The sequence below is a fragment of the Amnibacterium sp. genome, assembly GCF_051956055.1.
Lineage (GTDB): Bacteria > Actinomycetota > Actinomycetes > Actinomycetales > Microbacteriaceae > Amnibacterium.
Genome location: NZ_JBQCGC010000008.1, coordinates 1 through 44129 on the forward strand (window position 1 = coordinate 1; position 44129 = coordinate 44129).

46 protein-coding genes are annotated in these 44129 nt (G+C 73.8%); 10 read left to right on the forward strand and 36 right to left on the reverse strand.

Features of this window, described 5'->3' with window-relative positions; all coding sequences use genetic code 11:
- Window positions 1–256 precede the first annotated feature (256 nt).
- Complete coding sequence (locus tag ACTHLI_RS00895) at window positions 257–865, reverse strand: TetR family transcriptional regulator C-terminal domain-containing protein (RefSeq protein WP_440180816.1); 609 nt, start codon at window positions 863–865, stop codon at window positions 257–259.
- 173 nt (window positions 866–1038) lie between these two features.
- Here ACTHLI_RS00895 and ACTHLI_RS00900 point away from each other — a divergent pair, with 173 nt between their 5' ends.
- The gene (locus tag ACTHLI_RS00900) at window positions 1039–1233 is read left to right on the forward strand and encodes a hypothetical protein (RefSeq protein ID WP_440180817.1); all 195 of its coding nucleotides are present in this window, start codon (window positions 1039–1041) and stop codon (window positions 1231–1233) included.
- 24 nt (window positions 1234–1257) lie between these two features.
- On the opposite strand, the gene cofC is transcribed toward ACTHLI_RS00900, so the two are convergent.
- The 5 genes from cofC to ACTHLI_RS00925 form a co-directional block, all read right to left on the reverse strand.
- On the reverse strand, window positions 1258–1887 hold the full coding sequence (gene cofC, locus ACTHLI_RS00905) for a 2-phospho-L-lactate guanylyltransferase (RefSeq protein WP_440180819.1): 630 nt from the start codon (window positions 1885–1887) through the stop codon (window positions 1258–1260).
- A complete protein-coding gene (gene cofE / locus ACTHLI_RS00910; RefSeq protein ID WP_440180820.1) occupies window positions 1884–2699 on the reverse strand; it encodes a coenzyme F420-0:L-glutamate ligase in 816 nt (271 codons plus the stop codon). Before cofE ends, cofC begins: the two co-directional genes overlap by 4 nt.
- A 124-nt stretch (window positions 2700–2823) precedes the next feature.
- Window positions 2824–3474, reverse strand: a complete 651-nt coding sequence (locus ACTHLI_RS00915) for an MOSC domain-containing protein (protein WP_440180822.1) — start codon at window positions 3472–3474, stop codon at window positions 2824–2826.
- On the reverse strand, window positions 3467–3958 hold the full coding sequence (gene coaD / locus ACTHLI_RS00920) for a pantetheine-phosphate adenylyltransferase (protein ID WP_440180824.1): 492 nt from the start codon (window positions 3956–3958) through the stop codon (window positions 3467–3469). Before coaD ends, ACTHLI_RS00915 begins: the two co-directional genes overlap by 8 nt.
- A gap of 64 nt (window positions 3959–4022) precedes the next feature.
- Window positions 4023–6203: an ATP-dependent DNA helicase RecG gene (locus ACTHLI_RS00925; protein ID WP_440180825.1), complete on the reverse strand. Its 2181-nt coding sequence runs from the start codon at window positions 6201–6203 to the stop codon at window positions 4023–4025.
- Window positions 6204–6284: 81 nt separating this feature from the next.
- On the opposite strand from ACTHLI_RS00925, the gene rsmD reads away from it, so the two are divergent.
- Entirely contained in the window at window positions 6285–6845 is a 561-nt protein-coding gene (gene rsmD, locus ACTHLI_RS00930; protein WP_440180826.1) for a 16S rRNA (guanine(966)-N(2))-methyltransferase RsmD, read from the forward strand.
- A 202-nt stretch (window positions 6846–7047) separates the two neighbouring features.
- Here rsmD and thiL read toward each other — a convergent pair whose 3' ends face one another.
- The 16 genes from thiL to ACTHLI_RS01010 form a co-directional block, all read right to left on the reverse strand.
- On the reverse strand, window positions 7048–8061 hold the full coding sequence (gene thiL, locus ACTHLI_RS00935; RefSeq protein ID WP_440180828.1) for a thiamine-phosphate kinase: 1014 nt from the start codon (window positions 8059–8061) through the stop codon (window positions 7048–7050).
- On the reverse strand, window positions 8058–8534 hold the full coding sequence (locus ACTHLI_RS00940) for a DUF3515 family protein (protein WP_440180830.1): 477 nt from the start codon (window positions 8532–8534) through the stop codon (window positions 8058–8060). Before ACTHLI_RS00940 ends, thiL begins: the two co-directional genes overlap by 4 nt.
- Window positions 8531–9613 (reverse strand): D-alanine--D-alanine ligase family protein, encoded by a 1083-nt coding sequence (locus tag ACTHLI_RS00945; protein ID WP_440180832.1) that lies wholly within the window; start codon window positions 9611–9613, stop codon window positions 8531–8533. The genes ACTHLI_RS00940 and ACTHLI_RS00945 overlap by 4 nt, the downstream gene beginning before the upstream one ends.
- Before the next feature lie 147 nt (window positions 9614–9760).
- Window positions 9761–10756: an NAD(P)H-dependent glycerol-3-phosphate dehydrogenase gene (locus ACTHLI_RS00950; protein WP_440180834.1), complete on the reverse strand. Its 996-nt coding sequence runs from the start codon at window positions 10754–10756 to the stop codon at window positions 9761–9763.
- 133 nt (window positions 10757–10889) lie between these two features.
- On the reverse strand, window positions 10890–11666 hold the full coding sequence (locus ACTHLI_RS00955; protein ID WP_440180836.1) for a lysophospholipid acyltransferase family protein: 777 nt from the start codon (window positions 11664–11666) through the stop codon (window positions 10890–10892).
- A gap of 12 nt (window positions 11667–11678) precedes the next feature.
- Window positions 11679–13040, reverse strand: coding sequence for a UDP-N-acetylglucosamine 1-carboxyvinyltransferase (gene murA, locus ACTHLI_RS00960; protein WP_440180885.1), 1362 nt, complete (start codon window positions 13038–13040; stop codon window positions 11679–11681).
- Between the two features lie 5 nt (window positions 13041–13045).
- Window positions 13046–13648 carry a 3-isopropylmalate dehydratase small subunit gene (gene leuD / locus ACTHLI_RS00965; RefSeq protein ID WP_440180838.1) on the reverse strand — a complete coding sequence of 201 codons (603 nt, stop codon included), beginning with the start codon at window positions 13646–13648 and terminating at the stop codon, window positions 13046–13048.
- Entirely contained in the window at window positions 13648–15123 is a 1476-nt protein-coding gene (gene leuC / locus ACTHLI_RS00970) for a 3-isopropylmalate dehydratase large subunit (RefSeq protein WP_440180840.1), read from the reverse strand. The genes leuD and leuC overlap by 1 nt, the downstream gene beginning before the upstream one ends.
- Window positions 15124–15342: 219 nt before the next feature.
- Window positions 15343–15816 (reverse strand): hypothetical protein, encoded by a 474-nt coding sequence (locus tag ACTHLI_RS00975; RefSeq protein ID WP_440180842.1) that lies wholly within the window; start codon window positions 15814–15816, stop codon window positions 15343–15345.
- Window positions 15817–15858: 42 nt separating this feature from the next.
- The gene (locus ACTHLI_RS00980) at window positions 15859–16857 is read right to left on the reverse strand and encodes a TerC family protein (RefSeq protein ID WP_440180843.1); all 999 of its coding nucleotides are present in this window, start codon (window positions 16855–16857) and stop codon (window positions 15859–15861) included.
- Between the two features lie 161 nt (window positions 16858–17018).
- On the reverse strand, window positions 17019–18281 hold the full coding sequence (locus ACTHLI_RS00985; RefSeq protein WP_440180844.1) for an acyltransferase family protein: 1263 nt from the start codon (window positions 18279–18281) through the stop codon (window positions 17019–17021).
- 164 nt (window positions 18282–18445) lie between these two features.
- Window positions 18446–19693, reverse strand: a complete 1248-nt coding sequence (locus tag ACTHLI_RS00990) for a wax ester/triacylglycerol synthase domain-containing protein (RefSeq protein ID WP_440180845.1) — start codon at window positions 19691–19693, stop codon at window positions 18446–18448.
- Entirely contained in the window at window positions 19690–20160 is a 471-nt protein-coding gene (locus ACTHLI_RS00995) for a hypothetical protein (protein ID WP_440180847.1), read from the reverse strand. The genes ACTHLI_RS00990 and ACTHLI_RS00995 overlap by 4 nt, the downstream gene beginning before the upstream one ends.
- A 75-nt stretch (window positions 20161–20235) precedes the next feature.
- Window positions 20236–21975: a DEAD/DEAH box helicase gene (locus tag ACTHLI_RS01000; protein WP_440180849.1), complete on the reverse strand. Its 1740-nt coding sequence runs from the start codon at window positions 21973–21975 to the stop codon at window positions 20236–20238.
- Window positions 21976–22009: 34 nt separating this feature from the next.
- Window positions 22010–23029 (reverse strand): TIGR03617 family F420-dependent LLM class oxidoreductase, encoded by a 1020-nt coding sequence (locus tag ACTHLI_RS01005; RefSeq protein ID WP_440180851.1) that lies wholly within the window; start codon window positions 23027–23029, stop codon window positions 22010–22012.
- A 26-nt stretch (window positions 23030–23055) separates the two neighbouring features.
- Window positions 23056–25059, reverse strand: coding sequence for an aldo/keto reductase (locus ACTHLI_RS01010; protein WP_440180853.1), 2004 nt, complete (start codon window positions 25057–25059; stop codon window positions 23056–23058).
- A 115-nt stretch (window positions 25060–25174) separates the two neighbouring features.
- On the opposite strand from ACTHLI_RS01010, the gene lgt reads away from it, so the two are divergent.
- Window positions 25175–26059, forward strand: a complete 885-nt coding sequence (gene lgt, locus ACTHLI_RS01015; RefSeq protein WP_440180855.1) for a prolipoprotein diacylglyceryl transferase — start codon at window positions 25175–25177, stop codon at window positions 26057–26059.
- Here lgt and ACTHLI_RS01020 read toward each other — a convergent pair.
- From ACTHLI_RS01020 to ACTHLI_RS01035, 4 genes are all read right to left on the reverse strand, one after another.
- Window positions 26053–26349: a putative quinol monooxygenase gene (locus ACTHLI_RS01020; protein WP_440180856.1), complete on the reverse strand. Its 297-nt coding sequence runs from the start codon at window positions 26347–26349 to the stop codon at window positions 26053–26055. The genes lgt and ACTHLI_RS01020 overlap by 7 nt on opposite strands.
- Window positions 26350–26358: 9 nt before the next feature.
- Window positions 26359–26811 carry a GNAT family N-acetyltransferase gene (locus ACTHLI_RS01025; RefSeq protein ID WP_440180857.1) on the reverse strand — a complete coding sequence of 151 codons (453 nt, stop codon included), beginning with the start codon at window positions 26809–26811 and terminating at the stop codon, window positions 26359–26361.
- 16 nt (window positions 26812–26827) lie between these two features.
- Window positions 26828–27442, reverse strand: coding sequence for a DnaJ family domain-containing protein (locus ACTHLI_RS01030; RefSeq protein ID WP_440180859.1), 615 nt, complete (start codon window positions 27440–27442; stop codon window positions 26828–26830).
- 123 nt (window positions 27443–27565) lie between these two features.
- A complete protein-coding gene (locus tag ACTHLI_RS01035; RefSeq protein WP_440180861.1) occupies window positions 27566–28090 on the reverse strand; it encodes an Lrp/AsnC family transcriptional regulator in 525 nt (174 codons plus the stop codon).
- A 74-nt stretch (window positions 28091–28164) separates the two neighbouring features.
- Between ACTHLI_RS01035 and ald the strand changes: the two genes are divergently transcribed.
- Together ald and ACTHLI_RS01045 are read left to right on the forward strand one after the other, a co-directional pair.
- On the forward strand, window positions 28165–29259 hold the full coding sequence (ald, locus tag ACTHLI_RS01040) for an alanine dehydrogenase (RefSeq protein ID WP_440180862.1): 1095 nt from the start codon (window positions 28165–28167) through the stop codon (window positions 29257–29259).
- 111 nt (window positions 29260–29370) lie between these two features.
- Window positions 29371–29520 (forward strand): hypothetical protein, encoded by a 150-nt coding sequence (locus tag ACTHLI_RS01045; protein ID WP_440180864.1) that lies wholly within the window; start codon window positions 29371–29373, stop codon window positions 29518–29520.
- 4 nt (window positions 29521–29524) lie between these two features.
- Here the strand turns inward: ACTHLI_RS01045 and ACTHLI_RS01050 are convergent, their stop codons facing one another.
- The gene (locus ACTHLI_RS01050) at window positions 29525–30946 is read right to left on the reverse strand and encodes a helix-turn-helix domain-containing protein (protein WP_440180865.1); all 1422 of its coding nucleotides are present in this window, start codon (window positions 30944–30946) and stop codon (window positions 29525–29527) included.
- Between the two features lie 114 nt (window positions 30947–31060).
- On the opposite strand from ACTHLI_RS01050, the gene ACTHLI_RS01055 reads away from it, so the two are divergent.
- The 3 genes from ACTHLI_RS01055 to ACTHLI_RS01065 all read left to right on the forward strand — a co-directional run bounded on the left by ACTHLI_RS01055 (window position 31061) and on the right by ACTHLI_RS01065 (window position 34896).
- The gene (locus ACTHLI_RS01055) at window positions 31061–32899 is read left to right on the forward strand and encodes a phosphoenolpyruvate carboxykinase (GTP) (protein WP_440180867.1); all 1839 of its coding nucleotides are present in this window, start codon (window positions 31061–31063) and stop codon (window positions 32897–32899) included.
- Window positions 32896–33732, forward strand: a complete 837-nt coding sequence (locus ACTHLI_RS01060; protein ID WP_440180868.1) for an alpha/beta fold hydrolase — start codon at window positions 32896–32898, stop codon at window positions 33730–33732. Before ACTHLI_RS01055 ends, ACTHLI_RS01060 begins: the two co-directional genes overlap by 4 nt.
- A 111-nt stretch (window positions 33733–33843) precedes the next feature.
- Window positions 33844–34896, forward strand: coding sequence for an alpha-hydroxy acid oxidase (locus ACTHLI_RS01065; RefSeq protein ID WP_440180870.1), 1053 nt, complete (start codon window positions 33844–33846; stop codon window positions 34894–34896).
- Between the two features lie 13 nt (window positions 34897–34909).
- Here ACTHLI_RS01065 and ACTHLI_RS01070 read toward each other — a convergent pair whose 3' ends face one another.
- From ACTHLI_RS01070 to ACTHLI_RS01095, 6 genes are all read right to left on the reverse strand, one after another.
- Entirely contained in the window at window positions 34910–35164 is a 255-nt protein-coding gene (locus ACTHLI_RS01070; protein ID WP_440180871.1) for a hypothetical protein, read from the reverse strand.
- A 164-nt stretch (window positions 35165–35328) separates the two neighbouring features.
- The gene (locus ACTHLI_RS01075) at window positions 35329–36627 is read right to left on the reverse strand and encodes an ABC transporter permease (RefSeq protein WP_440180873.1); all 1299 of its coding nucleotides are present in this window, start codon (window positions 36625–36627) and stop codon (window positions 35329–35331) included.
- A complete protein-coding gene (locus ACTHLI_RS01080; RefSeq protein ID WP_440180874.1) occupies window positions 36624–37313 on the reverse strand; it encodes an ABC transporter ATP-binding protein in 690 nt (229 codons plus the stop codon). The genes ACTHLI_RS01075 and ACTHLI_RS01080 overlap by 4 nt, the downstream gene beginning before the upstream one ends.
- 116 nt (window positions 37314–37429) lie before the next feature.
- The gene (locus ACTHLI_RS01085) at window positions 37430–38380 is read right to left on the reverse strand and encodes a helix-turn-helix domain-containing protein (protein WP_440180875.1); all 951 of its coding nucleotides are present in this window, start codon (window positions 38378–38380) and stop codon (window positions 37430–37432) included.
- Window positions 38381–38530: 150 nt separating this feature from the next.
- Window positions 38531–39409, reverse strand: a complete 879-nt coding sequence (locus ACTHLI_RS01090) for a TolB family protein (RefSeq protein WP_440180876.1) — start codon at window positions 39407–39409, stop codon at window positions 38531–38533.
- A gap of 193 nt (window positions 39410–39602) precedes the next feature.
- Window positions 39603–40646, reverse strand: coding sequence for a YeiH family protein (locus ACTHLI_RS01095; RefSeq protein ID WP_440180878.1), 1044 nt, complete (start codon window positions 40644–40646; stop codon window positions 39603–39605).
- A gap of 70 nt (window positions 40647–40716) precedes the next feature.
- On the opposite strand from ACTHLI_RS01095, the gene ACTHLI_RS01100 reads away from it, so the two are divergent.
- Window positions 40717–41658 carry a LysR family transcriptional regulator gene (locus ACTHLI_RS01100; RefSeq protein ID WP_440180879.1) on the forward strand — a complete coding sequence of 314 codons (942 nt, stop codon included), beginning with the start codon at window positions 40717–40719 and terminating at the stop codon, window positions 41656–41658.
- A gap of 68 nt (window positions 41659–41726) precedes the next feature.
- Window positions 41727–42611: a rhodanese-like domain-containing protein gene (locus ACTHLI_RS01105; protein WP_440180880.1), complete on the forward strand. Its 885-nt coding sequence runs from the start codon at window positions 41727–41729 to the stop codon at window positions 42609–42611.
- Here the strand turns inward: ACTHLI_RS01105 and ACTHLI_RS01110 are convergent.
- The 3 genes from ACTHLI_RS01110 to ACTHLI_RS01120 form a co-directional block, all read right to left on the reverse strand.
- Window positions 42559–43263 (reverse strand): class I SAM-dependent methyltransferase, encoded by a 705-nt coding sequence (locus tag ACTHLI_RS01110; RefSeq protein WP_440180881.1) that lies wholly within the window; start codon window positions 43261–43263, stop codon window positions 42559–42561. The genes ACTHLI_RS01105 and ACTHLI_RS01110 overlap by 53 nt on opposite strands.
- A 1-nt stretch (window position 43264) precedes the next feature.
- Window positions 43265–43639, reverse strand: coding sequence for a DsrE family protein (locus ACTHLI_RS01115; RefSeq protein WP_440180883.1), 375 nt, complete (start codon window positions 43637–43639; stop codon window positions 43265–43267).
- 150 nt (window positions 43640–43789) lie between these two features.
- Window positions 43790–44129, reverse strand: a 340-nt coding sequence (locus ACTHLI_RS01120) for a rhodanese-like domain-containing protein (protein ID WP_440180884.1), incomplete at its 5' end; no start/stop codon positions are given.

Consider the following 44129-nt stretch of genomic DNA (forward strand, 5'->3'; position numbering starts at 1 on the left):
GGCCGGCGGACCCCTCCGCGGGCCCGGGCAGCCCGGGTGGGTCCGGCCCCCCCCACCCGCCCCACCCGGCGGCCGCACCCGACGGATGCTGCGGGAACCGACGCACTCGGCTGGGAGCGCGCAGGCTCCCTACGCCAGGCGCCCCAAGCGCCGCTTCAGCCTCGCGGATCCGCAGAAACCGGACGACACGCGGTCCGCAGCGCGACGTCGACGGCGTGTCGGCACGACGATGCGGATCCGGGAAGGGACGGATCGCTCAGGTGAGCGCCTCCGCGAGGTCCACGCCCCACGCCATGCCGAGCTCCGCGCGCAGCACCCGCACGAGCAGACGCATGCGGTCGAAGTCGGACCGGTACCCGATCACCTGGTACGAGTTGATGCCCTCGACCAGGGAGATGACGTGCGCGGCGACCTCGTCGGCGTCGGCCTGGATGAACTGACCGCTCCGCGCGCCGCGGCGGATCACCGCGGCCACGAGGTCGTGCCACGCGGTGGCGCTCGCGCACACCGCCTCCCGGAGCGCGGGGTTCGTGCGCGACAGCGCCCACGCCTCGATGCGGAACGCGTCGCTGTTGTCGTCAGGAGGCGTGGCGAGCACGGCCAGCAGGGCGCGCATCTGCTCCACCGGCGAGGGGTTGGCGAGCACCTCGCGCTTCACCCGGGCGGACTCGGCGACGCTGAGGGTCCGGTACGCCGCCGCGAGGGCCTCGTCGAGATCGACGTGCAGGTCCTGCTCCTGCATCCCGAGGGCCTCGGCGAGCCGACGGCGCGTGACCGCCATCGGGCCCTCCGCCCCGAGCACCTGGACCGCGGCATCGGCGATCTCGTCCGACGTGACCGTCCGTGCGCGTCGTCGTCCCAGCACTGCGCTCCCCTCCTCGGCAGCGCGCCCGTCCCCCGGCTCGCGCGTTTCGCTGTTTGTAGCCGGGGCGCGCCCGGGCGGACCGCCGACGCGCGGGAACGGTCCGGAACGCACAGCGGACGAGGGCGGATCCGTCCCCATCAGGAGGCGCCCAGCCCGTCTGGAAGAATCCCCTCATGGATCACATCGCCGGTGCCGTGCTCGGGGTCGTGCTGCTGCTCGCGAGCATCGTCTGCTTCCCGCTCGGGTTCGCACTCGAGGGCACGAACCCGGTCTTCCTCCCGATCTTCTTCGGGCTCGGCATCGTGCTGCTGTCGGCCGCGCTGCCGTTGCCGATCTTCATCCTCGACAAGCTCGACGGCCGGGGCTGAGCCCGGCGCACCTGCCAGGGCGCGTCAGACGGCGTCGGAGATCTGTGCCGCCTCGAGCAGGGCGGCCGTGTGCCTGCCGACGCCGAGCCGCATCGCGGCCGCGAGGTCCTGCGGGGTGTCCACGTCCCGCCGGAGGCGCTCGGTGCCGCGGATCAGCCGATGTCCGAGGGCGCGGTGCCGCGCCGCGGATCCGACGCCGAATGCGGGGAGCAGGGGGACGCCGGGCTGGCCGGTGAGCATCACCGTGCCGGTGCCGTGCGCGTCGGCGACGAGGCCGAGCGGTACCTCCTCCGCGATCCCGAACGTGCGCTCGAGGTCCTCGGGGGTGAGCGCCGGCAGGTCCCCCGCGAGCACCGCCTGACCCCAGTCGGGCCAGCGGTCGTTCGCGACCCGGAGGCCCGCGGAGATCGCGTTGTTCAGGCCGGGGGCGCCCTGCGTCACCACGGTCACCGCGACCGGCAGGGCGAGGTCGTCCACTAGGCGCGGGTCATCGGTGACGACGAGGAGCATCCGGACGTGCGGTGAGGCCGCGACCGCGTCCAGGGTGTCCCGCGCGAACGCCTCCGCCAGCGCGGCGCGGTCGGGTCGGTCGCCCAGCCGGCGCTTCCCCTCACTGAACCGCTTGATCGGCACCAGCACGACCCAGTCGATCACCACGAACCTCCGTCGATCTCGTCGTCCGCGGTGTCCTGGGCCTCCTTCGACCCCTCCGCGTATCCGTCCCGGTACCCGTCGGCGTACGCCTCCGCGCTCCCGAGGCGGAACATGTCCTCGTCGCCCGTGCGCACGACCGACCTGGCTCCCGGCCCGTCCTCGTCGATCACGTGGCGCTGCACACCGCGCACGACCGCGATCGGGCGCCGCTCCGCCTTGCCCTTGACCAGGTCGGCGAGCGAGGCGATCTCGTCGGCGATCGCGACCACCGCGACGCTCATCGGGCGCCCGGAGGCATCCGGCTGGCCCCGGAGGTCGTCGACGACCCGGATCCCGGCCGCGCCGATCGCGATGTCGGTCTGACCGAGCCGCCAGGGCCTGCCGAGGGTGTCGGTGACGACGACGCCGACGGGCACGCCGGTCGCCGCGATCAGGGCCGTGCGCAGCCGCGCGGCGGAGGCGTCCGGGTCGAGGGGCAGCAGCAGGACCGTGCCGGGCTCGACGTTGCTCGCGTCCACGCCGGCCGCTGCGCCGACGATGCCGAGCCGGTTCTCCACGATGCGCGTCACGCCGCCGCCGGGATGCTCCCGCACGGCCACGACGCGGACCGTCTCGTCGGTGATCGCCCGCTCCCGGTCCTCCGCCACGACCTGGCGCCCCTCGGCCTTCGACACGATCTTGCTCGACACGACGACGACGTCGCCGGCCTCGAGCGCGCCGACGGCCGCCACGACGATCGCGGACAGGTCGTCCCCCGCGTGCACCTCCGGTACTCCGTCCGGCGCCCAGCAGCGCAGGGCGGCTTCGGTCATCGGTGCGACTCCGTCAGGGCCGTGAGCAGCGGGACGGGGTGGCGCGGAGACACCCCCGCATCCTGTCACCTTCCGCTGAGGCGCCCGTCGGTGGGCTCACGGCGGACGCCCGGACTGGTTCCGCTCAGCCGAGGGCCGCCGCGTCGCCGAGCGCCTTCTCGACGTGGCGCAGCAGGCCGGGCTGGAGCCGGATCACGCCCGCGGCGTGCGCATCGACGAGCGCCTGCGCGTCGTCCGGATCGGCGCGACGGAACCAGCCGCCGATCGTGACCCCGTGCTCCGGCCGATCGACGACCTCGATCTCGTCCCCCGCGCGCACGTCTCCGGAGCGGACGACGCGGAAGTAGGTGCCGGGCGCGCCGTGGTCCGCGAAGCGCCGCACCCAGTCCGGCATGCCCATCCGGCGCGCGAACGTGCCGCACGGGTTGCGCGGGCTCGTGACCTCGAGGAGCGTCCTCCCGCCGACGAGCCAGCGCTCGCCGATGACGGCGCCGCTCACGTCGACGCCCGCGGTGCGGAGGTTCTCGCCGAACAGCCCGGGTGGGATCGCCCGACCGAGCTCCGACTCGAACCAGTCCGCGTCCTCCTGGGCGTAGGCGTACACGGCCTGGTCCTCGCCGCCGTGGTGCCGTCGGTCCGCCTGGACGTCGCCGTGCACGCCGAGCTTCCTGACCCGCAGGGCCTTCCCGACGGGGCGCTTGTCGATCGCGGTGACCCCGACACCGCGGTCCGGGAGCAGCTCGTGGACCGTGCAGACGGCGAGGACCTCAGCCACGGACCGGTCCGTCCGGCTGGAGCGTCGCCGCGACCGCCCGCGGCACGTACGGCGACACGTCGCCGCCCAGCGCGGCGACCTGCCGCACCAGCGAGCTCGAGACGTGGCTCGTGGCGGGCTGCGCGACGAGGAACAGCGTCTCCACACCGGCCAGGTCGCGGTTCACGAGCGCCATCGGGGTCTCGTACGCGGCGTCCGTCGCGGATCGCAGCCCCTTCACCAACGCCTCCGCGCCGACCCGTCTGCAGTAGTCGACGAGCAGCCCCTCCGACCACGAGTCGACCTCGACCCCCTCGATGCCGGCCTCGGCGAGCGACTCGCGCACGAGCCGCACCCGCTCGTCGACGTCGAGCAGCGCGCGCTTGGCCGGGTTGTGGGTGACGAGCACGTAGAGGCGGTCGAACAGGCGCGCGGCGCGCCCGATCACGTCGAGATGCCCGAGGGTGATCGGGTCGAAGGAACCGGGCACGACGGCGATCCGCACCCGCCCATCCTTCCGTCATTCTCCGGTTCGGGGGACCCCGCTTCGCAGGAGACGGCGATGCGGGTCAGGACTTGTCGAGGAACGCGCGCGACTCCTCGTCGCTCGTGCGCTCGATCGCGGCGCGCAGGACCGGGTAGGCGTCGAGCGCCGGATCGCTCTCGAGGGTCGCCGCGGCCGCCGCGCGCGCCTGCTCGATGATGTCGGCGTCCCGCGTGACCCGGAGGAGCTTCAGCTGCGAGCGGCCGCCGGACTGGGCCGCGCCGAGCACGTCCCCCTCCCGACGCAGCTCGAGGTCCGCCTGCGCCAGTGCGAAGCCGTCGGTCGTCGCGGCGACGGCCTGCACGCGTTCGAGCGCCGGCGTCTCCGGCTCGGCGTAGGTGACGAGGAGGCAGAGCCCCGGCAGGCCGCCTCGGCCGACGCGGCCGCGCAGCTGGTGCAGCTGCGAGACGCCGAACCGGTCCGCATCGAGCACCACCATGAAGGTGGCGTTCGCCACGTCGACGCCGACCTCCACGACGGTGGTCGCGACGAGCAGGTCGATGCGGCCGTCCGCGAAGGCGGTCATCACCGCCTCCTTCTCCTCCCCGCTCATCCGCCCGGTCAGCGCCTCGATGCGCCGGCCGGCGAGCGCGGGCTGGGTGCGGAGATCGGCGAGCACCCCGGTGACGGTCGCTCGCGGCGCGGCGCCGACCTCGCTCGCGAGCAGGTCGCCCTCGTCCTCGTCCGCGCCGATGGCGGGGCAGATGACGTAGCCCTGCCGCCCCTGGGCGATCTCCTCCCCCGCGCGCCGCCACACGTTCGGCAGCCAGCGCGGCTTCTCCGCGAGCGGCACGACGTGGGAGGTGATCGGCGCGCGCCCGGCGGGCAGGCCGCGGATCGTCGACGTCTCGAGGTCGCCGAAGACCGTCATCGCGACCGTGCGCGGGATCGGCGTCGCCGTCATCACGAGGGTGTGGGGCGCGGTCCCCTTGCGCCGCAGCACCTCCCGCTGCTCGACACCGAACCGGTGCTGCTCGTCGACGACGACCAGGCCGAGGTCCGCGAACTCCGTCGAGTCGGAGAGCAGGGCGTGGGTGCCCACGACGATCTTCGCGTTGCCGGTGATGATCTGCAGGGCCGCCTTCCGGCGGAGCGCCACGCCCATCTGACCGGTGACGAGCGTCGGCATGAGCTCCGCGGAGAGGTCGGGGCCGAGGATCCGCGCGATGGACCGGAGGTGCTGCGCGGCGAGCACCTCCGTCGGCGCGAGGAGCGCCGCCTGGCCGCCGGTCTCCGCGACCGCGAGCATCGCCCGCAGCGCGACGAGGGTCTTGCCGGAGGCGACCTCGCCCTGGAGCAGACGGTGCATGGGGGCGTCCCCCGCGAGATCGGCCAGGATCTCGGCGCCGACCTGCCGCTGGTCCTCCGTCAGCTCGAACGGCAGCGCGGCGTCGAACCTCGCGAGGTAGCCGCCCGGCTTCGGCACCCGCGGGGTGGCCGCGAACATGGCGCGCACCGCCCGTCGCTGCAGCAGCGCGGTCTGCAGGAGGAACGCCTCATGGAACCGGAGGGTCCGCTTCGCCTGGATCCAGTCGCCGTCGTGCGCGGGCCGGTGGATGCGACGCAGCGCCGCCTCGTAGCCCATCAGGTGCGCGGTGCGGCAGACCTCGAGCGGCATCGGGTCGTCGAGACCGGCGATCCCGTCGAGCGCGAGGTCGATCGCCTTGCCGATCTTCCAGGAGGTCAGCGCCGCGGTGGCCGGATAGATCGGCAGGGGCGTCTCCTCCCACCGCCGTGCGCCCTCGGGATCCGTCTCCGGGTCGGGCGGCTCCTGCCCCTCCTCCGTGAACAGCTGATGCTGCGGGTGCGCGAGCTGCCGCATCCCCTTGTAGAGCTTGACCTTGCCGCTGAACAGGCCGCGGCGGCCGGGGACGAGCGCGTTCGCGGAGTGCTCGTCGGCGAGGAACGGCTGGTTGAAGAAGACGAGCGAGAGCGTGCCGGTGCCGTCGGAGATCAGCACCTCCTGCATCGAGCCCTTCCGGGCCCGGAGCGAGCGGCTCGTGCAGCGGAGCACCTCCGCGACGATCGTCACGTCGGTCTCGAGCGGCAGGGCGTCGAGCCGGCTGAGCTCACCGCGCTTCACGTACCGGCGCGGGTAGTGCGAGAGCAGGTCGCCGACGGTCCGGAGCTGCAGCTGCTTGTCGAGCAGCTTCGCCGTCCGGTCGCCGACGACGCCGGCCAGACGCGTCTCGAGCGGCCCCGCCATGGCTCCATGCTAGGGAGCCGCACCGACACCGTGGGCGGCGCTGTGGAGGGCGACCCCCGCCGTCGCCGCTTGAATGGGACCGTGCCGAGGATCGTCGCCGGGTGGGCCGGATCGTTGCAGCTCGCCGTGCCGCCGGACGGCACCCGGCCGACGAGCGACCGGACGCGGGAGGCGCTGTTCTCGATGCTCGCGTCCCGGGGTGCGATCGAGGGCGCCAGGGTGCTCGACCTCTACGCGGGCTCCGGCGCATTCGGTCTGGAGGCGCTCTCCCGCGGCGCCGCCTCCACGGTCCTGGTCGAGAAGGCGCCGCGCGCCGCGCGGGTGATCCGCGAGAACGTGGCCCGGCTGCGCCGCGCCGCCTCCGGTCCGCTCGACGCGGAGGTGGTGCAGCAGGCGGTGCGCTCGTACCTGGCCGGCGCCCGGCCCGGCGTCGGCCTCGCGTTCCTCGACCCGCCGTACGACCTCGCCGACGCGGAGGTGGCGGCGGATCTGGTCGCGCTCGCCCCGCTGCTGCTGCCGGACGCGGTCGTGCTCGTCGAGCGATCCTCCCGCTCCCCCGTCCCCGCGCTGCCGCCCGGTCTCGTGCTGGAGCGCACGCGCACCTACGGCGACACCGCGGTCCACGTGCTCACTCCGGCCTGAGCGCGACGTCTGCCCACCCCGGCGACATCCGACCGGAGGCGCCGACGGGCACGTGTCCCCCAGCAGGACACGAGCGCGACCGGAGGCGCGGGCGGAGGCGAGCGACGTCTGCCGACCGCAGCGACATCCGCCCCGCGGCGCCGGCGAGCACGTGTCCCCCAGTAGGACACCAGCGCGGCCGGAGGCGTGGGCGGCCGTCCGGTCAGGGGGCGGTGAAGCTGTCCCAGCCGGTCGGGTCGACCTCGAGGCCGTCGATGCGGACCGCCGCCGCACCCGCTCGGACGATGCCGAGCGGGAGGAAGCCCTCCGGCGCCTCCCCGCGGAAGGTCGCGAGGAGACCGTGGTCCTCGCCGCCGCCGAGCACGAGGCCGAGCGCCTCGTGGCGCCCGAGCCGGGCGGGCGGCGCTGCGAGGCCCTCCGGGTCGGAGACCGCGACGACCGCGGCTGCGAGCTGGTCCAGCACGTCGCCGCTCAGGTCGAGGACCGCGCCGCTCGCCGCAGCGATCCGGCTCGCGTCGAGGACCAGGCCGTCGGAGACGTCGAGCATGGCGGTCGCGCCCGCCTCAGCCGCGCGGACACCGTCGCGGATCGGGGGCCGCGGAGCGAGCTGCTCCGCCAGCAGTCCCGAGCGCGTGCGCTTGAGGTCGGCGATCGCGGCAGCGTCCTCCTCCCCCACGGCGAAGAGGAGGCGCAGCGCGGCCGCGGCGAAGCCGAGGCGCCCCAGGTAGGCGACGACGTCGCCGGGCCGCGCCCCGGAGCGCAGCACCGGCGCCCGGCCGTCGAGCGAGCCGGTGACCGTGACGGACAGCGACAGCACGGACGCCCGCGTGAGATCGCCGCCGACCACGCCGACGCCCGGCGCGAGGGCCGAGCAGGCGGCGGCCATGCCGTCGGCGACCGCCTCGAGCTCCCGGACCGGGGTGTCACCCGGTGCAGCGAGCGAGACGACGAGGCCCGTGGGTCTGCCGCCCATCGCGGCGACGTCGGCGAGGTTCGTCGCGGTCGCCTTCCAGCCGAGCTCGAATGGGGTCGACCACGCGCGTCGGAAGTCCGGCCCCTCCACCATCGCGTCGGTGCTGATGAGCACCCGCCCGTCCGGAGCGGCGAGGAGCGCGGCGTCGTCGCCCGGCCCGAGCAGCGCGTCGGCGGCGCCGAGCCGAGGGATGATCCGCGCGAGGGCGGCACGCTCGCCGACGGTCGCGAGGTCGTCGTTCATGCCGTGCCGCTCGTCGCGGAGAGGCAGCGGACGCCCGTCGGGCTGGTGGCTGCGGCGACCGGATCGGACAGGGCGTCGAGCACCGTGACCGCGTCGACCGCGGACGGATCCACGACCACCTGCGTGCCGGGTCGCCGCCCGTAGGTGGTGAGCACCTGCCGGTCCGCGCCGCCGATCCGCTGCTCGCCGAGCAGCCAGTCGACGCCGGCGACCGTCTGGCAGGGGGTGCCGGTGACGGCCGGCGTGGTCACGCCGCAGGTGAGCGTCACGCTCGCCGGCGTGCCCCACGCGGCGGTGCCCTGCGCGTCGGTGGTGCGTCTCGTCGCGGCGCCGATCGCCTCCGGGAGCCGCACGATCACGCCGGCGCAGCCGACGCTCGTCGCCTGCGGCGCGGCGTGCATCGCGACCGTCGAGGTGCAGCCGGCGAGCAGCAGCGGGACGAGCGCGACGGGCAGCAGGAGGCCTCGCCTCATCGCGCGAGCTCGATGAGCTCCGCGATGAGGTCGGGGTACGCGACTCCGGACTCCTGCCAGCAGCGCGGGAACATCGAGATCGGCGTGAAGCCGGGCATCGTGTTGATCTCGTTGACGACGAAGCCCTCATCCGTGAGGAAGAGGTCGACGCGGGCGAGGCCGCGGCCGTCGATGGCCTCGAAGGCGCGCTGTGCGGTGCGCTCGAGGTCGAGCCGCTCGCCGTCGCCGAGCGGCGCGGGGCAGACGAGGTCGACGCCGGGCGCATCGAGGTACTTGGCCTCGAAGTCGTAGAAGTCGCGGCCGGTCACGACGATCTCGCCGACGGCGGAGACGCGCGCCGCGCCGCCGGTGCGGCTGCCGAGCATCCCGATCTCGAGCTCGCGGCCGCGCACGCCCCGCTCGACGAGTACCTTCGAGTCCTCCGCGAACGCCTTGTCGAGCGCGTGGTCGAGGCCCTCCGGCTCCTCCACCCTCGAGACGCCCACCGACGAGCCGGCGCGGGCCGGCTTCACGAAGACCGGGTAGCCGAGCGCGGCGACGCGGCGGCGGAGGTAGACGGGGTCGCCGGCCCGGTCGGCGCGGTGCAGCGTGATCCACGGGGCGACGAGGACGCCGGCGGCCTGCAGCACCGTCTTCGTGAAGTGCTTGTCCATGCCCATCGCGGAGGCGAGCACGCCGTTGCCCACGTACGGCAGCCCGATGAGCTCGAAGAGGCCCTGGATCGTGCCGTCCTCGCCGAACGGGCCGTGGAGGATCGGGAAGGCGACGTCGATGCGGCCGAGCGACGCCACCGACCCGTCCGGCCGGGCGACCTTCAGCTCGCGGTGCGTCGTGGAGTCGGGCCAGAGCACGCGGGACCCGTCGTCGCGCACCTCGGGCAGCTTCGCGGGGTCGAGCGCGAAGGCCTCCGGGTCGTCCCGCTCGAGCACGAACGCGCCGTCCCGGGTCACCCCGACCGGCACGACCTCGTAGCGGTCGCGATCGATCGCGCCGAGCACCCCGCCCGCGGTCGCGCACGAGATGCTGTGCTCGCTCGACCGTCCGCCGAAGACGAGCGCGATCCGGGTCTTGTCCACCACGGGTCCGAGGCTACCGGGCGCGATTTCGTCGTTCAGGAGAAGCGGGCCGGACGGCGCCGGATCTCCTGAACGACGAAGGGGCTGCGCGCCGGCGGGGTGGTCTCGAGGCGCGCTCCGCTCGCACCTCGACCAACGGGTGCAGTTCGGCTACTCGCCGACGGGGAGCGGGTCCGCCGCGGCGTGCGGGGCGATGTCGCGCGGGTCGAGCGTGCCGGCGATCACCTGCGACACCTGCGTGCAGATGGGCATGTCGACCCCCTTGGCCGCCGCGAGCGCGAGCACCGGCTCGAGCGACCCCAGGCCCTCCGCCACCTGGTTCATGGTCCGCAGCACGTCGTCCTTCGTGTACCCCTGGCCCAGGAGGCGCCCTGCGCGGTTGTTGCGGGAGCGCGGGGACTCGCTCGTCGCGATCAGGTCCCCCATCCCGGCGAGCCCGGCGAGCGTGTCGGGCTGCGCACCGAACGCGGCGGCGAAGGCGCTCATCTCCGCGAGCCCGCGGGTGAGGATCGACGCCTTCGTGTTGTCGCCGTAACCCACGCCGACCACGATGCCGACGGCGAGCGCGATGAGGTTCTTCAGGACGCCGCCGAACTCGGTGCCGATCACGTCCGTGTTCACGAAGGTGCCGAAGTAGCGGTTCGCGCACGCCGACGCGACGCGCATCGCGGTGTCGCGGGAGGCGGACGCGACGACGGCCGCGGTCGGCTCCTCCCTGGCGATCTCGAGCGCGAGGTTCGGCCCGGAGACCACCGCGATGCGGTCGAGCGGCAGATCCAGACCGTCGCGGATCACCTCGCTCATGCGGAGGCCGGTGCCCTCCTCCACGCCCTTCATGAGGCTCACGACGAGCGACCCGTCGGCGAGCACCGGCCGGACGTCGCGGAGCAGACCGCGGAGGGACTGGCTCGGCACGGACAGGAACACGATCTCCGCGCCCCGCAGGGCCCGGGCGAGGTCGCTGGTCGCCGCGATCTCCACCGGCAGGGCGATGCCCGGGAGATAGTCGTCGTTGCGCCTGCGGCTCTCGATCCCGTTCACGACCGAGCCGCGGCGCGCCCAGAGCACGACGTCGTTGCCGGAGTCGGCGAGCACCTTCGCGAACACCGTGCCCCACGACCCCGCGCCGAGGACCGCGACCCTCACCGCCCGCCCCTATCGGGGTGGTCTCGAGGCTCGCTGCGCTCGCACCTCGACCAGCGGTGAGCGCTCGGTGCGTTTTGAAGGGGTTTCTGGCGCCTTCGGCCCGCAGAAACCCCTTCGAAATGCACCACCCGCATCAGAAGGTGCCCGTCTCGGATTGGCCGTGCTGAAGCGGATCCCAGCGCTCGGCGGGCGCGGTCTCCCCGCGGAGACCCTCGAGCAGCCCGGTGATCGCGGCCATGATCCGGTCCGTCGCCGCGTTCAGCGCCGCGCGATCGGCGACGCGACCGAGGTCCGACAGGTCGACCGGATCACCGAAGACGACCTCGATGTGCGCTCGAGGCCGGAGGCGCAGCTTCTTGGAGTTCACGGGCATGAGCCCCTGCGCACCCCAGTGCGCGACCGGGATCACCGGCAGCCCGAGCTGCAGCGCGAGTCGCGCGGCGCCGGTCTTGCCGCGCATCGGCCACAGGCCCGGATCGCGGGTGAGCGACCCCTCCGGGTAGACGATGACGCCCTGTCCCTCCGCGATGATCCGCTTCGCGGAGGACAGCGGGATCGCCCCACGCGACGCGCCACCGCGCTCCACGGGGATCTGTCCCACCGATCGCAGCGCGGCACCCACCACGGGGATCGTGAACAGGGACGCCTTCGCGAGAAACCGAGGCGCCCGACCGAGCCGCCAGATCGCGACGGCCACCACGATCGGGTCGATGTTCGACATGTGGTTGGGCGTCACGATGAACGGCCCGGTCGCGGGCAGCTTCTCGGGGTTCCGGATGCGGATGCGTGCCGCAGCGCGCATGAACGGCACGATCGGGGCGGCGAGGAACCACCACGCCGACGGCCGCCGCTTCTCGGCGTACGGCTTCGCCGGCTTCGTTCGGGTGCCGGCGAGCTCGGGATCGGCCATCGGAGCGAGCCGTCAGCCCTCGACCCTGAAGCGCGCTCCCAGCGCCGTCAGCTTCTCGCCGAACTTCTCGTAGCCGCGGCTGATGATCCCGACGTTGCGCACGGTGCTCTGCCCCTCGGCGGTGAGCGCCGCGATCAGGTGCGAGAAGCCGCCGCGCAGGTCCGGCACCTCGATGTCGGCGCCGTGCAGCGGGGTCGGGCCCGTGATGACGGCGGCCTGCTCGAGCTCCCGGCGCGGCACGCGCCGGTTCGGTGCCGCGAAGCCGCGCGGGTGCACGCGGATGTCCGCGCCCATCTTCTGCAGCGCCTCCGTGAAGCCGAACCGGTTCTCGTACACGGTCTCGTGGATCGTGGAGACGCCGTCCGCCTGGGTCAGCGCCACGACGAGCGGCTGCTGCCAGTCCGTCATGAAGCCCGGGTGCACGTCGGTCTCGATGACGACCGGCTTCAGCGAACCGCCCGGGTGCCAGAAGCGGATGCCCTCCTCCTGCACGTCGAACTCGCCGCCGACCTTCCTGAACACGTTCAGGAAGGTCATCATGTGCTCCTGCTTGGCGCCCTTCACCATCACGTCGCCGTTGGTGGCGAGTGCGGCGGAGGCCCAGGAGGCGGCCTCGTTGCGGTCGAAGATCGCCCGGTGCGTGTACCCGCGGAGGTCCCGAACGCCCTCGATGAGGATGACGCGGTTCGGCTCGACCGAGATGATCGCGCCCATCTTCTGCAGGACCGCGATGAGGTCCATGATCTCGGGCTCGATCGCCGCGTTCCGCAGCTCCGTGACCCCCTCCGCGCGCACGGCCGTGAGCAGCACCTGCTCGGTCGCCCCGACGCTCGGGTACGGGAGGTGGATGTGGGCGCCGTGCAGGCCGTTCGGGGCCGACAGCCGGATGCCCGCCGGCAGCTTGTCGACGATCGCGCCGAAGCGGCGCAGGGCGTCGAGGTGGAAGTTGATCGGCCGGTCCCCGATGCGGCAGCCGCCGAGGTCGGGGATGAACGCCTCACCGAGCTGGTGCAGCAGCGGGCCGCAGAACAGGATCGGGATGCGGGAGGAGCCGGCGTGCGCGTCGATCTCGCGCATGTGGGCCTTCCGCACGTTCCGGGCGTCGAGCAGCAGCTCGCCGTCCTCGATGCCCTGCTTGACCGTGACGCCGTGGATCTCGAGCAGCCCGCGCACGACGCGCACGTCCGAGATGTCCGGCACGTCCCGGAGGACGCTGACCCCCTCCGACAGGAGCGAGGCGACCATCGCCTTCGTGACGAGGTTCTTCGCCCCGCGGACGTCGACCTCGCCGTGCAGCGGCTTGCCGCCCTCGATGGTGATGCGGTCGAAGTTCAGGCCGACGGACGCGCCTGCGCGCGCCCCTTCCGTGATCAGATTGCTCAACGTTCCCTTACCGGCAAGGTCTGGGGTCGCCACGCTTCGCGGCCCTGTTCGAAATGGGTGATCATCGCCTCGTCGCGAAGCGTGAGTCCGATGTCGTCGAGGCCCTCCAGGAGCCTCCAGCGAGTGTAGGCATCGATCTCGAACGGGTGGGTCTCCCCCGAAAGGGAGACGGTGGCCGCACGGAGGTCGACGGTAGCCGTCGTGCCTGGGTCCGCCTCGATCGCGGCCCAGCATGTCGCGATCACCTCCTCCGGCAGGACCGCCGTGAGCAGGCCCTGCTTTCCGGCGTTGCCGCGGAAGATGTCCCCGAAGCGCGGCGCGAACACGGCGCGGAAGCCGTAGTCGCGGAGGGCCCAGACGGCGTGCTCGCGGCTGGAGCCGGTGCCGAAGTCCGGGCCCGCGAAGAGGATCGAGCCGGACGCGTACGCCGGGTCGTTCAGCACGAACGTCGGCTCCTGCCGGAGGTTGGCGAACAGCGCGTCGTCGTAGCCGGTCTTCGTGACCCGCTTCAGGTACACGGCCGGGATGATCTGGTCGGTGTCGACCGCGGACCGCTTCAGCGGCACGGCGACGCCGGTGTGGGTGGTGAAGGGTTCCATCAGACCAGGACCTCCTCGATCACGTCGGACGGCGAGGAGAGCGTGCCGCGGATCGCGGTCGCCGCGGCGACGAGCGGCGACACGAGGTGCGTGCGCCCGCCCTTGCCCTGCCGGCCCTCGAAGTTGCGGTTGGAGGTGGAGGCGCACCGCTCCCCCGGCGCGAGCTGGTCCGGATTCATGCCGAGGCACATCGAGCAGCCCGCGAACCGCCATTCGGCGCCGAACTCCTTGATGATCACGTCCAGGCCCTCCGCCTCCGCCTCCAGGCGGACGCGAGCGGAGCCGGGGACGACCATGACGCGGACGCCCTCCGCCTTCTTCCTGCCCTTGATGATCGACGCGAACGCCCGGAGGTCCTCGACCCGGCTGTTCGTGCACGACCCCATGAAGACGGCGTCGACCTTGACCTCCTTGAGCGGCGTGCCGGGCTCGAGGTCCATGTACTGCAGCGCGCGCTCGGCGGCGGCGCGCTCCTGCGGGTCCGCGATCGCGGCCGGGTCCGGCACCGCTCCGGCGAGGGTCGTCCCCTGGCCGGGGTTCGTCCCCCATGTCACGAACGGCTCCAGCTCGTCCGCGTCGAGGAACACCTCCGCATCGAACACGGCGTCGTCGTCGGACGGCAGCGTCTTCCAGTACTCGACCGCGGCGTCCCAGTCCGCCCCCTTCGGCGCGTGGGGCCGGCCCTCGAGATAGTCGAACGTCGTCTGGTCGGGCGCGACCATGCCGGCGCGGGCACCCGCCTCGATCGACATGTTGCAGATCGTCATGCGGCCCTCCATGGAGAGGGCGCGGATCGCGCTGCCGCGGTACTCGAGCACGTAGCCCTGGCCGCCGTTGGCGCCGATCTTCGCGATGACGGCCAGGATGATGTCCTTCGCCGTCACCCCGGGCCGCAGTGTGCCCTCGACCGTGACCGCCATCGTCTTGAACGGCTTGAGCGGCAGCGTCTGGGTGGCCAGCACGTGCTCGACCTCGCTCGTCCCGATGCCGAACGCCATCGCGCCGAAGGCGCCGTGGGTGGAGGTGTGCGAGTCGCCGCAGACGACGGTGACGCCCGGCATCGTGAGGCCGAGCTGCGGCCCGACGACGTGCACGATGCCCTGCTCCGCGTCGCCGAGGGAGTGCAGCCGGATGCCGAACTCCTCCGCGTTGCGCCGGAGGGTCTCGATCTGCGTGCGGCTCGTGATGTCCGCGATCGGCTTGTCGATGTCGACCGTCGGGGTGTTGTGGTCCTCGGTCGCGTTCGTGAGGTCGGGCCGCCGCACCGGGCGTCCCTCGGCGCGGAGGCCGTCGAACGCCTGCGGGCTCGTGACCTCGTGCACGAGGTGCAGGTCGATGTAGATGAGGTCCGGCGCGCCGTCCTCGCCGCGCTTGACGAGGTGGTCGGCCCACACCTTCTCGGCGAGGGTGCGGGGGCCGTCGCGGTGCGGGCGCTGGGGAGCGGGAGCGGTCTCGGCCGCGCTCGAGTCGGGCATGGGATGTCCTCCGGTTGGAACGAACGGGTTCCCGGCAGACGAAGACCTCCGCGACGAGGGAGCCGGTGGGTCAGACCTCGTCGCGGCACGGAAGGAGGAGCGCGCCGCGGAGCATGAGCCAGAGGCTACCACCGCCCCCGGCCCGCCTCCTGCGGCGCTTTCCGACTGATGCTGCGCGGATCACGGCCGCATCAGTCGGCGATCGCCGCACGAGGGGCGTCAGCCGTCGTTCTCGCTGAGGCGCGCCGCGACGACCTGCGGCAGCAGCGCGGCGAGGTCCGCCTGCACGTGCAGCGCGATCTCGACGTCGTCCGCCTCGGAGGTGTTCGCGCCGACCAGGAGCTCGTGGAACCCCTCCGGCCACGGCGTCTCGGTCACCGCGGCCCAGGTGCGCCACGCGACGAACGACGCCTCGAGGGGCTGAGCCGCGACGACGTCCTCGACCTCGTGGGAGACGGTCTCGACCATCTCCCCGACCGAGAGCCGTTCGCTGCGGTGGGCGCGGATGCGCTGATCGGCGAGCTGCGCGATCGGCCGCCACGCGTCGGTACGGAGGAGCTGGGACGGCTGCCTCGGCAGCCGCACGAGGGCCGGCGGCACATCCGGGCGACCGAGAGCGATCACGTGGTGCTCGTCGGCGCGACGGCGCCACGCAGCGGATCGCCGGATCCACCCGAACATGCCGCGCAGCACGCTGCTGATGGTAGGCGCGTGGGCCGGGCCCACGCACCCCCGTCACTCGTGCTTGCGCAGGTCCTTCAGGGAGGCGTCCGGGTCGCGCCGGATGCTGATGAGGCTCGCGACGGTGGCCACCGCCATGGACAGCACGATCACCACGAGCGAGAGCCCGGTGCCGATCTCCGGCACGGGGACGTGCTCGCCGCCGTTCAGGAACGGCAGCTCGTTCTCGTGGAGCGCGTGGAGGACGAGCTTCACGCCGATGAAGGCGAGGATGAAGGCGATCCCGTACTTGAGGTACTTCAGCTTCTCGACCAGGTCGCCGAGCAGGAAGTAGAGCTGCCGGAGCCCCATGAGCGCGAAGATGTTCGCGGTGTAGACGATGAACGGGCTGTCCGTGATGCCGAAGATCGCCGGGATCGAGTCGAGCGCGAACAGCACGTCCGTCGCACCGATCGCGATCAGCACGATGAGGATCGGCGTGAAGTAGCGCTTGCCGTCGATGGTCGTGCGGATCCGGCCGCCGTCGTACCGGTCGGTGACGGCGAGGTGCCGCTTCGCGAACCGGACGAGCGCGGTGTCGGTCTGGTCGCCGTGCTCGCTGCCGAACGCCTGCGTGATCGCGGTGTAGATGAGGAACGCGCCGAAGAGGTAGAAGATCCAGCTGAAGTTCTCGATCAGCGAGGCGCCGATGAGGATGAAGATCCCGCGGAAGATCAGCGCCAGGATGATGCCGACCATCAGCACCTCCTGCTGGCGCTGCTTCGGCACGGCGAACCCCGCCATGATCACGATGAAGACGAACAGGTTGTCGATCGACAGCGAGTACTCGGTCAGCCAGCCGGCGACGAACTCGGTCGCGTGCGTCGGGCCGTCGATGACGAGCAGCAGCAGCGCGAAGACGAGCGCGAGCACGACGTAGAAGACGACCCACAGGGTCGACTCCCGGGTCGACGGCACGTGCGGGCGCCGGTAGGCGAGCACGATGTCCGCGATCAGGATGAGCACGATCACGCCGAGCGAGACGAGCTCGAACGGCAGCGGGACGATGGTCACGGAGGTTCTCCTCGAGGGCAGGCCCTGTCCTCGAACGTCTCTCCCCGCCCTCTCGGGCGCCGCACCCCCGGATCCGCCGACGAGGCGGAACGTGCTGACGAGTGGTGCGGTGGCGGGATACTCCCCTTCGCGCCGTCGATCCTACCGGTCGCGGCGGGCGCTCAGGCCGCCGGCCGACCGCGGGCGATGAGGACCGCTGCCGACATCGCCGCCGCGCCCCACACGAACCCGGCGAGGTCCAGGCCGGCCTCCATCGCCCAGAACGGCGGCACCACGGCGAGGACGCCGGCGACCACGAGTGCGGGCGCGGACGGCACCGGCCCGACCCGTCGCGGGCCCCGCTCGAAGCGCGCGACGCCGAGCGAGATCAGGAACAGCACGAAGAGCACCACCAGGTCGCCCGGGATGCGCGCGAACCACCACGCCGTCGTGCCGACCGCGGGCACCACGCCCGGCGCGAGCAGCACGGAGCCGGCGACCGCGATCACGAGCAGCAGGTGCCAGAGGTAGACGGTCATCATCCGCGTGCCGGCGAGCCCGACGAACGCCTGCGCCGGCCGCGTGCTCATGACCGCGTCGAGACCCGGCTTCGCGAGCAGGAACAGCGCCGTCTGGCCCACCCCGATGAGCACGAGCGGGAGCGTCGGCGGGTTCAGGTCGTCGAGCATGTCGGGCGAGTAGAGGCCGGAGGACGCCAGCACCCCGACGGCGCCGAACGCGGCGGCCGCCAGCCCGGCGAGGGCGGGACGGCGCAGCCGGGCGAGCGTGCCGTCGGCGAGCAGGAACCCCAGCTGCTGCACGAGGGGCCACACGAGCAGGAGGTTGGCGAGCCCCACCTCCTGCACGCCGGTGACCCGCCGGAGCGCGTCCACGACCACGATCCCGGCGGCGAGCCCGAGGATCGTCGCCGACCGGTGGCGCTCGTGCAGGCGGATCAGCAGCGGGGCCGCGGCCTGGCACAGGAGGTACGCGGCGAGGAACCAGAGGGGCATGCCGAGCCCCTTCGCGAGCAGCTGGGCCACGGGCATCGGCAGGCCCGCCCCGGCCGCGGCCCACACGAGGCCTCCGACGAGCACGAACCAGACCGCCGCAGGGGTGCCGAGGCGGAGGAGGCGGGCGCGGAAGAACTCCCCGGCCCCTCCGCCGCGACGCACGGTGGAGCGCCATCCCTGCCAGGACGCGAAGCCGCCGACGACGAAGAAGAGGGGCATCAGCTGCCCGAACCAGCTCGCGACGGCGAACCACGGCTGCTCCTGCACGACGTTGCGCCAGCCGATGGCGCCGTCCGGCCAGACGGTGAGCCCGAGCATGAGCGAGTGCAGCACGACCACGAGCAGCACGCAGCACACCCGCACGAGGTCGATCGACAGATCCCGTCCGGCGAGCAGGCGCTCGCGCTCCTCGAGGCTGACCGCTGCGCTCACCGTCGACTCCGTCTCTCCCGGGACCGCCCGGGACCTCCCGCATCGTGGGACACGACCGATGGATGACGGAGATCGTTGTGCCCGTCCTCCAACCCGCGCGGGAGGCGCGCGACGACATCCGGCGACGGGCACAGCCCCGCCCCGGGATTCCCGGGCAGCCGCCGTCAGTGGACCGGCCGACGTCGCGCGGCGACCTCCGTGTCCACGCCGAGCGCCGCGAGCCCGGCCCTGAACCCCTCCTCGAAGACCTCGAGGTCGGGCACCGCGTCCCGATCGGCCAGCAGCGTGATGCCGAACCCGCCTGCGTAGGAGAGCGCGCCGACGGCGATCGGCAGATCGCCCTGCACCACCGGGACGGGGAGCAGCTCGAGCACCGGGACCCCGGCGAACCGCGCGGCGGTGGGCGGCCCGGGCACATTGGTGAGCAGGAGGTGGACCAGCCGCTGCCGGAACATGGCACGGGCCGTCCAGCGCTGCAGGACGCGCCCCATGGGCCGCGGGAGGGGCATCGCCCTGGCCGCCGCGTCGGCGTCGGCGGTCCGACGCAGCCGCCGGATCGGGTCGGCCTCGTCCAGCGGCACCGGGACGACCACCGTGGCGCTCCGGTTCCCCGCGGCCGCCGCGCCTGGCGGTCGCAGCGAGGCGGCGACCGAGACGCGGAGGGTCGCCGGCCGGATCGGCAGGCCTCGCGCGCGGAGCAGCGCTCGCATCCCCTCCGCCGCGGCGGCGAGGAGGAGGTCGTCGATCCGGGCGCCCGCGGCGCGGGCCACCAGGCGGCAGTCCTCGAGGTCCGCGTGCAGCAGCACCAGCCGGCGCCGTCGCCCCACCGGCACGTCGACGGGAAGGGCGTCTCCGGCTCCGAGCAGCATGCGGAGGTCCTGCCCCAGCCCTCGGAGCACGCCGCGCCGGACGCGCGTGCGGCGCGGGGTGGCAGCGGTCTGCTCGCCGAGCTCGAACAGCGACCCGAGCAGCGCGACCGCGGCACCCCCGTCCGCGAGCGCGTGGTGGATGCGGAGCAGGAGCCCGGCGCACGCCCCGCTCGGCTCGATGAGCAGCACGAGCTGCCACAGCGGCCGGGACCGGTCGAGGGGCGCCTCGAGCGCGAGGGCCGCGGCTGCGGCCAGCGCGTCGTCCTCCTCGCCGATCCTGCGCACGACGACGTGCTCGACGGGGTCGACCGACGGCGCCTCGGACCAGCGCCAGCCGCGCCCCGAGCGGACCACGCCCGACCGGAGCGCGGGTGCGGAGGGGACGCGGTCGGCGACGAGCCGTCGCACCGCGCCCACGTCGAGCGGTCGCCCGTCCGGCGGCGCGCCGAGGACCGCGAGCGCCGCGATGTGCATCGGGGCGCCGCGATCCTCCACGAGGAGGTTCGCCTCGTCCTCCGGCCGGAGGCGCGTGCCGAGGGTCACGACCGCTCCCGCCCGGCCTCGATCGGGTCGAGCAGCCCCAGCAGGACGAGGAGCGCGGCGAGCTCCACGATGCCGAGCAGCTCGTACACGACCTGGAGTGCGCTGAACGGGATGACGAGCAGCTCGACGAAGATCCAGACGAGCGTCGCGAAGCCGGCGAGCGCGGCGACCAGCGGTCCGAGGGGGCGCCGACGGGAGACCAGCACGAAGGCGGCGGCGTGCAGACCGCCGATCACCACGAGCAGGGTGAGCCCCGGCACGAGGTAGCCGCCGAACGGGCTCCCGGCGAGGTAGCTGCGCGGCGGGACCAGGACGGTCGAGCCGTCCGGCAGGCCCGAACCGACGATGAGGGCGACGCCGCCGGCCGCGGCCGTGACCGCGATGAAGGCCGCGACGACGAGCAGGGTGGACCGTGCGAGCCGCTGCAGCGGCGACCGCGTGGTCGCGGCGCGGACGGACCCGGTCACGGACACCCCCTCGGCGTGCTCGGTCGAGCACACCGGGGGCGCCCGGACCGGGCCAGAGCCGAAGGTCCCGCGCGGCTAGGGGCGCCGGGGCCGCTGGGGGCGGTCGCCCCCGCTGCGGCGGAGCGGTCCGCCGTCGTGCCGGAGCGCGATGAGCTTGCCGCTGATCCGCGTGCCCCGCAGCTTCTCGAGCGCATCGCCGGGCAGGTCGGCCGGGAGCTCGATCAGCGAGAAGTCCTGCCGGATGTCGATGCCGCCGAAGTCGTCGCGGGTGAGGCCGCCCTCGTTCGCGAGCGCCCCGATGATCTGCCTCGGCTCGACGCGCTGGCGCCGCCCGACCTCCAGGCGGTAGGTGGTGCGCGGACCGGACGCGGAGCGGCTGCGGCGCTCGGCGGTGCCGGGCCGGTCGGGGCGGTCGACGTCGAAGCGCTCGAAGCGCTGCGGTGCGCGGTCCTCGTCCGGGTCGAGCAGCATGGGCGTCTCGCCCTGCGCGACGACGGCGAGCGCCGCCGCGACGTCGGCCTCGGGCACGTCGTGGTGGTCGACGTAGTGGGCGATGATGTCGCGGAACCGGTCGATGCGATCCCGCTGCTCGAGCGCGGCGGTGATGCGGTCGTCGAACCGGCTGAGCCGGGTGGCGTTGACGTCCTCCGCCGTCGGCAGCTGCATCTGGGTCAGCGGCTGGTGCGTGGCGCGCTCGATGGCGGTGAGCATGCGCCGCTCGCGCGGGGTGACGAAGCTGATCGCGTCGCCCGCGCGGCCCGCGCGCCCCGTGCGGCCGATGCGGTGCACGTACGACTCGGTGTCGATCGGCAGGTCGAAGTTCACGACGTGGCTGATCCGCTCGACGTCGAGCCCGCGGGCCGCGACGTCCGTCGCGACGAGGATGTCGAGCTTCCCGTCGCGCAGCTGGTTCACGGTGCGCTCGCGCTGCGCCTGCGCGACGTCGCCGCTGATCGCCGCCGCCGCGTAGCCGCGGGCGCGCAGGCGCTCCGCGAGCGTCTCGGTCTCGTTCTTCGTGCGGACGAAGACGATGACGCCCTCGAAGTTCTCCACCTCGAGGATGCGGGTGAGCGCGTCGACCTTCTGCGGGTAGGCGACCACGAGGTACCGCTGCGTGATGGTGGAGGAGGTCGTCGTCCGCGTCGCGACGGTGATCTCCTCCGGGTCGTGGAGGTACTGCTGCGAGATCCGCCGGATCTGGGCGGGCATGGTGGCGGAGAAGAGCGCCACCTGCTTCGTGTCCGGGGTGTCGGCGAGGATCGTCGCGACGTCCTCCGCGAACCCCATCTTCAGCATCTCGTCGGCCTCGTCGAGCACGAGGTACTTCAGCTCGGAGAGGTCGAGGGTGCCCTTCTCCAGGTGGTCCATGATCCGGCCGGGGGTGCCGACCACGACGTGCACGCCGCGCCGGAGGGCGGACAGCTGCTGCCCGTAGCCCTGGCCGCCGTAGACCGGCAGCACGTGGATGCCCTTGCGGTGCGCGGCGTAGCGCTCGAACGCCTCGCACACCTGCAGCGCCAGCTCCCGGGTCGGGGCGAGCACGAGCGCCTGCGGCGTCGACTGGTCGAGGTCGAGGCGGGAGAGGATCGGCAGCGCGAACGCGGCCGTCTTGCCGGTGCCGGTCTGGGCGCGGCCCACGACGTCGCGGCCGGCGAGCAGGCTCGGGATCGTGGCCGCCTGGATCGCGGAGGGGGTCTCGTAGCCGACGTCCTTCAGGGCCTTGAGCACGGGGGCGGAGAGGCCGAGGTCGTCGAAGGAGGGCACGGCGGGAGCGAGGTCGCCCTCCTCCTGCGCCTCCACATCAGGAGCGGGCATCCCGTGATCCTACCGGCGTCCCGCTCCCCCGAGGTCAGGAGGCGCGGAGGCCGGCCAGGAGCGCGGCGGTCGTCTCCGGCGCGATCGGGTAGCTCGCGCTGAAGGACAACCGGGTCACCAGACCCCCGAAGCGGCGGCGGAGCTCCGCCGCGACCTCGGCGCCGGTGCCGACCGCGGCGAATGCCTCGAGCACCTCGTCGGGGACGAGGTCCGGCATGGTGTCCCACTCGCCGCGCCGGGACGCGGCGTGGAGGCGGTCGTGCAGGTCGTCCCAGCCGTGCGCGGCGAGCACCGGCAGGTAGGCCGGCGTGCTGCCGTAGAAGGCGATCTGCGCGCGCGTCGCCCTGACCGCCTGCTCGAGCGCCGCGTCGTCGTCGCCGACCGCGATGAGCGCCGGCAGCGCGACCCCGACCTCGCCGACCTCCCGTCCCGCCGCCTCCGCACCGCGCCGGAGGGCGGGGAGGCTCACCTCCGCGAGGTAGTGCGCGGTCGTGAAGCTGTGCGCGTGGAGCCCGTCCCCCACCTGCCCGGCGACCTCGGTCATGCGCTCCCCCACCGCAGCGATCCAGATCGGCGGGAGGCCGACCTCGAGGCTCGGCGGGCTGAAGAACGGCGTCATGAGGGTGTGCGAGTAGAACTCGCCCTGGAAGCGCAGCGGTGCACCGGTCTGCCAGGTCGCCCAGATGGCCCGCACCGCCCGGACGAACTCCGCCATCCGCGGGGCCGGGTGGGACCACGGCATCGAGAACCGGCGCTCGATGTGCGGCCGCACCTGCGAGCCCAGGCCCAGGAGGAAGCGGCCGCCCGAGATCCCCTGCAGATCGAACGCGGACTGGGCAACCGTCATCGGATTGCGCGCGAAGGCCACCGCGATGGTCGAGAGCAGCTCGACGCGGCTCGTCGCACGGGCCGCGAGCGCGAGCGAGAGGAACGGGTCGTGCCGCGTCTCGGAGGCGCCAACCCCGTCGAAGCCCTCGGCCTCGGCCTCGGCGGCGCGCGCGGCGAGCGCGATGGCGTCCAGTCCGGGGTCGCCCCCGAGGTCGATGCGGAACATGCTGCGATGCCTCCCGAGCCCGAAGGCTATGCCGTCCGCTCGCCCCGCAGGTCGAGCCAGGCGACCTCGGCCGGGGTCAGCTCGATCGACAGCCCCTGCATGGACGACCGGGCCTCCCCGATCGTGCGCGGCCCGAACAGCGGGAAGGTCGGGAACGGCTGCGCGAGCACGAAGGCGAGCGCGACGGCCGTGGCCGGGACACCGCGCTCGGCACCCAGCTGCTGCGCGCGGCGCTGCCGCTCGAAGTTGGCGTCGCTGTAGTAGCAGCGGACGAGCTCCTGATCGCTCGTGTCGCCGGGCGCGGCCCGGGCGAAGAACCCCCGCGCCTGGCTGGACCACGGCAGCAGCGGCACCCGGCGCTGCTCGAGCCAGGCCTTCGACACCGGATCGGTCACGTGCCGGCAGCCCGCCCAGGGCACGTCGTACGCCTCCGCGAGCCCGAAGTGGTTCGACAGCACCGCGAGCTCGGTGCGGCCGTTCGCGCGGGCGTAGGCGTTGGCCTCGTCGAACCGGTCGAGCGCCCAGTTCGACACCCCGGCGACCCGGATGCGGCCCGCGCGCACGTGCTCGTCGAGCACGTCGACGAACTCCCCGACGGGCACGTCGAGGTTGTCGCGGTGCATCAGGTAGATGTCCGCGTACCCGGTGCCCTGCCGGTCGAGGCTCTCCAGCAGCTGACGGCTGAGGGACTCGGGGTCGCAGAACGGGGTGTGGGCGCCCTTGGTGATGACGACCACGTCCTCCCGGACCCCCCGGTTCGCGATCCACCGGCCGAGCCGCCGCTCGTGGGCGCCGCCCCCGTAGAGCCACGCCGTGTCGAACGCGGTGCCGCCCTGCTCGACGAAGTGGTCGAAGAGCGCGGAGGCATGCGCGAGGTCCGGCTGGTTGTCGACGCCGAGCACGAGCCGGGACATCCGCTTGCCCACGCCGGGGATCTCGCCGTAGCGCATGGGGGCGTCCGACCGGCGCGACAGCGGGCGGCCGGAGACGGTCGGGATGTCGGCCTCCTCCGCCTCGAACGGGTACCGGACGCCGACCGCCGCTCGCCACCGATCGAGGGTGCGCGCGGTCGCGAGGCTGTCCTCGAGCGTGAAGCCCGGCGCCTCCACCGCCCCCGCGCGGAGCGCCTCGATGGTCGCGTCCGCCTCCAGCGCGTACGGAGACACCCCCGGGAACGGCGTCGACACGGGCGGCTCGTCCGTCACGGCGAGCTCGAGCACCGGCAGGCCGTCGATCGTCCAGGGCACGGGCAGGTGGATGCGGCCCCGGGACCCGATCACCGTGACACCGTGCCGGTCCTCCACGCGGACACCGCAGGTGAGCGTCGCGGTGATGCCGCCCGGGTAGGCGAGCCGGGCCACCGCCCACTCGTCGACCCCGGTCGGGCCGACGGTGCCGGCGCCCTGCACCTCGAGGGGCTCGGCGACCGCGACACCCGTGGCCGCGGCGACCACCGCCGCCGCCATGGTGACGGGGTAGCAGCCGACGTCGAGGATCCCCCCGCCCGCGGTGGCCTGCTCGAAGAGCCGGCCCTCCCGCGGATCCGCGCGGAACGCGAAGGCCGCGTCGACGTGCTGCACCTCGCCGATCACCCCGCGCCGGATCAGGTCCGTCATGGCCGCGGTCTGCGGGTGGAACCGGTGCACATAGGCCTCGACGAGCGGGAGGCCTGCTTCGCGCGCGGCGTCCGCCAGCACCATCGCGGTGCCGTGGTTCACGGCGAGGGGCTTCTCGCAGAGCACCGCCTTGCCCGCGGCGAGCGCCGCGAGCACGAGCCGGGCGTGCCCGGGATGGACGGTCGCCACGTAGACCGCGTCGACGCGCGGATCGGCGAGCGCCTCCTCGTAGCCGCCGGCGGTGACACCGGCGAAGCCCAGCCCCTCCGCCTCCGCGGCGAACGCCGCAGCCCGGGCCGGGTCGCTGCTGCCGACCGCGACCAGCGCGCCGCTGCTCGCCGGCAGCTCGGCGAGGAACCGCCGCGCGATCGCTCCCGGGCCGAGCACGGCCCATCCCGCTCGATCGATCGACATCCGCGTCCTCCGACTCCGCCGTGAGCGCTGACGGGCGATCACGACCGTACGCGGTCGCGCGGTCACCGGCGACGTGTCAATGCGGAGTGCACGAAGAGAGGGCACACTGGTGCCGATGCCCGTCCGCTTCAGCATTCCCAGTCCGCCGCTGTCCTGGTCGTCGTTCCAGGTCGGGCCGCTGACCGTGCACACCTACGCGCTCTGCATCCTCACGGGGATCGTCGCCGCGGTGATCATCACCGACCGCAGGCTCCGCGCCAGGGGCGCCCCCAGCGGGCTCGCGATCGACGCCGCGATCTGGGCCGTGCCGATGGGGATCGTCGTCGCCCGGCTCTACCACGTGGTGACCCACCCGGGCGACTACTTCGCCGCGGGCGACAACCTCTGGAACGTGTTCGCGATCTGGGACGGCGGGAACGCGATCTACGGCGCCGAGATCGGCGGTGCCGTCGGCATCCTCATCGCCTGCCATCGCGCAGGGTTCCGGTTCCTCGGCTTCGCGGACGCGCTCGCGCCCGCGCTGCTCGTCGCGCAGGCCATCGGCCGGTTCGGCAACTACTTCAACCACGAGCTGTTCGGGGTGCCGACCACGCTGCCGTGGGGGCTGCAGATCGAGGCCACGAACCCCAAGTTCCCGCCGGGCCTGCCGCCGGGCACGCTGTTCACGCCCCTGTTCCTGTACGAGCAGATCTGGGACGTGCTCGGGGCGATCCTCATCGTGGTGCTCGGACGCCGGGGCGTGCTCCGGCTGGGCGAGTCGATCGCGTCCTACTTCATCTGGTACGGCATCGGCCGCGCCTACCTGGAGTCGATCCGCATCGATCCGACGAGCGGCGGCTTCCTGGGCATCCCCGACAACGAGTGGGCGTCGTTCGTGCTCATCGCGATCGGCCTGACGCTCTTCGTCGTGCTCCGCCTCCGCCCACCCCGGCCACTCCAGGCGCGGGACGAGTCGGTGGCGAAGGAGCCGGTCGAGCCCGTCGCCTCCGAGGCTCAGTAGGTCGTCAGCGTCCGGTAGCGCGTGAGCACCGGCTTCGACGCGAGCAGCGCACCGAGGTTCGACGCCCCCTCCGGGGTGTCCCGCCAGGCACGGTAGGCGTCGTCGCGCTCGACCGAGGCCCAGTGCTCGACCACCAGGATGTGGGCCGGGTCCGCGTCGTCGACGAGGACCTCGATCCCCTCGTTGCCCGGGAAGGCGCGGGTGTCGCGGAGAATCGCGCCGAGCGCCTCCTCCGCGCCGGCGACGGCCTCGTCCTTCAGGTGCAGCTCGAGCGTTGCGGTGACAGCCATGCGGGAAGGTTAGGGCTCCTTCCGGAGCGTCACCTCGTAGTGGACGAAGCCGGTCGCGTCGGCGACGCGGTCGTACAGGAGCCGCGCGGTCGCGTTGTCCTCCCGGGTGAGCCAGTAGACCTTGGCCGCACCCGCCTCGGTCGCCCGATCCCGGACGTGCCCGATGAGCGCGCGCCCGATGCCGCCGCTCCGCGCGTCCGGCGCGACGAAGAGGTCCTCGAGGTAGCAGTACGGGGCGGTGCTCCACGTGGCCGGGTGGAGGAGCCAGTGCACCAGCCCGACGGCGCGTCCCGCGGCGTCGCGCGCGAGCGCCCCGTGCAGCTCCCGGTCCTCGACGAGCCGGTCGAAGGTCCGCTCGGTCACCTCGGTGGGCACGGCCGACTCGTAGAAGTCGAGGTACGCCTGCCAGAGCGGCAGCCAGTCCGTGTGGTCCGCGGCGGTGAGGGGCGCGATGGTCGGCACCGATCGACCGTAGCGGTCAGGCCCGTCGGCGGCGCTCCCGGCGGCGCTCCCGCCAGGTCATGGCCGCCAGCCGGGCACGCTCCTGCTCCCTGGCCTCCTCAGCGGCCCGCAGCCGGGCGGCGCGCGCCGCCTCCGCGCGGACCCGCCATGCGGCGACCTGCGCGTCGACGTCCTTCGGCCGGGTGATGACCGGCGGACCGCCGAGGAGCTGGAGGCGCGCCTGCCGCACCCGGCGGTTGAAGTCCTCGAGCACCGCCCGGACCTGCGCCTCGGTGTGCAGGGCGTCGAGCCGCTCCTCGAGGGCGGCGTCCTCCGCGCGCAGGGTGAGCGCGGGCGGCCCGAGGCCGGTGAGCTGCTCGCGCTCGATCTTCCTCCGGATCCACCAGTCGGGATCCTGGCGGCCACCGAGCCCCGTGAGCGGCTTGCCCCGGCCGGGCAGGTCGTCGAAGTCGCCGCGGCGCATCGCCTGCTGGATCGCGATCTCGACCGCCATCGCGCGCTCGTCCGAGGACACCTGCCCCCGGTCGACGGGCTCGTCATCCTCGTCGGGACGCAGCTCGGGCGGCAGCGCCTGCTCGGCCGCGTACCGCGCGGCCGAGAGCCGCGAATCGTCCGGTCGTCGCTTCGTCATCGGTGCCCCGCCTCCACGCTAACCGCCTCCCCTGCGGGGGCCGTGCGCGGCTGATGGGGCGGAGCGCGCCGCCCCGTCAGCCGCGGCGGGCCCCCGCAGCAGGAGGACGTGCGGCGGCCCGGGTCAGTCGAAGGACGCCGCGACGCCGTTGCGGTAGTAGTCGAACACGATGCTCGTGCGGGTGGAGGCGACGGTGGGCTTGGAGGAGAGGTGATCCACGACGAAGGCGCGCAGCGCGCTGGAGTCGGGCACCGCCACGTGCACGATGAAGTCGTCGACCCCGCCCAGGAAGAACACCTGGAGCACCGGCGGCAGCCCGCGGATCTCGCTCGCGAAGTCGGTGATGCTCGCCTGCCTGGCGCCGGGCCGGAGCCCGACGTGGACGAGGGCCTGCAGCCCGCGTCCGAGCCGGCGGTGGTCGACGCTCGTCACGAAGCCGGTGATGATGCCGCGGTCCCGGAGGGAGCGCAGCCGCACGTGGGCGGTCGACGGGGCGACGCCGACCGCGGCGGCGAGCTCGGCGTTCGACAGCCGCGCGTCGTCGCGCAGCACCGCGAGGATCCGCAGATCGAGCTCGTCGACGCCGTCCGGGAGCCGAAGGTCCTTCGCGCCGGCCCGCTTCACGGGTTCCCGGATCGACGGTTCCATCCCCGGAGCCTACCGACCACCGAAGATGCTTCGAGGATCTAGCGCTGCAGCCGACCGATCTCCAGACTCGACCCATGCGCGTCGGGGTGCCCACGGAGATCAAGAACAACGAGAACCGGGTGGCCATCACCCCGGCCGGAGTGCACTCGCTCGCGGGACGCGGGCACGAGGTGCTCGTCCAGGCGGGCGCAGGCACCGGGTCGCGCATCCTGGACGAGGACTACGCGGCGGCGGGCGCCACGATCGTCCCCGACGCGGACGCCGTCTGGGGCGCCGCGGACCTGCTCGTCAAGGTCAAGGAGCCGATCGCCGAGGAGTACCGCCACCTCCGGGAGGACCAGGCGCTGTTCGCCTACCTGCACCTCGCCGCGGACCGGCCGCTGACCGAGGCGCTGCTCGCCGCCAGGACCACGGCGATCGCGTACGAGACGGTGCAGCTGCCCGACCGGAGCCTGCCCCTGCTCTCCCCGATGAGCGAGGTCGCCGGCCGGCTCTCCATCCAGGTCGGCGGCTACCACCTCATGCGCGCCGCGGGTGGCCGCGGCGTGCTGCTCGGCGGCGTGCCCGGCACCCCGAAGGCCAGGGTCGTGGTGATCGGCGGCGGGGTCGCCGGGGAGCACGCCGCCGCCAACGCGCTCGGGATGGGCGCCGACGTGACCGTGATCGACGTCTCCATCCCGCGCCTCCGGGCACTCGAGATCCAGTTCGGCGGACGCGTCCAGACCCGGGCGTCGTCGCCGTACGAGATCGCCGCGCAGCTCGCCGACGCCGACCTCGTGATCGGCTCCGTCCTCATCCCCGGCGCCGCAGCACCCAAGCTCGTCACCGACGCGATGGTCGCCGGCATGAAGCCCGGGAGCGTCCTCGTCGACATCGCGATCGACCAGGGCGGCTGCTTCGAGGGATCGCACCCGACCACGCACGACGAGCCCACCTTCGCGGTGCACGACTCGGTCTACTACTGCGTCGCGAACATGCCGGGCGCCGTGCCCGAGACCTCCACGCGGGCGCTCACGAACGCGACGCTCCCCTACCTGCTCGCGATCGCGGACGGCGGGGTCGACGCCTCCGTGGCCGCATCCCCGGCCCTCGCGGCGGGGTTGAACACGCGCGCGGGCGAGGTGACGAACTCGGGCGTCGCGGCGGCCCTCGGGCTCCAGGCGGCCTGATCACCCCACAGCACCGGGATCCGTGAAGTCCGGCCGATCTTCACGCACCCGGATCGTTCCGGAGGCGGTGCGGCGGCGGCACGGTGGGAGCACCACGATCAAGGAGGCTCCATGACGCCCGCCGCCCCTGCCGCTCGGCTCACCACCGTCGATCCGCAGCCGCCGTGCCCCGAGTGCTCGGTCGCGATGGCGCCCGTCGGCCGCGGACGCCACCTCTACTGGACCTGCGGGTACTGCGCCACGACGATGCCGAGGCGCTGACCGCTCAGCGCGCGGCGTGCGCGTCGAGGAACCGGTAGACCTCGGCGTCGTCCACGCCAGGGAAGGTGCCCGTCGGCAGCGGCGACAGGATGTGCGCGTGGAGCTTCGCGCTCGGCCACACCCTCCCCCGCCAGTGCTGCTCGAGCGCCGTCTCCTCCGGGCTCCTGCCGTCCGCGGGCCGCGCGTCGACCCGGCCGGCGGTGTCCCGGCCGCGGAACCACTTCGAGTCCGCGAACCGCACGCCGACGGTGATCGAGAACTCCTCCGTCGTCGAGGTGCCCGTCTGCGTGGAGCACCAGTAGGTGCCGGCCGAGGTGTCGGTGAACTGGTAGAACTCGGGCGTCCGGTTGGTCCGTTCGAACGCGGCGCGGGCCGCCCAGGCGGCATGCACGTACTGCCCCTCCACCGAGCCGGAGACGTCGACCGGCAACGGCAGCCCGTCGTTCTCGTAGGCCTTGAGGATCGCGCCGTCGTCCCGCACCCGGAGGAAGTGCAGCGGGAACCCGAGGTGCACCGTCGCGAGGTTCATGAGCCGCAGCGCCGCGGCCTCGTGCGTCACACCGAAGGCGTCGCGGAAGTCCTCGATCGCCAGATCGCTGCGCTGCTTGGCCGCCTGCAGGAACTTCACGCTCGCCGCCTCCGGCATCAGGCAGGCGGCGGCGAAGTAGTTGATCTCGAGGCGCTGGCGCAGGAACTCGGCGTAGTCGACCGGCTCGCGATGACCGAGCACGCGGTGCGCCATCGCCTGCAGCGCGAGCGCCCGGAGCCCGTGGCCGCCCGGGATCGACGCCGGCGGGAGGTAGATGCGGTGGTTCTCGAGGTCGGTGACCGATCGCGTCGAGTGCGGCAGGTCGTTCACGTGGATGATCGTGAAGCCGAGGTGGCGCGCCATCTGGTCGACGGTGTGGTGCATCAGCGCGCCGCCGGTGTGGCCGACCGCGGCGCACAGCTCCGCGGCGGCCCGCTCGAACTCGGGCAGGTGGTGGTCGCGCGAGCCGAGCCAGAGCCGCAGCTCGGTGTTCGCGCGGCGGGCCTCCTCCGGTGTCGCGATCGCCTCCTCCGCGCGGCGGCGGAGCTCGCGGTGCAGCCCGACGAGCGACTCGAGGACGTCCTCGGGCAGCGTGCGGCTCGAGGGCAGCACCGGCAGCCGCAGGGCGGCGTAGAGCGGCTCCCGCTGGTGGTGCTGCAGCTCCACCTCGAGCGCGGTCCTCGCGTCCGGCGCCTCCGCCGAGAGCAGGTCCTGCACGCTCGTCCCGAGCGCCTCGGCCAGGGAGGAGAGCTGCGAGAGCCGCGGTTCCCGCCGCCCGTTCTCGAACATCGACAGCTGGCTCGGGGTGATGCCCACCCGGCCGCCGAGCTCGTCGAGGGTGAGCCGGGCCGCACGCCGCTTGGCGCGGAGGTGCCGGCCGACGAGCAAGGGGTCCATCAGTTCCTCATTCCGTGAAGATGCGGCGATCTTCACGAGCCTATGGCGGATCGGCTCGGCTGGGCCAGCGCGAACATGGTCACGTCGCCGCACCCCGACCCCTCGGAGATCACGATGACCACCGCTTCGATCGCCCCCGCCCGCCGACCGGACGTCCCCGCGCCGAGGTTCGCGGGGCGGCGGGCGCTCGAACGGTGGGTCGCCGATCTGGCCACGCTGACGGCGCCGGACCGGGTCGTGTGGTGCGACGGATCGGAGGCGGAGCGGCGCCGGATCGTCGACGGGATGGTGGCGACCGGCGCCCTCCTGCCCCTGGACCCGGAGCGCCGCCCGGACAGCTACCTCGCGCGCAGCGACCCGGACGACGTGGCGCGGGTCGAGGACCGGACGTTCATCTGCGCCGAGCGGCAGGAGGACGCCGGACCGACGAACAACTGGCGGGCTCCGGCCGCGATGCGCGCCGAGCTCGACCTGCGGTTCGCGGGAGCGATGCGCGGGCGCACGATGTACGTCGTCCCGTTCTCGATGGGCGCCGTCGGCGGCCCACTCTCCCAGCTGGGCGTCCAGGTCACCGACTCCCCCTACGTCGTGCTGTCGATGCGGATCATGACGAGGATGGGCGCGGCGGCGCTCGCCGCGATCGGGCACGACACGCCGTGGGTGCCTGCGGCCCACACGCTCGGGGCGCCGCTCACCGAGGGCGAGGACGACGTGCCGTGGCCGTCGAACGCGGTGAAGATCATCGCCCACTTCCCGGAGACGAGGGAGATCTGGTCGTTCGGCTCCGGCTACGGCGGCAACGCGCTGCTCGCCAAGAAGTGCTTCGCGCTGCGGATCGCCTCGGTGATGGCCCGCGACGAGGGCTGGCTCGCCGAGCACATGCTCATCATCCGGCTGACCGCGCCGACCGGCCGGGTGTTCCACCTCGCCGCCGCCTTCCCGTCCGCCTGCGGCAAGACGAACTTCGCGATGCTCACCCCGAGCCGGCCCGGCTGGACGGTCGAGACCATCGGCGACGACATCGCCTGGCTGCGGCCCGGACCGGATGGCCGCCTGCGGGCCATCAACCCGGAGGCGGGCTTCTTCGGCGTCGCGCCGGGTACCGGCGAGACGACGAACCCGGCGGCGATGGCGACCATGCGCTCGAACACGATCTTCACCAATGTCGCGCTGACGGCCGACGGCGACGTGTGGTGGGAGGGCATGACGGAGGAGCCGCCCGAGGGGCTCACCGACTGGCGCGGTGAGCCGTGGGAGCCGGGGAGCGGCAGACCGGCCGCGCATCCGAACGCCCGCTTCACCTCGCCCGCCGACCAGTGCCCGACCATCGCGGACGACTGGGACTCCCCCGGCGGCGTGCCGAGCGACGCGCTCGTGTTCGGCGGCCGCCGCGCGACGAACGTGCCGCTCGTGACCGAGGCGGTGGACTGGACCGACGGCGTCTTCATGGGCGCCACGATCGCGAGCGAGCAGACGGCGGCGGCGGAGGGGCCGGTCGGCCGGCTGCGCTTCGACCCGTTCGCGATGCTGCCGTTCTGCGGGTACGACATGGCGGACCACTGGCGGCACTGGCTCGACGTCGGGCGCGGGCTCGATCGCGCGCCGCGGATCTTCCGGGTGAACTGGTTCCGCAGAGGCGAAGACGGCCGCTTCCTCTGGCCGGGCTTCGGCGACAACATCCGCGTCCTCGACTGGATGATCGCCCGGCTCACCGGCGAGGTGGACGCGGCACGCACCCCGATCGGCCTCCTGCCCTTCCGGCACGACCTCGACCTCGAGGGCGCGGACGTCGCGCCGGACGACGTCCGCGAGCTGCTGTCGGTCGACGCCGCAGGCTGGCGGCGCGAGTGCGATGCGATCGAGGACCTCTTCGCGCGCTTCGACGGCCGGGTGCCCACCGCGCTCGCCGGGCGCCTCGCCGTGCTGCGCCGCCGGCTGGACGAGTACCGGTGAGCGCGCCGCCGTCGTACCGGGAGCCGCCGCGGCCCCAGTACGTCATCGCGGAGGACGACACCGCGCTCGCGACGTACGACGTCGGCGACCTGACCGCGCCCGTGGTGGTGCTCGTGCACGGCTTCGCCTCCTCCGCGGACGGGAACTGGTTCGCGACGGGTTGGGTGCGGGAGCTCGTCAGGGCCGGGTACCGCGTGATCGCGTTCGACCAGCGCGGGCACGGCGCGAGCGACAAGCCGCACGAGCCGTGGGCGTACTCGATGGAGCACCTCGTCACGGACCTCGAGACGGTGCTCGACACGTACCTCCTCGACGAGGTGCAGCTCGTGGGGTACTCGCTCGGCGCGCGCGTCGGCTGGCACGCGAGCCGACGCGCCGAGCACCGCATCCTCCGGGCGGTGCTCGGCGGCATCCCCGACGGCCGACCGCTCCGGCGGGTCCGGGTGCCGGAGGCGGAGGCGTTCCTCGCGCACGGCGTCCCCGTGCAGGACCGCATCACGCAGGCGTACCTCGACCTCGCCGCCCGCACGCCCGGCAACGACCTGCGCGCCCTCATCGCGCTGGTCGGCGGGGTGCAGCAGGGGCTCCAACCGGATCCCGCCGAGCCGCCGCAGCAGCCGACGCTGTTCGCGACCGGGAGCGACGACGGGATCCTGGAGGCCTCCCGGCGACTCGCGGCCGCGACCCCGAACGGCGAGCTGTTCGTCATCCCCGGCCGCAACCACTTCACCGCCCCCACGGCACGCGCGTTCCGGGACCGGGCGATCGCGTTCCTCGACGGCGACGCGGAACGCGCTGCCGCAGGCGAGGTGCGGCTGCAGCGGGTCTCGTAGCCGGGCCCGCCCGGCGCGATCAGGCTGCCGGGTCGCCGATCGCGGGAGGCGCGCGGGCGGCGGCGGCGCGATGGGGACGGCCTAGGGTGGCGATGCCACGGAAGGACCGGATTGGATCTCGTCGACCTGGAGCGCCGCGCCGCCGCCGCGCTCGAACCGCACGTGTACGACTACATCCGGGCGACCTCCGGTGGCCCGGATGTGCTCGCGCAGCAGATCGCCGCCTGGGAGGCGATCCGGCTCCGGCCGAGGGTGCTCACGGGCGCCGGTGCTCCGGCGGCCGGTACGACCGTGCTCGGCACGCCGGTCGCCTCCCCGGTGCTCGTCGCGCCGATGGCGCAGCAGATCGACGTGCACCCCGACGGGGAGCGCGCCACCGCGCGCGGCACCGCCGCGGCAGGCGCCCTGCTCGGTGTCTCGACCAACACGGCCGTGCCGTTCGCCGACATCGCGGCCGAGGGCGCGCCGTGGTGGTTCCAGCTCTACGTCATGCGGGAACGTGCGGTCTCGGCCGCGCTCCTCCGGCGCGCTGCGGACGCCGGCGCCTCGGCCGTCCTGCTCACCGTCGACATCACCCGGCTGCGGCATCCCCGGCCGGGCTCCGGCGTCTCCGTCGAACCGACCGAGTGGACCGACGGGAGGACGGGCCGGCGGCTCTCGAACCTCACCGACGACGAACGCCGTGCGATCGCGGGCGACGGCGGCCGGACCGACCGCTCCCTCGGCGTCGGCGCGATCGAGTGGATCCGCGACGTGTGCGGGCTGCCCGTGGTGGTGAAGGGCGTGCTGCGCGGGGACGACGCCGTGCGCGTGGTGGACGCGGGCGCCGCGGGCGTGGTCGTGTCCACGCACGGCGGCCGCGGGCTGTCGAGCAGCGTCGGCAGCGCGACCGCGCTCCCGGAGGTGGTCGCCGCGGTGGGGCACCGCGCCGAGGTCTACGCCGACTCCGGCGTCCGCTCCGGGGCGCACGTCGCGGCGGCGCTCGCGCTCGGCGCCCGTGCGGTGTTCGTCGGCCGCCCGGCCATGTGGGGCCTCGCCGTGGACGGCGCCGCCGGCGTCGAGGCCGTGCTCCGGGAGCTCCGGGAGGAGCTGCTCGGCGCGATGGACCTGCTCGGGGTCGACCGGGTCGACGCGCTCGCCCGGGACCTCGTCCACCTCCCCTGACGGAGGTTCCGGGTCACTCCCGCTGGGCGGGTTCGTCCCACTCGTTGAACGCGGGGTGGCCCGTCAGGCGCTCGAAGGCGCCCGCGTACCAGCGTGAGGCATGCCGTGGGACCGCGTAGCTGATCGAGCGGTCGTGCAGCTCGCAGGCGATGCCGAGCTCCAGATAGATGCGCTTCGCGTCGCTCACGAGGTGCAGCCGGTCCTCGTACACGATGCCCACGTCGCGGTGCTCGGGCCGCGCACCGGTCACGAGGTCGGCGATGTTCACGGCTCTCAGATCCTCCGGTCGGGCGCGCTCGGGCGGCACGACGGGCGCGACGTCGCGCCGGCCCGGTCGCCAGCAGCGGGAGGGCGTCCCTCCGACGCCTTCCCCCTCCAGTGTCACCGCCCGCGCCTGTGCGGCAGCGGCGAGCCGCCGCACCGGGTGTGCGCTCACTCGTACCTGAGCGCCTCGATCGGGTCCTGCTTCGCCGCGCGCCGAGCGGGCAGGGTGCCCGCGACGAAGCTGATGGCCATCACAACGAGCACGATCACGGCGACCGTCGCCGGCGTGAACCGGAGGATCTGCAGGCCAGGCAGGTCGGACAGCAGCGTGGCGCCGAGCCGGTCGCTCACGAACGAGCCGATGCCGATCGCCACCGCCGCCCCGATCGCGCTGCCGAGGAAGCCGATGAACACGGCCTCGAGGCTGAACAGCGCGAAGACCCTCCCTGCGCCCATCCCCATCGCCTTCATCAGGCCGATCTCGCGCGTGCGCTCCTGCACGCTCATCAGCAGGGTGTTCACGATGCCGAACCCGGCCGCGAGCAGGGCGATGAGGGCGAACGCGTCGAGCACGCCCACGATGCCGTCGATCACGGTGAGGAGGCTGCCGAGCTGGTCGGCGATCGTGCGCCCGGTGTAGCCCGCATCGGTGAGCCGGTGCTGCACGGCGCTGATCTGCGCCGGGGTGGACCCCGCCGCGACCGTGACGGTCGCGCTGCCGTACGCGGTGGGGACGGAGGAGGGGGTCCCGGTGCGCTGCGCCGTCGTGAGCGCCTGGCGCAGGGCGTCGTTCGCGGTCGCGCCGCTCGTGAACAGCGTCGCGTTCTGCACGCCGACGACCGTCGCGGTCACGGTGTGCATGACGCCCGCGTAGTCCTGGATCCCGATCGTGACAGAACTGCCGACCGCCGCGGTGGCGCTGCCGAGCCCGAGGTTGTGGAGGTAGGTGGTGGGCAACAGGATCTGCCTGGCGGAGGTCGACTGGTCGAGCTGGGCGCCGGCGGCGAGGTCGGCGTTCGAGACGATCGTCGGGTTGAAGGACACCTGCCACTTGCCGTGGCCGGCGGAGATCCAGCTCGCCCGCAGCGCGACGGCGGGGGTGACGGAGCGGATGCCGTCGATGCCCCGGATGCGGTCGATGTCCGACCCGGTGAGCTCGGCGACCGTGGTGCCGGGGGCGCCCTGCCTGCCGCCCTGCGATGTGGAGGTCACGGTGCTCGGGTCGTACTTCGCGGGGCCGGACCCCGTCGCGGTCTGCGCGCTCTGCGTCTTCGTGACCGTGAGCGAGTCGCTCGACCCGATGGCGGACACCTGCGTCGTGATGTAGTCCGAGACGCCGGTGCCGACGGCCGAGGTGAGCGTGAGGGTGAAGGCGCCGATGAAGATGGCGACGACGGTCAACGCGGTGCGGAGCTTGCTCCTGAACGTGTTGCGGACCGCGGCGCGGAGCAGATCGAGGGTCCTCATGCGACGGCCGCCTCGGCGAGGACGAGGCCGTCCCGCATGACCACGTTCCGCTCGCAGCGTGCCGCGAGGTCGGCGTCGTGGGTGACGACGACCAGGGTGATGCCCTGCTCCCGGTGGAGCCCGAACAGCATCCGCTCGACCTCCTCCCCCGTCGCGGTGTCGAGGTTGCCGGTCGGTTCGTCGGCGAAGATCACCGACGGCTCGTTCACGAGCGCACGGGCGATGACGACGCGCTGCTTCTGGCCGCCGGACAGGTCGGTGGCGCGGTTGCGCGCCTTGTCCGCCAGTCCGAGCTGGTCGAGCGCCTCCAGACCCCGCCGGCGACGCTCACCGCCGGGCGTCCCGGCGATCTGCAGCGGCAGCACGACGTTGTCGAGGACGCTCGCCTTCGGGTCGAGGAAGAACTGCTGGAACACGAAGCCGAACTCCTTGTTGCGCAGCCGGTTGAGATCGCGCGCCCGCAGCTCCGCGGCGGGGGTGCCCTTGACGAGCACCGTGCCGGAGGTGGGCCGGTCCAGCAGCGCGAGCAGGTGCATCAGCGTCGACTTGCCGGAGCCGCTCTTGCCCACCACGGCGAGGCTCTCCCCCGCCTCGACCGCGACGGACACCCCTCGCAGCGCGTCGAATCGGTCCACGCCCTTCCCGTAGGTGCGCACGAGCGAACGTGCCTCCAGTACGACCGCCACGGCATCTCCCTGCTCCGGCGCGACCCGACGTCGGCGCTCCACGCAGCCTGGCCGCCGGGTGGACCGCGCACGTCCTCCCCCGGTGGTGTCCTCGGGTACCGCGGCCGGAGTAGCGGTCAGCCCTCCTGGTCGTCGACGATGCTCACCCGGAGCGCGCGGTACTCCGCGGGCGACATGCCCTGCTGGAGCCGGAAGGCCCGCTGGAACGTCTCCGTGGACCGGAACCCGAGGCTGCTCGCCAGCTCGGCGGCGGTCGCGTTCCGCACCCGGAGGACGGCGGCGGCCTCCTCGACGCGGCGACGGCGGATGCGCTGGGCGGCGGTCTCCGGCAGCGGCTCGAACAGCTGGTGCAGCCGGCGGATGCTCACCCCGAAGCGCGCGGCGAGCGATCCGGGACTCAGCGCGCGGTCGGCGAGGTGCCGCTCGATGTGGTCGAGCACGTCGGCGCGGAGGCGAGCGCTGCCGTCGGTGCGCGCCGGCCGTCTCGTCAGCTCCTCCGCGAGCAGCCCCTGCTCGAGCGCGACGACGGCGGCGTCGAGGTGTGCGGCGGATGCGCGCGGCAGCGCGAGATCGTCGGTGAGCAGATCCTTCGCGAGCCGCAGGAACGCGCGGGTCACCGCCGAGGGGCGGAGCAGGGCGAGCGGAGGCTGGTACACCTCGCGCAGCGCCGGCGGCAGCAGCTCCTCCGCCACGGTCGCGCGGAAGGACCGCGTCCAGGTCGGGCAGCGGTACCCGTACGGCGTGCCGATGCGGAGCAGGAAGAGGTCGCCGGCGACGACCGAGCACTGCTCCGCCGCCCTCGTGACGACCCCGCGCCCGTCGAGGAGCACGTGGACGAGCAGGTCGTCCCTGGGCATCCTGGCGATCTCCTCCTCCCCGCGCTGCACCGCGTACGGCGTCGCCGTCACGCCCTCGATCACGACCGACGGGAGGGTGCGCCGCACGACGCGGGCCGAGAACGCGCCGGGCCCGATGGCGCGGAACGTGGCCCCGGGCCAGAGCTGCTGCAGCTCGTCGGCTCGCCCGAACGTCCACTGCTGCAGCTCGACCGCCTCGCTGGACGCCACGTCGCCTCCCGGGTTGCGGCGCACTGTACTCGCGGTGGATCCGCACGGCACGGCACGGGCGCTGCTCCGCGCACTCGTGCCCTGCTCGGCGACATCCGCCCGCCGGCGCCGGAGGGCGGATGTCGCTCAGGAGCGCACGAGGCGCCGAGCTCAGTCGGCGATCGGGTAGGACACGTACGCGAACCGCCGGGAGTCGGGCGCCCAGCTGTTCACGTTGATCGTGCCCTGGCCGCCCGGCAGCCCGAACCGCTCCTTCGGCGTCGTCCAGTCCGCGGCGTCGACGACGACGAGGGCCACCTGGCGGTCCGCGGGATGCCCCTCCGTGCCGGCGGGGAACTCGAGGTACATCCCTCGCGTGCCGTCCGGCGAGAGGTGCGGGAACCAGTCGACGGTGGTGCTCACGACCAGCCGCTCGACCTCGCCGCCGCCCTCCGGCACGCGGGCGAGCTGGGCGTGCCCGGGCTGCGTGGCCCAGCGCTCGGTGTTGAAGTAGAGCCACGCGCCGTCCGGCGACCACTCGGGCCCGTCGATGTGCCCCGCTCCCGTATCGACGAGGGTGGACGCGCCCCCGCCCGCCGGGACGACCGCGAGGCGACCCGGCTCGGCGAAGGACGTCATCCGGACGTAGGCGAGCCGGGAGCCGTCCGGGGAGACGCCGTGCAGGAAGTGCCACACGCCGTCGTCGGAGGTGACCCGGGTGGCATCCCCACCGGCGATCGCCGCGCGGTGGATGTGGCCGTCCGCCGCGGAGAGGAAGACGTGCTCCCCGTCCGGGTCGAGCACGTGGTCGTTGTTGATCGGGGGCAGCCCACGGTGCTCGATCCGCACGGGCTCGGCGCCGGCGCGGGGTTCGAGCGACCACAGGACACCGGCGCCGTTCAGAAGCAGGACGTCGCCCGAGAGGGCCCAGTTCGGCGCCTCGAAGAGCACGTCGGTGCTCTCGTGGACGACGACGTCCTCCCCGGTCTCGACGTCGTGGACATGGATGCGCGCCACCTGCCCGGGCGCGAGCTCGCGGAAGTCAGCCATCGGGCCCAGTGTGCCGCGCGGTCCCTGGCCGAACGCGGCGGAGCCCCGCGCCTCCGCTCCCGCCCGCTCGCGCCCCGCTCATGCGCCGCTCATGCCCCGCTCGTGCCCCGCCAAGCGACATCCGCCCTCCGGCGCCGCAGGACACCAGTCGCTCAGCGGGGCACGAGGGCCGCAGCGCCTCCGGAGGTGGGGCTCAGAGGGTGCCCGTGAGCGCCTGGAGGCCCAGGCTCGATGCGCTGACCACGACCCAGAGGAGGCCGCCGAGCGCGAGCGGACGCCAGCCCGCGCGCCTGAGCGCCGGGAGGTCCGTGGAGAGACCGATCGCCGACAGCGCGACGGCGATGAGGAAGGTCGAGACGGCGGCGAACCCGGGCTGCGCCGCGGTCGGGATCAGCCCGACCGTCCGCACGAGTGCCGCCACGACGAACCCGACGAGGAACCACGGCACGAGCCGGACGACGTCGAGCACGCTCCGCCGCCGTGCCTCCCCCGCTCCGGCGGCGGTCTCCCGGCGGCGCACGAGCGCCGCGAGCCCGAGCGTGATCGGGATGATCGCGAGCGTGCGGACGAGCTTCACGACGACCGCGTGGTTCGCGGCGGCGTGCCCGTAGGTCGTGGCGGCGGCGACGACGGAGGAGGTGTCGTTGACCGCCGTTCCGGCGAAGAGCCCGAAGGACGCCTGGCTCATTCCGAGCAGGTGGCCGACGATCGGGAAGAGGATCACCGCCACGACGTTGAACAGGAAGATCGTGCTCACCGCGTAGGCCACGTCGGCCGCGGCCGCGCCGATCACCGGTGCGGTCGCCGCGATGGCGGAGGCCCCGCAGATGCCGGTGCCGACACCGATGAGGGTCGTCGTGTCACCCGGGGTGCCCAGCAGCCGGCCGAGCAGCACCGCGGCGATCAGGCAGATGACGAGGGTGCCGAGCATGACCGGCAGCGCCTCCGCGCCGACCCGCACGGCCTGCCCGAGGGACAGCTGGGTCCCGAGCAGCACGACCGACGCCTGCAGCACCCGCTTGGACGCGAATCCGAGACCCGGTGCGAGCCGGCCGCGCGTCTTCAGGAACGCACCGATCACCGCGCCCAGGACGATCCCCGGCACCGCGCTGCCCACGAGCGGGACGACGCGGCCGATGAGGGTGCCGATCACCGCGAGGAGCACCGCGAGGCCGAGCCCAGGGGCGACCTTCCTGGCGAACGCGATCGGGCGGGCGGGCGCGGAGACGGTCGACACGGGTACCACCCTCGCCGACCCGCCTCCACGCGGGAACGAAGCCGCCGCTGCGGGGGTACAAGATGACGTTGTGGCCACTCCCTCCATCGACGCGCTGCGCGCACTCGTGGAGGTCGCGCGGACCGGCAGCATCGCCGCAGCGGCACGCGCGCTCGGGGTGACGCAGCAGGCCGTCTCCGCGCGCATCCGCACCGCGGAGCGCGACATCGGGACGCCCGTGCTGCTCAGGACCGCCACCGGATCGACGCTCACCGAGCCCGGCGCGCTGCTCGCCGACTGGGCGCGCGACGTGCTCGACGCGATGGACCGGCTCGACGTCGGGGTCCGGACGCTCGCGCACGAGCGGCCGTCCCGGCTGCGGATCGCCGCGAGCCAGACCGTCGCGGAGAGCCTGCTGCCCCGCTGGCTCGTCGCGCTGCGCCGCGAGGAGGAGCGCACGGGTGCACCGGTCACCGTCGCCGAGCTCGTGACGGAGAACAGCACCGGGGTCGTCGACCGAGTCCGCCGGGGCGACGCGGAGCTCGGGTTCATCGAGACCCCGCAGCTGCCCGACGGGTTGCGACTCGACCGCATCGGCACGGACGAGCTGGTCCTCGTGGTCGCCCCGGGGCACGCGTGGGCGAGGCGAGACGAACCCGTCACGCTCGGCGAGCTCGCCGCGACGCCGCTCGTGGTCCGCGAGCGCGGCAGCGGCACCCGGGAGGCGCTCGATCGTCTGCTCGAGGCGGAGCCCGCCGCCGTCGCCGCCCCGGTGACGGAGCTCGGGACGACGGCTGCGGTCCGCTCGGCCGTCGCCGCGGGCATCGCGCCGGCCGTGCTGAGCAGGCTCGTCGTCCGCGACGACCTGGTGCTGGGCCGCCTGGTCGCCGTGCCGATCGCCGGGGAGCCGCTGCGCAGGCCGCTCACCGCCGTCCGGCGGCGCGAGGGCCCGTCGCGCGCTGCGGCGCGGCTCGTCCGGATCGCATCGGCCGAGCGGGAGGGACCCGGGCAGGCCCGTCCGCGGGCGGGCTGAGGGGCAGGAGGCGTGCGCTCCGATACCCCCGCACGTATCGTGACCCCGAGCGGGAGGCGACCGGGACGATGACGACACGGCGGGCTTATGACGAGGTGAGCGCGGACGAGGCGCAGGCGCTGCTCGAGCACGGCGCGGTGCTGGTCGACGTGCGGACGAGGTGGGAGTGGGACACCGGGCACGTCCCCGGCGCGGTGCACGTGCCGCTCGAGCGCGTGCGGCGGTCGCACGCGATCCCCCGCGACGCCCAGGTCGTCACGATCTGCCGATCGGGGCACCGCTCCGCGCTCGCGGCGCGCTGGCTCGCACGTCGCGGCGCCCGCGTCGTCTCGGTCAGGGGCGGCCTGCCCGCCTGGGTCGCGGCCGGCCACGAGGTCACCGCGCCGCGAGTCCGCAGCGCCGCGTCGTCCGACGGCGGGCCGCCGGCGTTCATCGCTCCGCCTCGGCCGATCCCGATCGCGTTCCGGCTCCCCCTCCGGATCGTGCGCCGCCAGACGGGCATGGACGTGCTGCCTGCCCGCCTGCTGACCTGGTACCCGCGGGCCGCGGTCGGTGCGGCGGCCCTCGAGTCGACGGCGGCCCGCCCCGTCGGGCGGGTGGACGCGCGCATGCTGAAGCTGGTGCGGATGACCGTCTCGTTCACCGCGAGCTGCCCGTTCTGCATCGGGCTCAACGGGGAGGGCTGGGAGGCGCTGATCTCGGAGGAGGAGCTCGCCGCTGTGCAGGGCCTCCTGGACCTCGCACAGGTGTCGAGCCTCGACGACCGCGAGCGGCTCGCGATCCGTTACGCCCGCGCGATCTCGGCGACGCCGATCGAGGTCGACACGGCGCTCGGCACGGCCGTCGCGGCGGCGTTCACGGAGCGGGAGGCGGTCGCGCTCGCCGCGACCGCGGCGCAGGTCAACTACTGGGCCCGGCTGATCCAGGGGCTGGGCGCTCCCGCACCGGGCTGATCGGCGCCCCGGGACGCCGGGCGACCCCGGACACGTGGGCGATCGGCGGGAGGAGCGGGCCGGGGACGAGGGTCCAGCGCTGCAGGTCGGCGAGCGAGAAGCCCGCCTGCTCGATCGCGCCCACGGTGTCGCGGTCGAGGTGACAACCGCCCGCGAACCACGACCAGACCGGCGTCACCACGCGCTCGAACCGCGCCTGCACCGGCGTCCGCGAGCGCACGTGCTCGAAGAAGGCGAGCCGACCGTCCGGACGCAGCACCCGCGCGATCTCGGCGAGCGCGGCCGGTACGTCGGGGACCGTGCAGAGCACGAGGCTGCACACCACCCAGTCGACGCTGGCGTCCGGCAGCGGGAGCCGCTCGGCGAGGCCGTCGACCACGGCGATCGGCACGGCCGCCCTCTCGGCAGCGTCGCACGCCATCGCGCGGAGCACCGGGTCGGGCTCGACCGCCGTCACGGCGCGGACCGTTTCCGGGTAGTGGGCGAAGGTCGCGCCCGCTCCCGCACCGACCTCGAGCACATCGCCGGCCACCTGCCCGAGCAGCTCCTCGCGCCGCGAGACCGCCCCGTGCGCATCGGCCGCGGCGCCCACGCGCAGCAGCCCGGCGCGGAAGACCGCGCCTCGCCACCGCTCGAGCACCGGCGCGCGCATGTCAGTACCGGAGGTAGGCCGCACCGCCGAGCTGCGCGGTCACCAGGTACGCGCCCGCTGAGGGGACGGTCCCGATGCCCTCGGCGAGCCGGTCCGGTTCCACCCCGGCCCTGGCCATGCTGTTGCGGCACGCGAGGACCGCGACCGAGGCGGAGGTCGCCTCGCGCAGCTCCGCCTCGAGCCGGCCGCCGTCGACGAGCTCGGTGACGAGCCGCCCCTGCACGACGATCTCGATGCGCACGTCGGCGGCCAGCTCCGCGGGCGCCTGACGCGCCACGCGCAGCGCGGTCTCGAGCGAGCCGACGTCCTCGCCGTTCGCATGGATCACGGCGATCCGCGCCCCGCCGTCCGTCGCTTCCGTCCGTCCCGTCGCCACCCTGGGAGGATACCCCCGGGAGTACGACGGATCCCGGTTCGAGTGCCGACAGGAGCACCGTGCGGCCGAGCTCGAGAAGCTGTTCCTGGTGCTGGCCTGATACCGGAGGCGTGGACGGCCCGGGCCGCAGGGCCCCGGCCGTCCCCGCGTTCAGGCCGGCTGGCGCTCGGCGGACCGGCTCGACGTGCCGTCGACCCAGGTGAGGTAGCCGCCGTCGAGGTTGCGGACGTCGAAGCCGTGCTGCGCCAGGAGGCGGGCGGCGGTGTGGCCCCGCTGGCCGACCTGGCAGTGCACCACGAGCGGCCCGGACGGCAGCTCCTCGAGCCGGGCGCGCAGCTCGTCGAGCGGCACGTTGCGCGAACCGGGGATCCCGCCACGCGCGTGCTCCGCCGGTGACCGGACGTCGATCAGCGTGGCCCCCTCGGCCAGCGCGGCGTCGAGCGCGTGCCACTGCACCGCCCGGGTCGCGCCGCTCGCGAGGTTCTCCGCC

What these genes read in the sequence shown, in the direction of transcription:
- ACTHLI_RS01020 (WP_440180856.1), bottom strand. Translation starts at nt 26,349, where the DNA reads ATGGCTGTCACCGCAACGCTCGAGCTGCACCTGAAGGACGAGGCCGTC.
- leuD (WP_440180838.1), bottom strand. Translation starts at nt 13,648, where the DNA reads ATGGAACCCTTCACCACCCACACCGGCGTCGCCGTGCCGCTGAAGCGG.
- ACTHLI_RS01055 (WP_440180867.1), top strand. Translation starts at nt 31,061, where the DNA reads ATGACCACCGCTTCGATCGCCCCCGCCCGCCGACCGGACGTCCCCGCG.
- ACTHLI_RS01030 (WP_440180859.1), bottom strand. Translation starts at nt 27,442, where the DNA reads ATGACGAAGCGACGACCGGACGATTCGCGGCTCTCGGCCGCGCGGTAC.
- ald (WP_440180862.1), top strand. Translation starts at nt 28,165, where the DNA reads ATGCGCGTCGGGGTGCCCACGGAGATCAAGAACAACGAGAACCGGGTG.
- ACTHLI_RS01075 (WP_440180873.1), bottom strand. Translation starts at nt 36,627, where the DNA reads ATGAGGACCCTCGATCTGCTCCGCGCCGCGGTCCGCAACACGTTCAGG.
- ACTHLI_RS01045 (WP_440180864.1), top strand. Translation starts at nt 29,371, where the DNA reads ATGACGCCCGCCGCCCCTGCCGCTCGGCTCACCACCGTCGATCCGCAG.
- ACTHLI_RS00955 (WP_440180836.1), bottom strand. Translation starts at nt 11,666, where the DNA reads ATGGCCGATCCCGAGCTCGCCGGCACCCGAACGAAGCCGGCGAAGCCG.
- ACTHLI_RS01000 (WP_440180849.1), bottom strand. Translation starts at nt 21,975, where the DNA reads ATGCCCGCTCCTGATGTGGAGGCGCAGGAGGAGGGCGACCTCGCTCCC.
- ACTHLI_RS01110 (WP_440180881.1), bottom strand. Translation starts at nt 43,263, where the DNA reads ATGCGCGCGCCGGTGCTCGAGCGGTGGCGAGGCGCGGTCTTCCGCGCC.
- leuC (WP_440180840.1), bottom strand. Translation starts at nt 15,123, where the DNA reads ATGCCCGACTCGAGCGCGGCCGAGACCGCTCCCGCTCCCCAGCGCCCG.
- ACTHLI_RS01010 (WP_440180853.1), bottom strand. Translation starts at nt 25,059, where the DNA reads ATGTCGATCGATCGAGCGGGATGGGCCGTGCTCGGCCCGGGAGCGATC.
- ACTHLI_RS01035 (WP_440180861.1), bottom strand. Translation starts at nt 28,090, where the DNA reads ATGGAACCGTCGATCCGGGAACCCGTGAAGCGGGCCGGCGCGAAGGAC.
- ACTHLI_RS01005 (WP_440180851.1), bottom strand. Translation starts at nt 23,029, where the DNA reads ATGTTCCGCATCGACCTCGGGGGCGACCCCGGACTGGACGCCATCGCG.
- ACTHLI_RS01105 (WP_440180880.1), top strand. Translation starts at nt 41,727, where the DNA reads ATGACGACACGGCGGGCTTATGACGAGGTGAGCGCGGACGAGGCGCAG.
- ACTHLI_RS00940 (WP_440180830.1), bottom strand. Translation starts at nt 8,534, where the DNA reads ATGAGGCGAGGCCTCCTGCTGCCCGTCGCGCTCGTCCCGCTGCTGCTC.
- cofE (WP_440180820.1), bottom strand. Translation starts at nt 2,699, where the DNA reads ATGACCGAAGCCGCCCTGCGCTGCTGGGCGCCGGACGGAGTACCGGAG.
- ACTHLI_RS00925 (WP_440180825.1), bottom strand. Translation starts at nt 6,203, where the DNA reads ATGGCGGGGCCGCTCGAGACGCGTCTGGCCGGCGTCGTCGGCGACCGG.
- ACTHLI_RS01050 (WP_440180865.1), bottom strand. Translation starts at nt 30,946, where the DNA reads ATGGACCCCTTGCTCGTCGGCCGGCACCTCCGCGCCAAGCGGCGTGCG.
- lgt (WP_440180855.1), top strand. Translation starts at nt 25,175, where the DNA reads ATGCCCGTCCGCTTCAGCATTCCCAGTCCGCCGCTGTCCTGGTCGTCG.
- ACTHLI_RS00900 (WP_440180817.1), top strand. Translation starts at nt 1,039, where the DNA reads ATGGATCACATCGCCGGTGCCGTGCTCGGGGTCGTGCTGCTGCTCGCG.
- thiL (WP_440180828.1), bottom strand. Translation starts at nt 8,061, where the DNA reads ATGAACGACGACCTCGCGACCGTCGGCGAGCGTGCCGCCCTCGCGCGG.
- ACTHLI_RS01090 (WP_440180876.1), bottom strand. Translation starts at nt 39,409, where the DNA reads ATGGCTGACTTCCGCGAGCTCGCGCCCGGGCAGGTGGCGCGCATCCAT.